At 72.6% G+C, this 56763-nt stretch carries 49 protein-coding genes and 1 pseudogene (1 of these 50 only partly in view); 12 read left to right on the forward strand and 38 right to left on the reverse strand.

Annotation, left to right across the window (positions count from 1 at the left end; all coding sequences use genetic code 11):
- Together IF47_RS0120905 and IF47_RS28055 are read right to left on the reverse strand one after the other, a co-directional pair.
- Nucleotides 1–1015 (reverse strand): Hsp70 family protein (locus IF47_RS0120905; protein ID WP_031510428.1); only part of this gene is annotated, 1015 nt, incomplete at its 3' end.
- A gap of 147 nt (nucleotides 1016–1162) precedes the next feature.
- A pseudogene (locus IF47_RS28055) lies at nucleotides 1163–2372 on the reverse strand (MFS transporter).
- Between IF47_RS28055 and IF47_RS32170 the strand changes: the two are divergent.
- On the forward strand, nucleotides 2290–2508 hold the full coding sequence (locus IF47_RS32170) for a hypothetical protein (RefSeq protein WP_169745233.1): 219 nt from the start codon (nucleotides 2290–2292) through the stop codon (nucleotides 2506–2508). The pseudogene IF47_RS28055 and the gene IF47_RS32170 sit on opposite strands and share 83 nt — an antisense overlap.
- Nucleotides 2509–2657: 149 nt before the next feature.
- Here IF47_RS32170 and IF47_RS0120915 read toward each other — a convergent pair whose 3' ends face one another.
- Nucleotides 2658–4541 (reverse strand): OmpL47-type beta-barrel domain-containing protein, encoded by a 1884-nt coding sequence (locus IF47_RS0120915; RefSeq protein ID WP_031510429.1) that lies wholly within the window; start codon nucleotides 4539–4541, stop codon nucleotides 2658–2660.
- Between the two features lie 23 nt (nucleotides 4542–4564).
- The gene (locus IF47_RS0120920) at nucleotides 4565–7096 is read right to left on the reverse strand and encodes a ThuA domain-containing protein (protein ID WP_078592010.1); all 2532 of its coding nucleotides are present in this window, start codon (nucleotides 7094–7096) and stop codon (nucleotides 4565–4567) included.
- A gap of 207 nt (nucleotides 7097–7303) precedes the next feature.
- Here IF47_RS0120920 and IF47_RS0120925 point away from each other — a divergent pair, with 207 nt between their 5' ends.
- Complete coding sequence (locus IF47_RS0120925) at nucleotides 7304–8329, forward strand: multicopper oxidase domain-containing protein (RefSeq protein ID WP_031510431.1); 1026 nt, start codon at nucleotides 7304–7306, stop codon at nucleotides 8327–8329.
- Nucleotides 8330–8398: 69 nt separating this feature from the next.
- On the opposite strand, the gene IF47_RS0120930 is transcribed toward IF47_RS0120925, so the two are convergent.
- The 16 genes from IF47_RS0120930 to IF47_RS0121005 form a co-directional block, all read right to left on the reverse strand.
- On the reverse strand, nucleotides 8399–9421 hold the full coding sequence (locus IF47_RS0120930; protein WP_031510432.1) for a sugar phosphate isomerase/epimerase family protein: 1023 nt from the start codon (nucleotides 9419–9421) through the stop codon (nucleotides 8399–8401).
- A gap of 65 nt (nucleotides 9422–9486) precedes the next feature.
- Complete coding sequence (locus IF47_RS0120935; protein ID WP_031510433.1) at nucleotides 9487–10881, reverse strand: alkaline phosphatase family protein; 1395 nt, start codon at nucleotides 10879–10881, stop codon at nucleotides 9487–9489.
- Nucleotides 10878–12062, reverse strand: coding sequence for a metabolite traffic protein EboE (eboE, locus tag IF47_RS0120940; protein WP_031510434.1), 1185 nt, complete (start codon nucleotides 12060–12062; stop codon nucleotides 10878–10880). Before eboE ends, IF47_RS0120935 begins: the two co-directional genes overlap by 4 nt.
- 3 nt (nucleotides 12063–12065) lie before the next feature.
- A complete protein-coding gene (locus tag IF47_RS0120945; protein ID WP_031510435.1) occupies nucleotides 12066–12914 on the reverse strand; it encodes a TatD family hydrolase in 849 nt (282 codons plus the stop codon).
- Nucleotides 12884–13621: an EboA domain-containing protein gene (locus IF47_RS0120950; protein WP_031510436.1), complete on the reverse strand. Its 738-nt coding sequence runs from the start codon at nucleotides 13619–13621 to the stop codon at nucleotides 12884–12886. The genes IF47_RS0120945 and IF47_RS0120950 overlap by 31 nt, the downstream gene beginning before the upstream one ends.
- Nucleotides 13615–14496: a sugar phosphate isomerase/epimerase family protein gene (locus IF47_RS0120955; protein WP_031510437.1), complete on the reverse strand. Its 882-nt coding sequence runs from the start codon at nucleotides 14494–14496 to the stop codon at nucleotides 13615–13617. Before IF47_RS0120955 ends, IF47_RS0120950 begins: the two co-directional genes overlap by 7 nt.
- Nucleotides 14493–15389, reverse strand: coding sequence for an SCO3242 family prenyltransferase (locus tag IF47_RS0120960; protein WP_031510438.1), 897 nt, complete (start codon nucleotides 15387–15389; stop codon nucleotides 14493–14495). The genes IF47_RS0120955 and IF47_RS0120960 overlap by 4 nt, the downstream gene beginning before the upstream one ends.
- Nucleotides 15386–16609, reverse strand: a complete 1224-nt coding sequence (locus IF47_RS0120965; RefSeq protein ID WP_051717990.1) for an inositol-3-phosphate synthase — start codon at nucleotides 16607–16609, stop codon at nucleotides 15386–15388. Before IF47_RS0120965 ends, IF47_RS0120960 begins: the two co-directional genes overlap by 4 nt.
- 244 nt (nucleotides 16610–16853) lie before the next feature.
- The gene (locus IF47_RS0120970) at nucleotides 16854–18197 is read right to left on the reverse strand and encodes a ThuA domain-containing protein (protein WP_031510440.1); all 1344 of its coding nucleotides are present in this window, start codon (nucleotides 18195–18197) and stop codon (nucleotides 16854–16856) included.
- Nucleotides 18198–18315: 118 nt separating this feature from the next.
- Nucleotides 18316–20733 carry a PQQ-dependent sugar dehydrogenase gene (locus IF47_RS0120975; RefSeq protein WP_425423628.1) on the reverse strand — a complete coding sequence of 806 codons (2418 nt, stop codon included), beginning with the start codon at nucleotides 20731–20733 and terminating at the stop codon, nucleotides 18316–18318.
- 285 nt (nucleotides 20734–21018) lie between these two features.
- On the reverse strand, nucleotides 21019–22026 hold the full coding sequence (locus IF47_RS0120980) for a sugar phosphate isomerase/epimerase family protein (RefSeq protein ID WP_031510442.1): 1008 nt from the start codon (nucleotides 22024–22026) through the stop codon (nucleotides 21019–21021).
- A 19-nt stretch (nucleotides 22027–22045) separates the two neighbouring features.
- On the reverse strand, nucleotides 22046–23269 hold the full coding sequence (locus IF47_RS0120985; protein WP_037733078.1) for a Gfo/Idh/MocA family protein: 1224 nt from the start codon (nucleotides 23267–23269) through the stop codon (nucleotides 22046–22048).
- 79 nt (nucleotides 23270–23348) lie between these two features.
- Nucleotides 23349–24398, reverse strand: coding sequence for a substrate-binding domain-containing protein (locus tag IF47_RS0120990; protein WP_031510444.1), 1050 nt, complete (start codon nucleotides 24396–24398; stop codon nucleotides 23349–23351).
- A gap of 113 nt (nucleotides 24399–24511) precedes the next feature.
- Nucleotides 24512–25540, reverse strand: a complete 1029-nt coding sequence (locus IF47_RS0120995; protein WP_211257240.1) for an ABC transporter permease — start codon at nucleotides 25538–25540, stop codon at nucleotides 24512–24514.
- Nucleotides 25534–27066 carry a sugar ABC transporter ATP-binding protein gene (locus IF47_RS0121000; RefSeq protein ID WP_031510446.1) on the reverse strand — a complete coding sequence of 511 codons (1533 nt, stop codon included), beginning with the start codon at nucleotides 27064–27066 and terminating at the stop codon, nucleotides 25534–25536. Before IF47_RS0121000 ends, IF47_RS0120995 begins: the two co-directional genes overlap by 7 nt.
- Before the next feature lie 286 nt (nucleotides 27067–27352).
- Nucleotides 27353–28540, reverse strand: coding sequence for an ROK family transcriptional regulator (locus IF47_RS0121005; protein ID WP_031510447.1), 1188 nt, complete (start codon nucleotides 28538–28540; stop codon nucleotides 27353–27355).
- 233 nt (nucleotides 28541–28773) lie between these two features.
- Between IF47_RS0121005 and IF47_RS0121010 the strand changes: the two genes are divergently transcribed.
- Entirely contained in the window at nucleotides 28774–29145 is a 372-nt protein-coding gene (locus IF47_RS0121010) for an MmcQ/YjbR family DNA-binding protein (protein WP_031510448.1), read from the forward strand.
- 114 nt (nucleotides 29146–29259) lie between these two features.
- Here the strand turns inward: IF47_RS0121010 and IF47_RS0121015 are convergent, their stop codons facing one another.
- Both IF47_RS0121015 and IF47_RS0121020 read right to left on the reverse strand, forming a co-directional pair.
- The gene (locus tag IF47_RS0121015; protein WP_051717995.1) at nucleotides 29260–30849 is read right to left on the reverse strand and encodes a sodium:solute symporter family protein; all 1590 of its coding nucleotides are present in this window, start codon (nucleotides 30847–30849) and stop codon (nucleotides 29260–29262) included.
- Between the two features lie 208 nt (nucleotides 30850–31057).
- A complete protein-coding gene (locus IF47_RS0121020; RefSeq protein WP_051717997.1) occupies nucleotides 31058–32080 on the reverse strand; it encodes a 5-dehydro-4-deoxyglucarate dehydratase in 1023 nt (340 codons plus the stop codon).
- Nucleotides 32081–32374: 294 nt separating this feature from the next.
- Between IF47_RS0121020 and IF47_RS0121025 the strand changes: the two genes are divergently transcribed.
- Nucleotides 32375–33211, forward strand: a complete 837-nt coding sequence (locus IF47_RS0121025; RefSeq protein ID WP_031510452.1) for an NAD-dependent epimerase/dehydratase family protein — start codon at nucleotides 32375–32377, stop codon at nucleotides 33209–33211.
- Between the two features lie 40 nt (nucleotides 33212–33251).
- On the opposite strand, the gene IF47_RS0121030 is transcribed toward IF47_RS0121025, so the two are convergent.
- The 3 genes from IF47_RS0121030 to IF47_RS0121040 are packed head-to-tail and all read right to left on the reverse strand — an operon-like array spanning nucleotide 33252 to nucleotide 36282.
- A complete protein-coding gene (locus IF47_RS0121030; protein ID WP_078592017.1) occupies nucleotides 33252–34091 on the reverse strand; it encodes an ABC transporter ATP-binding protein in 840 nt (279 codons plus the stop codon).
- A 14-nt stretch (nucleotides 34092–34105) separates the two neighbouring features.
- Nucleotides 34106–35287: a FecCD family ABC transporter permease gene (locus IF47_RS0121035; protein WP_211257241.1), complete on the reverse strand. Its 1182-nt coding sequence runs from the start codon at nucleotides 35285–35287 to the stop codon at nucleotides 34106–34108.
- The gene (locus IF47_RS0121040; protein WP_211257242.1) at nucleotides 35284–36282 is read right to left on the reverse strand and encodes a FecCD family ABC transporter permease; all 999 of its coding nucleotides are present in this window, start codon (nucleotides 36280–36282) and stop codon (nucleotides 35284–35286) included. Before IF47_RS0121040 ends, IF47_RS0121035 begins: the two co-directional genes overlap by 4 nt.
- Before the next feature lie 83 nt (nucleotides 36283–36365).
- On the opposite strand from IF47_RS0121040, the gene IF47_RS0121045 reads away from it, so the two are divergent.
- Nucleotides 36366–37325 (forward strand): ABC transporter substrate-binding protein, encoded by a 960-nt coding sequence (locus IF47_RS0121045; RefSeq protein ID WP_157840013.1) that lies wholly within the window; start codon nucleotides 36366–36368, stop codon nucleotides 37323–37325.
- Nucleotides 37326–37387: 62 nt separating this feature from the next.
- Here the strand turns inward: IF47_RS0121045 and IF47_RS0121050 are convergent, their stop codons facing one another.
- The 4 genes from IF47_RS0121050 to IF47_RS0121065 all read right to left on the reverse strand — a co-directional run bounded on the left by IF47_RS0121050 (nucleotide 37388) and on the right by IF47_RS0121065 (nucleotide 41040).
- Entirely contained in the window at nucleotides 37388–38017 is a 630-nt protein-coding gene (locus tag IF47_RS0121050) for an MBL fold metallo-hydrolase (RefSeq protein WP_031510458.1), read from the reverse strand.
- Nucleotides 38017–39102, reverse strand: coding sequence for an S-(hydroxymethyl)mycothiol dehydrogenase (locus IF47_RS0121055; RefSeq protein ID WP_031510459.1), 1086 nt, complete (start codon nucleotides 39100–39102; stop codon nucleotides 38017–38019). Before IF47_RS0121055 ends, IF47_RS0121050 begins: the two co-directional genes overlap by 1 nt.
- A gap of 332 nt (nucleotides 39103–39434) precedes the next feature.
- Nucleotides 39435–40238, reverse strand: a complete 804-nt coding sequence (locus IF47_RS0121060; RefSeq protein ID WP_031510460.1) for a sulfite exporter TauE/SafE family protein — start codon at nucleotides 40236–40238, stop codon at nucleotides 39435–39437.
- Nucleotides 40239–40338: 100 nt separating this feature from the next.
- Nucleotides 40339–41040: a FadR/GntR family transcriptional regulator gene (locus IF47_RS0121065; protein WP_031510461.1), complete on the reverse strand. Its 702-nt coding sequence runs from the start codon at nucleotides 41038–41040 to the stop codon at nucleotides 40339–40341.
- Nucleotides 41041–41168: 128 nt separating this feature from the next.
- On the opposite strand from IF47_RS0121065, the gene IF47_RS0121070 reads away from it, so the two are divergent.
- The 3 genes from IF47_RS0121070 (at nucleotide 41169) to IF47_RS0121080 (ending at nucleotide 44168) form a co-directional block, all read left to right on the forward strand.
- A complete protein-coding gene (locus IF47_RS0121070) occupies nucleotides 41169–41693 on the forward strand; it encodes a gluconokinase (protein WP_031510462.1) in 525 nt (174 codons plus the stop codon).
- Nucleotides 41694–41819: 126 nt separating this feature from the next.
- On the forward strand, nucleotides 41820–43217 hold the full coding sequence (locus tag IF47_RS0121075) for a GntT/GntP/DsdX family permease (RefSeq protein ID WP_031510464.1): 1398 nt from the start codon (nucleotides 41820–41822) through the stop codon (nucleotides 43215–43217).
- Nucleotides 43218–43415: 198 nt separating this feature from the next.
- Nucleotides 43416–44168, forward strand: a complete 753-nt coding sequence (locus IF47_RS0121080; protein WP_425423631.1) for an MBL fold metallo-hydrolase — start codon at nucleotides 43416–43418, stop codon at nucleotides 44166–44168.
- A 9-nt stretch (nucleotides 44169–44177) separates the two neighbouring features.
- Here IF47_RS0121080 and IF47_RS0121085 read toward each other — a convergent pair whose 3' ends face one another.
- The gene (locus IF47_RS0121085; protein ID WP_031510466.1) at nucleotides 44178–44720 is read right to left on the reverse strand and encodes a dihydrofolate reductase family protein; all 543 of its coding nucleotides are present in this window, start codon (nucleotides 44718–44720) and stop codon (nucleotides 44178–44180) included.
- A 240-nt stretch (nucleotides 44721–44960) separates the two neighbouring features.
- Here IF47_RS0121085 and IF47_RS0121090 point away from each other — a divergent pair, with 240 nt between their 5' ends.
- Nucleotides 44961–45308 (forward strand): DUF1330 domain-containing protein, encoded by a 348-nt coding sequence (locus IF47_RS0121090; RefSeq protein ID WP_031510467.1) that lies wholly within the window; start codon nucleotides 44961–44963, stop codon nucleotides 45306–45308.
- Between the two features lie 113 nt (nucleotides 45309–45421).
- On the opposite strand, the gene IF47_RS0121095 is transcribed toward IF47_RS0121090, so the two are convergent.
- The 5 genes from IF47_RS0121095 to IF47_RS30835 all read right to left on the reverse strand — a co-directional run bounded on the left by IF47_RS0121095 (nucleotide 45422) and on the right by IF47_RS30835 (nucleotide 50939).
- On the reverse strand, nucleotides 45422–46021 hold the full coding sequence (locus IF47_RS0121095) for a DUF2165 domain-containing protein (RefSeq protein ID WP_051718003.1): 600 nt from the start codon (nucleotides 46019–46021) through the stop codon (nucleotides 45422–45424).
- A 147-nt stretch (nucleotides 46022–46168) separates the two neighbouring features.
- Nucleotides 46169–47371, reverse strand: coding sequence for a serine hydrolase domain-containing protein (locus IF47_RS28060; protein ID WP_031510469.1), 1203 nt, complete (start codon nucleotides 47369–47371; stop codon nucleotides 46169–46171).
- 146 nt (nucleotides 47372–47517) lie between these two features.
- Nucleotides 47518–48135, reverse strand: coding sequence for an NAD(P)H:quinone oxidoreductase (gene wrbA / locus IF47_RS0121105; protein ID WP_031510470.1), 618 nt, complete (start codon nucleotides 48133–48135; stop codon nucleotides 47518–47520).
- Nucleotides 48136–48348: 213 nt separating this feature from the next.
- Nucleotides 48349–49551, reverse strand: a complete 1203-nt coding sequence (locus IF47_RS0121110) for a cysteine desulfurase-like protein (protein WP_031510471.1) — start codon at nucleotides 49549–49551, stop codon at nucleotides 48349–48351.
- Between the two features lie 53 nt (nucleotides 49552–49604).
- Nucleotides 49605–50939, reverse strand: coding sequence for a hypothetical protein (locus IF47_RS30835; protein WP_157840014.1), 1335 nt, complete (start codon nucleotides 50937–50939; stop codon nucleotides 49605–49607).
- Nucleotides 50940–51139: 200 nt separating this feature from the next.
- On the opposite strand from IF47_RS30835, the gene IF47_RS0121120 reads away from it, so the two are divergent.
- Entirely contained in the window at nucleotides 51140–52039 is a 900-nt protein-coding gene (locus IF47_RS0121120; protein WP_031510473.1) for a TIGR03619 family F420-dependent LLM class oxidoreductase, read from the forward strand.
- A 63-nt stretch (nucleotides 52040–52102) separates the two neighbouring features.
- Here IF47_RS0121120 and IF47_RS0121125 read toward each other — a convergent pair whose 3' ends face one another.
- From IF47_RS0121125 to IF47_RS0121135, 3 genes are all read right to left on the reverse strand, one after another.
- On the reverse strand, nucleotides 52103–52963 hold the full coding sequence (locus IF47_RS0121125; RefSeq protein WP_051718016.1) for an ABC transporter ATP-binding protein: 861 nt from the start codon (nucleotides 52961–52963) through the stop codon (nucleotides 52103–52105).
- A 65-nt stretch (nucleotides 52964–53028) separates the two neighbouring features.
- Nucleotides 53029–54057: a FecCD family ABC transporter permease gene (locus IF47_RS0121130; RefSeq protein ID WP_031510475.1), complete on the reverse strand. Its 1029-nt coding sequence runs from the start codon at nucleotides 54055–54057 to the stop codon at nucleotides 53029–53031.
- Nucleotides 54054–55085 (reverse strand): FecCD family ABC transporter permease, encoded by a 1032-nt coding sequence (locus IF47_RS0121135; protein ID WP_051718006.1) that lies wholly within the window; start codon nucleotides 55083–55085, stop codon nucleotides 54054–54056. Before IF47_RS0121135 ends, IF47_RS0121130 begins: the two co-directional genes overlap by 4 nt.
- A gap of 174 nt (nucleotides 55086–55259) precedes the next feature.
- On the opposite strand from IF47_RS0121135, the gene IF47_RS0121140 reads away from it, so the two are divergent.
- Together IF47_RS0121140 and IF47_RS0121145 are read left to right on the forward strand one after the other, a co-directional pair.
- Nucleotides 55260–56297, forward strand: a complete 1038-nt coding sequence (locus tag IF47_RS0121140; protein ID WP_031510477.1) for an ABC transporter substrate-binding protein — start codon at nucleotides 55260–55262, stop codon at nucleotides 56295–56297.
- Nucleotides 56298–56379: 82 nt separating this feature from the next.
- On the forward strand, nucleotides 56380–56763 hold the start of the coding sequence (locus IF47_RS0121145; protein WP_031510478.1) for a siderophore-interacting protein. Its footprint extends 510 nt past the window's final position; only the first 384 of its 894 coding nucleotides appear in the window; its start codon is at nucleotides 56380–56382; its stop codon lies off the right edge, out of view.

Consider the following 56763-nt stretch of genomic DNA (forward strand, 5'->3'; position numbering starts at 1 on the left):
TGTTGGCCTCCTTGCCGCCGGTCAGTTCCTTGACCAGTTCGGAGACGGCCGGCATCCGGGTGGAGCCGCCGACCAGCACCACGTGATCGATCTCCGAGATCTTGACTCCGGCATCCCGCACGGCCTGGTGGAAGGGTCCCTTGCAGCGCTCCAGCAGGTCCTGGGTGAGCTGCTGGAACTGGGCGCGGGTGAGGCTCTCGTCCAGGTGCAGCGGGCCCTCCGCCGAGGCGGTGATGTAGGGCAGGTTGATGGTCGTCTCCGTCGCGGACGACAGCTCGATCTTCGCCTTCTCCGCGGCCTCGCGCAGCCGCTGGACGGCCATCTTGTCCTTGGCCAGATCGATTCCGTGGCCGTCCTTGAAGCGCTTGACCAGGTGGTCGACGACCCGCTGGTCCCAGTCGTCACCGCCCAGGAGCGTATCGCCGGAGGTGGCCTTCACCTCGACGACGCCGTCGCCGATCTCCAGCAGGGACACGTCGAAGGTGCCACCGCCGAGGTCGAAGACCAGAACGATCTGGTCCTCCTTCTCCAGCCCGTAGGCGAGGGCGGCGGCGGTCGGCTCATTGATGATCCGCAGCACGTTCAGACCGGCGATCTCACCGGCCTCCTTCGTCGCCGTGCGCTGTGCGTCGTTGAAGTACGCCGGGACGGTGATCACCGCGTCGGTGACCTTCTCCCCCAGATACGTCTCGGCGTCCCGCTTCAGCTTCTGCAGGACCCGGGCGGAGATCTCCTGCGCCGTGTACCGCTTGCCGTCCACGTCCCCGCTCGGGGGGAAGTGCCAGTGCGCCTCGCCCATGTGCCGCTTCACCGAGCGGGCGGTGCGCTCCACGTTCGTCACGGCCTGCCGTTTGGCGATCTCTCCGACGAGTACTTCGCCGCTCTTGGCGAAGGCCACCACCGAGGGGGTCGTCCGCGCGCCCTCGGCGTTGGTCACCACGGTGGGCTCGCCGCCCTCCAGGACGCACACCACGGAATTGGTCGTGCCGAGGTCGATGCCGACTGAGCGTGTCATCGTGCCCTCCTTCTCCGCCGCCGGGCGACGGGAGGCGTTTCATGCCGATACATCCGGCATAAAACTTGAGTCGCGACAAGTCAACTTGTTCCGGGAATCCATCCCCTTTCCCGACCGGGAAACGGCCCGAACGAGGGCGGCCGGCCCTCAGATCCGGTAGCGCCGCAGCGCGGGTGCGGCGAGGGCCAGTGCCAGGATGGCGACGACCACCAGCAGTCCCCCGCCCGCCACGGCGGCGCGGGGACCGAAGGCCGAGCCGGCCGTGCCGTGCAGCAGGTCCGCCAGTCTGGGCCCGCCCGCCACCACGACGGTGAAGACGCCCTGCATCCGGCCGCGCATCTCGTCCGTGGCCGCCGACTGCAGGATCGCCCCGCGGAAGACCATCGACACCATGTCGGCGAAGCCGGCCACCGCGAGGAACAGCACCGCCCACCACAGTCCACCGCTCAGGCCGAACGCCGCGATGGCCGCGCCCCAGGCGAGTACCGCGCCGATCACCATCCATCCGTGCCGGCGGACGTGGGTGTAGGTGCCCGACATCAGGCCGGCGACCACCGCGCCCACGGGGATGGCCGCGTAGAGCAGGCCGAGCGCCAGTCCCTCGCCCCAGGGCGCGTAGGTGGTGGCGGCGAGTTGCGGGAAGAGGGCGCGGCATGCCGAGCACCATCGCGATGATGTCGGCGAGGAAGGACAGCAGCAGCACCCGACGCGCCACGATGTACCTGAATCCGGCCGCTATCTCCCGCGGTCCGGCCGGTCGCGGGGTACCGCCGTCGAGCGGCGGCAGGGACGGCAGCCTCCGTACGGCCGTCACCGCCGCGCACAGGGCGATCGCGTCGAGGAGGTAGAGCGTGCCCAGGCCGATGAGGGGTATCAGCGCGCCGGCGAGCAGCGGCCCGAGGACCAGGCCCGTCTGCATCACCGTCGAGTTGAGCGCGTTCGCCGCCGGCAGTTCCTCGGCGGGCACCAGGCGGGCCACCGAGGCGCTGCGGGCCGGCGCGTTCACGCCGAAGAAGGCCTGCTGGAGCGCGAGCAGCACCATCAGCACCGCCACCGACTCCATCCCGGCGGCGGCCTGCGCCCAGAACAGGAGCGAGGTGACGGCGATTCCGACGTTGGTGACCAGCAGCACCTTGCGCCGGTCCAGGGTGTCGGCGACCGCGCCGCCCCACAGCGCGAAGACCACCAGCGGCAGCAGCCCGGCGAGGCTCGCGTAACCGACCCAGGCCGAGGAGCCGGTGATGTCGTAGATCTGCTTCGGCACGGCGACGGCGGTGAGCTGGCTGCCGACGGCGGTGGCGGTGGTGGAGGTCCACAGGCGGCGGAAGGCCGGGCGGCGCAGCGGCCGGGTGTCCATCGTCCAGCGCCGCCATCCGGAGCGCTCCGGTCTCGCCTCGGGGCGGGGCGGCGCGTGTTCCTCGCCGCCGTCGACGCTGCCCTCGGTGCTGCTCTTCCCGGTGTCCACGGCCGTCCTGGTTTCGTCGTACAACTAATTGGTCCGGCCCATTCTCGCCGACGCCGGGAACACCCCCGGGCGCGACCGGCGGACGGGAAAGGCGCCGGGGCGCGCGGCGGGACGGGACCGGCGGGGTGTCCGCCACCGATGGCGGACACCCCGTCGGTCGTGCGGTCGGTTCGGTTCCTACAGTTCCTTGACGCGGATGTCGCGGAAGGAGATCACGTCGGTCGTGCCGTGGGTCTGCAGGCCGATGTAGCCCGAGGCGTAGCGGCGACCGTCGGTGCCCGGGTCGCCCGCGCGGGGCGGAGAGAACTCCTGGCCTCCGACGTTGTCGAACTCGTTGATCAGCACTCCGTTGCGGAAGACCGAGTAGTGCAGGCCGACCACGCGGATCTCGTACTCGTTCCAGGTGCCCTTCTCCGTGACGCCCGCGCCGCCGAGGCCGACCCGGTCGAACCCGTATATCGAGCCCGTCTTGTACTGGTCGCCGTCGGGGCGGTCGAGGATCTGCACCTCGTGGCCGTAGGTGATCGCCACCCACTCCGGGCGGGACTCCTCGGGATGGTCGTGGACGTGCGGGAAGCGGACGAAGACGCCGCTGTTGGCGCGGCCCGTCCCCGGCGCGTCGTCGCGGAACCGCAGTTTCAGGGAGAAGTCGTCGTACCGACGCTCGGGGAACCACAGCATGCCCATGCCCGGCACGGTGGTGCTGCTGGTGATGGTGCCGTCGTCGTTCAGGCCGAAGGCGCCGCCGCCGACGTGCCGCCACTTCTCGAAGGACTTCCGCGTGCCGTCGAAGAGGTCCCGGTAGCCCTGGTTCCGCCCCGGTTCGCCGATGCCCGACCGCTTGGCCGCCTCGGTGATCGCCCTGTGCTCCCGCTTGTCGATCACCCCCTCGTCCAGCAGGTCGTCCGCGACCTCCCGCACGTGCTTGCGGAAGAGGGCGTGGGACGCCCAGTCCCTCTCGTCCTCGATGAGTTCGTTGATGGTGCAGCGGTTGCCGGTGACGCGGTTGGGCACGCCGGTGTCGACGGTTCCGACGACGACGGTCCGGCGTTCGTCCCACTCCGGGCACGGCGGGGCGGGCACTCCGCCGCCCTCGACCACGGTGAAGGTCACCCGCTTCGCCTCGGAGGTGTTCCCGGCCTTGTCGGTCGCCCGGTAGGCGACGGTGTGGTGTCCCGGGCGGTCGATGGTCACCGGGGCGGTGTAGGCGAGGTAGGGGCCGCCGTCGAGCGAGTACTCGATCCGCTCGACGCCCGATCCGGTGTCGGAGGCGGTCACCGTCACCTTCGCCCTCCCCACGTACTCGCCGTTCACGTTCTTCTCGCCCGTCACTCCGGCGGAGGTCTCCGGCGCCGTGGTGTCGTCCGTCCGTGGGGCCACGACGGTGAACTCCACCGACTTCACCGCCGAGGTGTTCCCCGCCCGGTCCGTGGCCCGGTAGCGCACCGTGTGCGTGCCCACCTCGTGGACCATCACCGGAGCCGTGTACGGCTCGAACTCCCCCTCCCCGATCGCGTACTCGATCCGCTCGACACCCGATCCGGTGTCGGAGGCGGTGACGGTGACGGTGGCCATGCCGAGGTAGGCGCCGCTGTCGTCCCGCTCCCCCGAGACGCCGGCGGAGGTCTCCGGCGCCGTGGTGTCCTCGCCGGAGCCGCCGTCCGTGACGGTGAGGACGCCCTCCATCTCGCCGTGGCCGGGGATCGTGCAGTGGTAGCGGTACCGGCCGGGCGTGAGGGTGACCTCGGCGGTGTGCCTGCCGCCGTTGGCGTCCAAGGGGTTGGCCAGGATGTTCAGCGGGACGTCGTTGTTGTACTCCGGGTCGGAGACGTCGAAGGTCAGCGTGTGCGGCATGGCGGTGGTGTTGCCGGTGGCCTCGCTGTTCTCGAAGACGATCGTGGCCTTCCCGGCGACCGCGGTCGTCGGAGCCGAGGTGTATCTCGTGATGTCGTCGCCGGCGGTCCAGGTGAGCACCTGCTCCGCGGCGGCTCCGGAGTTCGGCGCCGGCCGCCCGTGGGCGGCCGGGGAGGTCAGGCCCAGGACCGTCAGCAGCGCGGTCATCAGGACCGTCCAGATTCTCCGGTTCACCGCTCCACCCCCTGTGCCGCGTTCTCGTCCGTGCCGATCAGGTGCTTCGGCAGCGGGGTCGCCTCGCCGCCGTGGTAGGTGACGCGCCACAGTGCCGAGGCGTCGTCGTGGGTGAAGAAGCCGCGCCCGTAGTCGAGGACGTACAGCGCCCCGTCGGGCCCGAAGCGCCAGTCCATGAGGTTGCGGATGCCGCCCTGGCCCACGGGGACGATCCCGTCGAGGCTCTCGGCGTGGACGGGCAGGCCGCCCTTGCCGACCGTCCTCGGGTCGGTGAGGACCGCGTGGCGCGGCTGGTCGCCGTCGTAGAGGTCGCCGACGAACCACTTGCCGTCCCAGTACTCGGGCCACTTGTGCGCGCTGCCGCTTCCGGCGTCGTGGCGGTACACGGGTCCGTTCATCGCGGCCTGGCCGCCGCCCTTGAGCCACGGGAGCAGCAGCTTCTGCTCCTCCGGTTGGTAGCTGGGGACGCCGTCGGCGTCGCGCGGGAAGTCGGGGGCGCCGCCCTGCGAGGAGTACCAGATGGTGTTGGAGGTGACCGGAGGGAGGTTCACCAGGCCGTCGTTGTGGGGGGACTCGTTTCTCGGGTTGTCGCAGTCGTACCAGCCGAGCGGCTTGCTCGGGTCGGGCAGGTTGCGGTCCCGGTAGGGCTGTTTGTTGCCCATGCAGAACGGCCAACCGTGGTTGCCCGCCTTGGTGATCGCGGCGAAGGTGTCGTACTTCGCCGGTCCCCACACGGGGCTGGGGGTGGAGGCGTCCGGGCCGACCCATCCGGCGTGGAGGATGTCGGTCTCCTGGTCGACGGCGATGCGGGCCGGGTTGCGGACGCCCATGACGTAGATCTCGCCGCGGGTCTTGCCGCCGCCCTCGTCCTGTTCCCTGCCCGTGAAGAGGTTGCCCTCGGGGATGGTGTACGTCCCGTCGTCCTCGGGGTGGATGCGCAGGATCTTCCCGTTGAGGTTGTTGGTGTTGCCGGAGGTGCGGCGGGCGTCGGCGAAGGCTCGGCCCTTGAAGTTCGGTTCCGGGTTGTTGCCGGCGTAGCCGTCGCTGAAGCCGGAGGAGTTGTTGTCGCCGGTGGCGATGTAGAGGTTGCCCTTGGAGTCCCAGGCCATGCCGCCGCCCGCGTGGCAGCAACTGTGGATCTGGACGGGCCACTTCAGCAGGACCTTCTCCGAGGAGAGGTCGATCCGGTTCGTCTCGGGGTCGAGGGTGAAGCGGGAGACCCGGCGTTCGGCCGTGCGCGTGTCGCGGTCGATCTCCGAGTGCGGCGTGTAGTGGAGGTAGATCCGGCCGTTGTCGAGGAAGTCGGGGTCGAGTTCGATGCCGACCAGCCCCTCCTCGTTCTTGGTCAGCTCCCCGCCACCGCCCTTGTTGCCGAAGACGTCCAGCGTGCCGACGAGGGTGACCTCCTCCGTCCGGGGGTCCCAGACGTGGACGGTGCCCTTGCCCTTGCCGATCTCGGGGTCGTTCCAGTCGGTCTTCACCGGGTCCCCGGCGGTGCCGCCGCCCCGGCCGATGTAGAAGACCCGGCCGTCGGGGGCGGTGACGAGTCCGTGCGGCTCGCCGATCTGGTCGGTCCGTCCCGGCTGGTTGGGGCGGGTGAGCCGTTCGGCCGTGTAGTGGGCGGTGATGGTGGCCTTGCAGTCGGCGCGGGCCAGGCGTGTTGTCCACATCAGGGCGCCGCGCAGGTGCGCGCGGAAGTCCGCCTCCTGGAAGCTCGCCGCGGTGCCGCCCATGGCGGTGTAGAAGGATCGGCCGCCGTCGTAGTCGCGGCACCAGGAGACGGGGTGGTCCCAACCGTCCGCGTCCGCGCCCGGTTTGTAGGAGTTCTCGCGCACCCGCGCGACCGTGTGGACCTTCCCCGAGGGGTTGGTCTCCCAGTCCATCCACCGGTCGGACCGCTTCCACTCCAGTGGCAGGTCCTTCGTGGCCGGGTGTGCGCGGTCGCCGACCTCGACGACGGCGCGTCGCACCGCTCCCGTGTCGCCGCCGGCCGGCCGGGCTCCGATCAGGCCGGTGAACCACGACGAGTACGGTTCGGCGCGGGCCGCGCCGTGGATGCCGAGGAATCCGCCCCCGGCCTCCAGGTAGCTCTCCAGTCCGGCCTCCTGCTCGGGGTCGAGCACGTCGCCGCCGCCGGTGAGGAAGACGACCGCGTTGTACCTCCCCAGCTTCTTCGAGGTGAACACCGAGGCGTCGTCGGTGGCGTCGAGCGTGAAGCGTTCGTCGGCGGGGCCGGTCCTGCCGATCCGTTCGACGGCCTCGATTCCCGCCTCCACCGTCGGCGGTTCCTCCCCGGCGGAGGCGTGGAAGACCAGGACCCGGACGTTCTTCCCGCCCGGTGGGGAGTTCGGTTGGAGCCCGTGCGCCGCGAGGTCCGGGGCGAGACGGGCGGCGGCCGGTGTGCCGCCCAGCAGGGTCGCGGCGATGGCGCCGGTCACGAGGGCGACGAGGAGGCCGCGTCGCTTTCCGAGGTGCAGTGTGCTGGTCCCTCGTCTTGCCGAGGGAAGTCGATGCGGTGTGTGCCGCATGGTCCACCCACCTTCTCCGGTCGTCTCCGGTCGGAGCGATGGCCGTTGAAGCTAGACCTCTTTTCATGGTTCGCCAATACCTATGACCAGCATCGAACAAACTTTGTCTTGAATGTGGACGAACGAAGATCACCGGCCTACCGTGGCGTTGTCCCGCCATCCCCGCACCCCGTCAGCCCCCTCACGACAGCGCGAGTTGGGAGAGCCATGACCGAGGCAGCCGGCGCCGTCCCCCGACGCTCCTTCAGTCGACGATTCCTCGCCGGCGGCGCGGTCGCCGCGGCCGTGGGCACGGCCGTTCCGGCCACCAGAGCCTCTGCTTCCGGGGCGGAGACGACCGCACCGACCACACCGGCCGCCCGGGAGACGGTCCGCCGAGCGCGGGCCGGCGGCGAGGTCCGCCACATGAGGATGTACGCCGAGAGGCTGCCCGACGGACAGATGGGGTACGGCCTGGAGAAGGGCGGGGCCACCATCCCGGGCCCGATGATCGAACTGGTCGAGGGCGACACCCTGCACATCGAGTTCGAGAACACGATGGACGTGGAGGTCAGCCTCCATGTGCACGGCGTCGACTACGACATCGACAACGACGGCACCCGGATGAGCCGCAGCACCGTGCCGCCGGGCGGGAAGCGCACCTACACCTGGCGCACCCACGAGCCGGGGAGACGCAAGGACGGCACCTGGCGGCCGGGCAGCGCCGGCTACTGGCACTACCACGATCACGTCGTCGGCACCGAGCACGGCACCGGCGGCATCCGCAGGGGCCTGTACGGGCCGGTGGTGGTGCGCCGGAAGGGCGACGTCCTGCCGGACAAGCAGTTCACCGTCGTCTTCAACGACATGACGATCAACAACAAGGGCGCCGGCGAAACCCCGAACCTCGAGGCGACCGTGGGCGACCGGGTCGAGATCGTCATGATCACGCACGGCGAGTACTACCACACCTTCCACCTGCACGGTCACCGTTGGGCGGACAACCGCACGGGCCTGTTGGAGGGCCCGGACGACCCCAGCCGCGTCGTGGACAACAAGATCACCGGCCCGGCCGACTCGTTCGGTTTCCAGGTGGTGGCCGGGGAGAACGTGGGCGCCGGGGCGTGGATGTACCACTGCCACGTCCAGAGCCACTCCGACATGGGCATGGCCGGGCTGTTCCTCGTCGCCAAGCCCGACGGCACCGTCCCCGGCCACGAGCCCCACCGTCCGCCGGGGCACGGGCATCCCTGACCGGCCGGGCGCCCTCCGCCGACGCGCGTGCGGTGGAGGGCGCCCCTCGCCGTCGGTCCCCGCCGTCGCTCAGCAGCCGTCCTCGCGCAGCGAGCGCAGGTAGGCGGCGGAGCGGCGGGCGAAGCGGAACGAGTCGCCGGGGTTGTCGTGCTCGGCGATCCAGTGGTGGTCGCGGCGGCGGGAGAGCCGCTCCACGCCGCCGATGAACCGCTCGTGGTCGATGTCGCCGTCGCCGACGTCCGTCATGCGGTAGCCGTCTCGGGTCGACGGGTCCCGCTCGCCGTCCTTCACGTGGAACAGCGGGTAGCGGTGCGGGGCGGCCAGGACGTAGTCGATCGGGTCGAAGGGCGCGGGGACGCCGTCGGGGCGGACGCCGAAGCGGAACTGCCCGCAGTACGCCCAGTAGATGTCCATCTCCAGGTGGACCAGGTCGGGGTCGGTCTCCGCCAGCAGCACGTCGTAGAGGCGCACGTCGGGACGGTCGGTGGCGAAGGAGAACTCCTCGGCGTGGTTGTGCTGGTAGAACGTCATGCCGCGGGCGCGGGCGGCGGCGCCGTAGGTGTTGAAGTCCTCGGCGGCCCGCTTCCAGGCGTCCACCGTGGAGCCGTAGCGGAACGGCCCGCTCGCCGTGCCGATGTGCTTCAGGCCCAGCTCCTGGGCGTCGTCGAGGACCTTCTCCAGGTTGGTGGCGAAGGTGTAGGCGTTCGGATCGGAGGAGTGGTAGCCGACGTGGCTGCCCACGGCCCGCAGGCCGCTGTCGCGGACCAGGCGGCGCAGTCTTCGGAGGGTGATGGGTCCGGCCGAGCCCTGGGTGTAGCCGGCGAACTCGATCTCGGCGTAGCCGTGGCGTCGCAGCTCCTCGAAGACGCGGGCGAAGCCGATGGTGGAGACCTGGTCCCGGAGGCTGTAGAGCTGGATGCCGAGTCTGCCCTTGGGGACGAGGGGGGCGGTGGGGCGGCGGGACGGGGCGGGGGCCGCCGTCGCGGTGCCCGCGCCGGCCGTGCCGAGGAGGGCGGCGGCGGTCGTTCCGGCGGCGACGCCGAGGAATCCGCGGCGGCGGAGGAGGTGGGCGAGTTCGTCGTGCGAGGTCACGTCACGGCTCCTTGGGTGGGTTCGGGTGGGCGGGTGGACGAGCGGACGGGCGGGGGGAGCGGCCGTCAGGAGAGCCCGGCGAGACCGAGCAGGAGGCCCTTGACGTCGGTCGCGGCGACGGGTCCGTCGACGGCGCCGGCTCGGGAGCAGAGCAGCACCGGCCCGTCGTCCTCGTGGGCGGGCAGGCGGCCGTGGCTGCCGCGCACGGGCGACGGGTCGAGGGGGACGACGGCCATGCGGTACCGCATGCCGAGCTTCTTGCGGGCCAGGGCCGTGGCGGCGCGGACGCGGACGTACGGGTCGAGGGGGTCCATGAACAGCTCGGCCGGGTCGTAGCCGGGCTTGCGGTGGATCTCGACCGTCCGGGCGAAGTCGGGGGCGCGGTCGTCGTCGAGCCAGTAGTAGTAGGTGAACCAGGCGTCGGGCTCGGCGACCGCCACCAGATCGCCCGCGCGGGGGTGGTCCAGGCCGTGGGCCTTCTTGCCCTCGTCGTCGAGGAGTTCGTCCACGCCGGGCAGATCGGTGAGGACGGCGCGCACGGTGTCCAGGTCCTCGGGGTTCCGCACGTGGACGTGGGCGATCTGGTGGTCGGCGACGGCGAAGGCGCGGGAGGCCGTCGGGTCCAGGTACTCCATGCCGTCCTGGGTGTGGACCTCCAGGAGCCCGGCCCGGCGCAGCGCCCGGTTGACGTCGACCGGCCTGCTGACGCGGGTGATGCCGTACTCGGAGAGGACGACGGTGGTGCGGCCCTCGGCCCGGGCGTCGTCCAGCAGTGGGGCGAGGGTCCGGTCGAGGTCGGCCGCGGCGGCGAGGGCGCGCGGGTCGTCGGGGCCGTGGCGCTGGAGGTCGTAGTCCAGGTGGGGGACGTAGGCCAGGACGAGGTCGGGGGCGCGGGTGTGGAGGACGTGGCGGGTGGCGTCGACGATCCACCGCGAGGAGGCGAGGCCGGCGCCGGGTCCCCAGTAGTGGAAGAGGGGGAAGGCGCCGAGGGAGTCGGTCAGTTCGTCGTGGAGTTCCGGGGGCCGGGTGTAGCAGTCGGGTTCCTTGCGGCCGTCGGCGCGGTAGATCGGGCGCGGGGTGACGGTGATGTCGGTGTCGGCGCCCATCGCGTACCACCAGCAGATGTTGGCCACGGTGTAGCCGGGGTGGGCGCGGCGGGCGGCGTCCCACAGCTTGTCGCCGCCGACGAGGCCGTTGTGCTGCCGCCACAGGAGCACCTCGCCGAGGTCGCGGAAGTACCAGCCGTTGCCGACGATGCCGTGCCCGGTGGGGGTGGTTCCGGTGAGGAAGGTGGCCTGGACGGAGCAGGTGACGGCGGGCAGGACGGTGCCCAGGGGCGCGTACGAGCCGGCGTCCGCCAGGGCGCGGAGGCGGGGCATGTGCGCCAGCAGCCGGGGGGTCAGTCCGACGACGTCGAGGACGAGGAGGGGTGTCGGGCGGCGACTCGTGGCCGGGGTCACGGCAGCTCCTTCAGGCCGAGTTCGGTCAACAGATCGCGGGCGAGGGCGAGTTCGGCGGCGATGCCGTCGGCGAGCTGTGCCCGGGTGCGGGGGCGCAGCGCGGGCGGGAGGGTCTGCCAGGTGTAGGTCTCGACCTCCAGGTGACGGGTGAGGGGTTCGGGTCCGCCGACGAGCCGGACGAGGGCGTCCCGCAGCACCGGCAGGGTGGAGGCGAGCGGGGGCTCGGGCGTGGCGTGTAGGGGGATGTGGAAGTGCGAGCGCCAGGGGCCGGTGGCGGGCAGCGGACCGTCGGCGGCGAGCGCCCGGTCGAGGTCGTCGACGCCCAGGACGGTGCCGTCGGGGGTGCGGACGCGGGTCTGGTGGAGGAAGCGGGGTTCGGCGAAGGCGGCGAGCACCTTCCGTACGGCCGGCTCGTGGGGGTCGCCGGCGTGGAGGGCGGCCGAGAGTTGGGCCTTGACGACGGGCACGCCGGCGGCGGCCAGGGCGTCCAGGGCCTCGTCGGGGTCCTCGAACTGGGTGGCCAGGTGGCAGGTGTCGAGGCAGAGGCCGATCCGCTCGCGTGGCGGGGCGCCCGGGGAGGTGAGGGCGTGGACGGCGTCGGCGGTGGTCTCGACGGTGCAGCCGGGTTCGGGTTCGAGTCCGACGCGGATGGAGCGGCCGGTGAGGTCCCGCAGGGCGTCGAGCCGCCGGGCGAGGGTGGTGAGCGCGGCGTGGGCGGCTCCCGCGCGCCGTGCGTCGAAGCCGGTGCGCCAGGCCAGCGGCAGGGTGGAGACGCTGCCCTCGGTGACGTCGTCGGGCAGCAGCGCGGCCAGCAGGCGGGCGAGGTCGGTGGTGTGTTCCAGCCGCTCGGGCTCGGTCCAGTCGGGCCGGTAGACGCGGTGTTTGACGATCTGGTCGCCGAAACCCCGGTAGGGGAAGCCGTTGAGGGTGACGACCTCCAGGCCGCGGTCGTCGAGTTCGGCGCGGAGGGCGCGCACGGCGGCGGGGTCGACGGTGAGGGCGCGGGCGGCGTCGCGGGCCAGCCAGAGTCCGATGCCCAGACGGTCGCGGCCGAGGCGGCGGCGGACGGGTTCGGCGTGGTCGCGGAGTTGGCGGCGCACGCCGTCGAGGTTCTCGGCGGGGTGGACGTTGGTGCAGTAGGCGAGGTGGACGGTGGAGCCGTCGGGATGGCGGAAGCGCACGGCTCAACTCCCCCCGCGCAGGATCGAGTTGCCCTCGTGGGTCGCTCCGGGGTCCGCCACGTCGAGGGCGAGCCGGCCGCCGAGTCCGTAGAAGGCGACCGGATTGCGCCACAGCACCCGGTCGACGTCGTCCGTGTCGAAACCGGCGGCGAGCATGGCGTCGCCGACCTTCCGGGTCTTCAACGGGTCGCTCCTGCCCCAGTCGGCGGCCGAGTTGACCAGCACCTTCTCCGGCCCGTACTCCCGAAGGATCGCGACCATGCGGTCCTCGTCCATCTTGGTGTCGGGGTAGACGGAGAAACCGAGCCAGCAGCCCGCGTCCTTGGCCGCCTTCACGGTGGTCTCGTTGAGGTGGTCGAGCAGGACGCGCTCCACCGGGAGCGCGGACTCCCGCACGACGTCGAGGGTGCGGAGCAGTCCGGCGAGCTTGTCGCGGTGGGGGGTGTGGACGAGCGCGGGCAGGTCGTGGTCGGCGGCGAGTTGGAGTTGGGCGGCCAGTGCGGTGTCCTCGGCCGGCGTCATCGAGTCGTAGCCGATCTCGCCGACGGCGACGACGCCGTCCTTGACCAGGTAGCGGGGCAGTTCGTCCAGGACGGGGACGCAGCGCGGGTCGTTGGCCTCCTTGGGGTTCAGGGCGATGGTGCAGTGGTGGGCGATGCCGTGCCGGGCGGCGCGGAAGGGTTCCCAGCCCAGGAGGGAGTCGAAGTAGTCGAGGAAGGTCTCGGGCGAGGTACGGGGCTGGCCGAGCCAGAAGGACGGTTCGACGACGGCCCGGACTCCGGCGGCGTACATGGCCTCGTAGTCGTCGGTGGTGCGGGAGGTCATGTGGATGTGCGGGTCGAAGATGCGCATCGGTCCTCCTCGGGGTGGGGGGTGGAGGCGGTCAGGTCCAGTACGCGGTGGAGGTCGGCGGGGACGGGACGTCCGGCGGCGGTGCGTTCGGCCGCGTGGTCGCGGAGCATGCGGGCCAGTTCGGCGTCGCCGCGGGCGCGACGGTCCAGCCCGGCGACGGCGGCCACCGGCACCCCGGTGAACAGGCACTTCAACACGGCGTGCCGCCAGGTGTGGGCGTCGAGGCGGTCGGCGGCGTACGGGCCGACGGCTGCGGCCACCAGCCGGGTGTCGTTGGTGCGCAGGGCGTCCTCGACGATCGGCACGGCGGCGTCGCCGACGTCGAGGTGGGGCAGGGCCAGCAGGACGGCGCGCCGCTCGGCGGCGGTTCCGCGCTCGTACAGCCGTGCCGCGCGGAGGGCGTCCGCGCGTGCCGTGTGGAGCAGCAGAACGCGGACGGCGTCGGCGGTGTCGAGCGGGAGGTCGGCCGGGACCTCGACCGGAGCGTCGGCGGTCGACGTGGCGGGGTCGGCGGGACGGCAGTGACGGCCGGCGGACGCGAAGCGGAGCTCCCAGGCGGCGGGGCGTGCGGCGGGGCTCTCCCCCGGCCCCTCCTCCGCCGCTCGCGCGGCCTCGGCCAGGGCCCGGTCCAGCCACTCCCGGCCCGCCCGGTCCAGCCGTGCCCCGAGCTCCTTCCGGAGGGCGGCGACGGTCTCGTCGGTCAGCACGGTGCGCCTCCGGCGGTCGGGTCCGCCGCGCGGAGGAAGGCGAGGGACGCGGCGGCCAGGTCGGGGCCGGCGTGGGAGTCGCGGGGCAGTTCGACGCCGACCAGGCCTCCGTAGTCCGCCTCGTGGAGCGCGGCCAGCACCGCGGGGAAGTCGATCTCCCCCTCTCCGAGGGGCAGGTGCTCGTGGACCCCGCGGCGCATGTCCTCTATCTGGACGTGGCGCAGCCAGGGCGCGGCGGCTCGGACGCAGTCGGCGGGCGGGTCCGGCTCCAGGCACTGGCAGTGGCCGATGTCCAGCGTCAGCCCCAGTCCGTCGGGGTCGCCGAGGTCCGCGCGGAGCCGGTGGAAGCCGGCCAGGTCCGCGAGGAGGTGGCCCGGTTCGGGTTCGACCGCGAGCGGGACGCCCGCGGCGCGTGCCGCTTCCAGGACGGGGGCGACGGCCTCCGCCAGCCGTTTCCAGGCCGTCTCCTCGTCGGTGTCGGGCGGGGTGCGTCCGCTGAAGCAGTGCACGGCCGTCGCGCCGAGGTCGGCGGCGACCCGTACGGCGGTCAGCAGCAGCCGGACGCGGGCGCCGCGGGCGTCCGGGTCCGCATCGAGGAGGGTGGGGTGGTGTTTGCGGCGGGGATCGAGGACGTAGCGGGCCCCGGTCTCGACGGCTACGGCCAGTCCCAGGCGTTCCAGGCGGCGGGCGACGTGCCGGGTCCGGGCGGCCAGCTCGGGGGCCGGGGCGAGCGGGTCCAGGTGCATGTGGTCGAGCGTCAGGCCGACGCCGTCGTAGCCGAGGTCGGCGAGCAGGTCGAGGGCGTCGTCGAGGCGCAGGTCGGCGAGTCCGTTGGTGCCGTAGGCCAGTCTCAGGGGGGTGTGCGGGAGGGTCATGTGGGGCTGACCTTTCTCGACAGGCGGCGGGCGATCGGCAGCAGCGCGAGCAGCGGCAGCGCGGTCGCCGGTGCGCCGGCGCGGGCGGCGAGCGCCGCCTGGAGCGGGATCAGGGCGCGGATTCCGCCGCCGACGGCCCGCTGGGTGAGCTGCGGCGACGGGTTGAGGGCGGCGTGCGCGTACGGTCGGGCGGCGGTCGCGCCGTACGCGGCGCAGAGTCCGGCGGTGGTGGACGCGCGGAGCCCTCGGGGGACGGCGGGCCGACCGGCCACGGCGCGGGTGATCGCGGCCGTGGCGGCCAGTGCGGCCAGCGGCGGCAGGGCGGAGCCGCCTCGCTCCTCCCGCCGGGAGACGGAGGTGACGGCGAGGGTGTGCGCGCCGAGCAGCGCGGCCGACGGCAGCGCGCTCCGCACGGCGCCGCGCGGGTCGGCCGGGGCCGTGGCCGTCGCGCCGAGGAGGAGGTCCAGGGCACGGGTGGCGGCCATGGCCGCGGGGCCGGCGGGGGTGTTCTTCAGGGCGAGGTCGTAGGCCCAGACCGCGCCGGCGAGGGCCCCGGCCGTGACGAGGGCGGGACGTCCGGCCGCGGCGGCGAGGGCCAGTCCGGCGGCGGTGAGCCCGCCCGCCGCCGCCAGGGCCGCGCCGGGCGCGATGCGGCCGGACGGCAGCGGGCGGTGTGGTCGCTCGACGGCGTCGGTGTCGCGGTCGGCCCAGTCGTTGAGCGCCATGCCCGCCTCGTAGAGGCAGAGGGAGGCGCCGACGGCGAGCGCGGTGCCGCGACCGGGGGTCCGTCCGGCGGCCGTCGCGCCCGCGAGCGCGTCGCCGGGCACGGTGAACAGCGCCGAGATCCGCAGCAGTTCGGCCCAGGCCCGCCCGCGGCCGGGCCGGGGGGTCACGCCTCCTCCCGAAGCCGGTCGGCGAAGGCCAGCAGCTCCTGCCACTGGTCCGCCAGCGAGGAGGAGGCGCCCGGGTCCGGGTCCTTGAAGAAGAAGCCGAGCTCGGGGAGGGGGCCGAAGAGTCCGGCGGCGTGGGCGGCGGCGACCAGTCGGGCCAGGTCGAGGACGAGCGGGGCCGCGAGGGCGGAGTCGCAGCCCTGCCAGATCGTCTGGAGGACCATCCGCGAGCCGAGGAAGCCCTCGAAGGCGACGTGGTCCCAGGCCGTCTTCCAGTCGCCGAGGGCCGGCACGTTGTCGATGTGCAGTTCTCCGTCCGGGAGTTCGCCGAGGGTGTCGGCGAGGACCCGGGCCTTGCCCGCGTTCTTGGCCGCCGCGGCGGCCGGGTCGGCGAGGGAGGCGCCGTCCCCGCCGCCGAGGAGGTTGGTGCCGGACCAGGCCCGCACCGCCAGGGCGCGTTGGTGGAACATCGGCGCGAGCACCGACCGCAGCAGGGTCTGCCCGGTCTTGCCGTCGCGACCGGCGTACGGGAGTCCACAGCGGGCGGCGAGGTCGGTCAGGGCCGGGTGGCGCGCTCCGGCGGACGGGGTGAAGTCGACGTACGGGCAGCCGGCGCGGAGCGCCGCCGCCGCGTAGAGGGAACTGGGCGGCAGCCGGTCGCCGGCGGGATCGGGCACGGGTTCGGTGGAGGCGACGTTGACGACGACGGTGCGCGTCAGTCCGTGGTCGGTGGTGAAGGCGGTGAGGTCGGCGGCGAAGGCGTCGATCAGTTCACCGTCGGTGCGGCGGTCGCCGGGGTGTGGTCCGCCGGGGCGGATCGCGGCGTCGGCGGCGGTCAGTTCGGCGTGGACGGCGGCCGGCAGTCCGTGCGGCAGCACCCCGGTCGCAGCCAGTGCCTCGGCGCGTTTGGGCAGGGGGCAGTCGGCGGTGTCGTGGCCGCCGAAGACCAGGGCCGCCAGGGGCGGGAGACCGCAGCCGGCGAACGGCGCGGTCTCGGTGACCATGCCGGTGGGCGGGTGCAGCCCGGCGGTGATCGCCGCCCATCCGGCCACCGCGGTGGTCGCGACGGACCCCCGCGCCCCGATCAGCCAGATCCCGGTGCGGGGTTCCCGTGCGGCGGGGCCGTGGGCGGGGTCGCGGTCCGGGGAGGTGGGGCGCGTCGAGGCGGTGGGCCGGCGGGGCGCGCCGGAGGAGGAGGACCGGTCGTGGTGGTCGGTGGTCATGGCTGCCTCCCGAGGAGTGAGCGGCACGGCGTCGCTCGGGCGCGGTGCCGGTGTGGTGCCGGTGTGGTGCGCGGTCGTGGGTGCCGCGGGGGCGCACGGGCGGGCCGTGGTGCGGAAGCGGCGCGGCGGTGGAGTGGGGTCGGCGCGGGGTCGGCGGCGGGCGGGGAGTCGGCGGTCCCCCCTCCCGCCGCCGGGTCGCCGGCGGCCCGGCCCGGCGTGGCCCGGCCTGGCTTTGGGCCCGCGGTCAGTCTCCGGAGGGCAGTTCCCTCACCCGGATGTGACGGAAGGACACCTCGTCGCCGTCCCCGTGGTTCTGGATCCCGATGTGTCCCTGCCGCAGGCTGCGCGCGGGGTCGGCGTTGGTGAAGTCGTTGATCTTCACGCCGTTGAGCCAGACCCTCAGCCGCTCGCCCTCGACACGGATCTCGTAGGTGTTCCACTCCCCCGGCGGGTTGAGCGCCCTGTCGCGGGCCCGGATGTCGGCGGATTGGAAGCCGTACACCGATCCCGTGGTCCTCTCCGGGACGTCGGTGGCGTCGATCTGGATCTCGTATCCGTTGTGCACCGCCGACCAGGGGTCGTCGGAGGCCGGGAAGCCCACGAAGACCCCGGAGTTGTCGTCTCCGGCCGTCTTCCAGTCGAGCTTGAGCGAGTAGGACCGGAACTCCTTCGCCTCGTACCAGAGCATGCCCATGCCTCCGGCGGAGGTCAGTGTTCCGTCCCGGAGCGTGAAGGAGCCCGGTCCGGCCTGCTTCCAGCCTCGGGTGTCCGTGCCGTCGAAGAGCGGGGTGTGGCCGTTCTCGGGGCGGCAGTCGGCCCGGGCGGCGCCGATGGCGTAGCGGATGCCGCCCAGCAGGTGGGCGCGGAAGGCCGGTTCCGCGTAGGACTCGCGGGTGTGTCCGCCGCCGGTGTAGAAGGCCCGGCCGCCCCGGTACTCCTGGCACCAGGCGATGGGGTGGTCCTCCCCCATCGTCCCGCCGGTGTAGGAGGACTCGTCGAGGGTGGCGAGGACGTGGGCCCGCTCGCGCGGATTGGTGCGGTAGTCGTACCACTCGTCGGTGCGTTCCCAGACGGCGCCCAGGTGGGCGGTCGCGGCGTGCGCCCGGTCCTCGACCTCGATCGTCGCCCGCTGGATGTGCGGGTGGGAACGGAAGTAGGCGCCCGCCAGTCCGCCGTAGAAGGGCCAGTCGTACTCGGTGTCGGCGGCGGCGTGGACGCCCACGTACCCGCCGCCCTTCTCGATGTAGCGTTCGAAGGCGCTCTGCTGGGCGGTGTTCAGGACGTCGCCGGTGGTGGAGAGGAAGACGACGGCGGCGTAGCGGTCGAGGTTCTTCCGGGTGAAGGCGCCTGCGTCCTCGGTGGCGTCGACGGTGAAGCCGTTCCGCGCGCCGAGGTCGCGGACGGCGGCGATGCCGTCGGGGATGGAGTCGTGGCGGAAACCGGCGGTCTTGGAGAAGACCAGGACGCGGCTCTCCTCCGCGCGGGGGCCGCGCGGGTCCGGCTGGACGGCGCCGCCCGGCAGTGCGGTGGCGGCCAGCGCCAGGGCCGCGGCGCCCGCGGCCGTGGCGAGGCGTGCGGTTGTGTGCATGCGGATGTCCTTCCTCGGGCGGGGCGGGCGGCCGGTCGGAGCCCGCCCCGGCTCGCGGGAATCGGTCCGGGGCCGCATCCCGGGCGGCGGGCCAGGGACACGGCCCGTGTGCGGGACGTCAGCCGGTGGTGAAGGTGAAGTCGTCGACGTCGTAGAGCGCCCCGTCGCCGCCCTTGAAGACCAGGTAGAGCGTGGTGGTGCCGGACGGTGCCCGCTTGATGGGGGTGGTGACGTCGGTGTACTTCTCCCAGCCGCCCGTGGGTTCGATCCGGGCGGAGCCGATCAGCCTGCCGGTGGGTGATCCGGTGCGAATCTCCAGGGTGCCGCCGGAGCCGGCGGACGCCACCCGCGCGGTGAGGGAGGTGGCGTTGTCGACGCGGTAGGGCTCGAAGGAGATCCAGTCGCCGTCGTGGATGTCCCCCACGGCCCGGCCGCCGTGCGCCGGGGCGTGTTCCACGACGCTCACGCCGTGGGAGTCGCCGTGGTGCTCGGCCTGTCGGTGCCTGGGCTGGAGGACGTTCTGGTCGTGGGTGGTCAGCGCCGGCAGGCCGCCCGCTCCCAGGTCGGTGTACTCGGCGTCGAAGACCCCGAAGATGTTGGCGTTCGGGTCGTGCTCGCCGTCGGCGGCGGTCTTGATGGTGCCGGAGCAGCCGGTCGCGGAGGTGATGGGGTGCCCGTGGCTGTCGTGGCCGAGGACGTAGGTGACCTTGACCCGGGAGCAGTCGATCCTCCTGTCCTCGGGGTCGCTCACCCTGACCTTGAACGGCACCTCGTCGCCGAAGGCGAACAGTTGCCCGTCGCCGGGGAGTTCGAGGGTCACCCTGGGCGCCGTGTTGCCGACCGTGAGGTGGACGGAGGCCGAGCCGGTGCGGCCGGAGGGGTCCTTCGCGGTGACGGTGGCGGTGTAGGTGCCGTTCCTCCGGTAGGTGTGGGTGGGGTCGGCCTCGGTGGACGTGGTGCCGTCGCCGAAGTCCCAGGAGTAGGTCAGCGCGTCGCCGTCGGCGTCGGAGCTGCCGGCGGAGGAGAAGGAGACCTTCATCGGGGCCCGGCCGGAGGTGCGGTCGGCCGCCGCCCGGGCGACGGGCGAGTGTCCGTCGGTGGCGTTCTCGATCCGGTAGAGCGCGGAGTTCTCGTCGCCGCCGAACCAGGCGGTGCCGTAGTCGAGGACGTACAGCGCGCCGTCCGGTCCGAAGGCCATGTCCATGATCTGCGTGCCGGTCCAGGGGAAGGGGTTGACGGACCGGACGGTGCCGTCCGCGTCGTGCTCCACGCGCTTGATCCAGCGCCGTCCGAACTCGCCCGCGAAGAAGTCGCCGTCGTAGGCCCGGGGGAACTTCACCGGGGAGTCCAGCTCGGCGTCGTAGCGGTAGACCGGTCCGGCCATCGGGGACTCGGAGCCGTCGCCGAACTCGGGGACGGAACCGCCGTCGTAGGGAATCCAGGCGGGTTGCGCCGGAGGCAGGTCGGTGAGGCCGGTGTTGTTCGGCGAGGTGTTCCTCGGCGCGGAACAGTCGAAGGGTTCGCCGGAGGCTCCGGTGGCGAAGTCGTGGTCGACGTAGGCGTCGTTGTCGCCGATGCAGTAGGGCCAGCCGAAGTTGCCGGGGCCGGTGACCCGGACGAACTCGACCTGCCCGGCGGGGCCGCGGGCGGGGTCGGCGGTGCCCGCGTCGGGGCCGTAGTCGCCGACGTAGACGGTGCCGGTGGGCTTGTCCACGCTGATCCGGAAGGGGTTGCGGAAGCCCATGGCGTAGATCTCGGGGCGGGTCCGCTCGGTGCCGGGCGGGAAGAGGTTGCCCTCGGGGATCGTGTAGGAGCCGTCGTCGGCGACCTTGATGCGCAGGATCTTGCCGCGCAGGTCGTTGGTGTTGCCGGAGGTCCGCTGGGCGTCGTAGGCCGGGTTGCGGTCCGCCCGTTCGTCGATGGGGGTGTAGCCGTCGGAGGCGAAGGGGTTGGAGTCGTCGCCGGTGGACAGGTACAGGTTGCCTTCGGCGTCGAAGTCGATGTCGCCGCCGACGTGGCAGCAGATGCCGCGGGTGGCGGGTACGTCCAGGACCTTCTTCTCGCTGGCGGGGTCGAGCGTGCCGTCGTCCTTCAGCACGAAGCGGGAGAGGCGGTTGATGCCCTCGAAGGGGGCGAAGTCCCGGGCCGTTCCCTCATTGGGGGCGTCGCCGGGCGGCGTGTCGAGCGGTGGGGCGTAGTAGAGGTAGATCGCCCGGTTCTCGGCGAAGTCCGGGTCGACGCCGACGCCTTGGAGGCCTTCTTCGTCGTGGGTGTAGACGGGGACCTTCCCGGAGATCCGGGTGGTGCCCGCGGCGTCGGTGATGCGGAGCGTGCCGTCGCGCGAGGTGTGGAGCACGGACCGGTCGGGGAGCACGGCGAGCGACATGGGCTCACCGGTCTCGGCGGCTCCTCGGGCGAGGGCGACCTGCTGGAACTCCTCGGCCGCGGTTTCGGTGGGGGCGGCCGGAGCCGGTCGGGCTCCGGCGTGCGGGGCGGTGAGCGTGAGGGTCGCGCCGACGAGGAGGGCACTGGTCAAGCCGGCGAGGGCCTTGCGGAGTCTGGGGCGTTTCCTGTGCACGGTTGTCCTCCGGAGGGATGACGGGATGTGACAGGCGCGCGCCGTCGCGCCGGGGCCGGTCGGGGAGAAGGAGGCGAGGATGACCGGTACATCTCAAACGGACCGTAACCGGGTTCGTCCATTCCGGAAACCCCGTCGAAATCCGAGGCGTCGACTTTTCCCTCCCCCTGGACAAAGGGCGGGAAGGCAGGAGGGAGCCGCCCGGCGGCGCGGTGCGCCGCCGGGCCGGTCACCGGGCCGTCCTCAGTCCCCGGCGCCTCCGAAGGCCGCGTCGAAGGAGGCCGAGGGAGGCTCGAAGTCGTATGCCCGCAGGCGGGTCAGCGCCTCGGGAGCGCCCTGGAGACGGTCCATTCCCGCGTCCTCCCACTCCACCGAGACGGGCCCGTCGTAGCCGATCGAGCGCAGCATCCGGAAGACGTCCTCCCAGACCACGTCCCCGTGCCCGGCCGAGACGAAGTCCCAGCCGCGCCGCGGGTCCCCCCAGGGCAGGTGGGAGCCGAGGCGACCGTTGCGCCCGTCCAGCCGGCGCCGGGCCTCCTTGCAGTCCACGTGGTAGATCCGGTCGCGGAAGTCGTACAGGAAGCCCACCGGGTCCAGGTCCTGCCACACGAAGTGGCTGGGGTCGAAGTTCAGCCCGAAGGCGGGGCGCCGGTCGACGGCCTCCAGGGCCCGGTGGGTGGTCCAGTAGTCGTAGGCGATCTCACCGGGGTGGACCTCGTGCGCGAAGCGGACGCCCTCGGCGTCGAAGACGTCCAGGATCGGGTTCCAGCGGTCGGCGAAGTCGGTGTAGCCGCGTTCGACCATGGCCTCCGGCACGGGCGGGAACATCGCGACCAGGTGCCAGATGGCCGAGCCGGTGAAGCCGACGACGGTGCGCACCCCGAAGGCGGCGGCGGCGCGGGCGGTGTCGGCCATCTCGGCCGCGGCCCGCCGGCGCACCCCCTCGGGTTCGCCGTCGCCCCAGATCCGGGCGGGCAGGATGGCCCGGTGTCGCTCGTCGACGATCGCGTCACAGACGGCCTGGCCGACGAGGTGGTTGGAGATCGCCCAGCACTTCAGGCCGTACTTCTCCAACAGTGCGTGGCGTCCGTCGAGGTAGCCGGGTTCGCTCAGGGCCCGGTCCACCTCGAAGTGGTCTCCCCAACAGGCGAGTTCGAGCCCGTCGTAGCCGAAGTCGCGGGCCAGCCGGCAGACCTCCTCCAGCGGCAGGTCCGCCCACTGTCCGGTGAACAGGGTGAAGGGTCGGGGCACGGTGCCTCCTCGAAGGGCGTCAGGCGGGGACGGGGGCCGCCGGCGACACCGGCGGCACGGGCGTGTAGGCGGAGTTGTTCGCGGCGCTCTCCTCGACCGCGGCCAGCACTCGCTGCACCCTCAGTCCGTCCTCGAAGGACGGTTCGGGCGGTTCCCCGGAGGCGACGGCGAGCAGCAGGTCCCGCGCCTGGTGGACGAAGGAGTGCTCGTAGCCGAGGCCGTGGCCGGGTGGCCACCAGCCCTCCAGGTAGGGGTGGTCCGGTTCGGTGACCAGGACGCGGCGGAACCCGGCGGTGGACGGCGGCTCGGTGCCGTCGTAGAGGTGCAGTTCGTTGAGGCGTTCGAGGTCGAAGACGAGCGAGCCGCGTTCCCCGTTGAGCTCCACGCGCAGCGCGTTCTTGCGGCCCGTCGCGAAGCGGGTGGCCTCGAAGGAGGCGAGCGCTCCGGAGGCGAGCCGCCCGGTGATCAGCGCGGCGTCGTCCACGGTGACCCGGCCCCGCCCGGCGCCTTTGGTGCCCGACAGTCCCACCGCGGTCCCCTCGGGCAGCGGTCTCTCCCGCACGAAGGTCTCGGTCAGCGCGGAGACCCCGGCCAGCGGCTCGCCGGCCAGGTACTGGGCGATGTCGATGGCGTGGGAGCCGATGTCGCCCAGCGCTCCGGAACCGGCCTGTTCCCGGCGCAGCCGCCAGGTCAGCGGGAAGCCGGGATCGGTCAGCCAGTCCTGCAGGTAGGTGACCCGCACGTGCCGCAGGACCCCGATCCGGCCGGCCTCCACCATGCCGCGGGCCAGCGCCGGGGCCGGCAGGCGTCGGTAGTTGAAGCCGACCATGGCGATCTGTCCGCGCGCCCGGGCGGCGCGGGCGGCCTCGGCCATGGCCTCGGCCTCCTCCACCGTGTTGGCCAGCGGCTTCTCGCACAGGACGTGCTTGCCGGCCTCCAGGGCGGCGATGGCGATCTCGGCGTGGCTGCTGCCGGGGGTGCAGATGTCGACGAGTTGGACGTCGTCGCGGGCGATCAGCGCGCGCCAGTCGGTCTCGGCCGCGGCCCAGCCGAGTCGGTCGGCCGCGGCGCGCACCGCGTCCGCGTCGCGCCCGCACACGGCGGACATCATGGGTGTCAGCGGCAGGTCAAAGACGTGGGCGACGGTGCGCCAGGCCTGGGAGTGGGCCGCGCCCATGAAGGCGTAGCCCACCATCCCCACCCCGAGGGCGGGTCGCTTGCTCTCGTTGTCGGAAACGTCCATGGGATCTCCAAATCGTCGTCCGCGCCGTCGGATCCGTACCCGGGCGGTCCCGCGTCGGCGGGGGCCGTCCGGGTGCGGGTCACCGGAAGCCGGTCGGCAGGTACCGGTCGACGTTGTCCTTGGTGACGACGGCGGAGTAGAGGGTGAGGGAAGCCGGGATCTCGAACTCGGCCAGTCCGCCGATGCCCTTCCCCTGGCCGAGGGCGCGGGCGAGGTCGATGGCGGACGCCGCCATGGTGGGCGGGTAGAGCACGGTGGCCTTCAGCACGGTGTCGTCCGCCTTGATGGCGTCCATGGCGTGCTTCGAACCCGCGCCGCCCACCATGAAGAACTCGTCGCGCCCGGCCTGTTGGATGGCGCGTTCGGCGCCCACGCCCTGGTCGTCGTCGTGGTTCCACAGCGCGTCGAACTCGGGTACGGCGCGCAGCAGTTGGGCCATCTTCGCCTGGCCCGACTCGACGGTGAACTCGGCGGCCTGGCGGGCCACCTTCTCGATGTTCGGGTAGTTCTTCAGCGCGTCGTCGAAGCCCTGGGTGCGCTGCCGGGTCAGCTCCAGGTTGTCCAGTCCGGCGAGCTCGACGACCTTGGCGTTCTTCTTGTCCTTCAGCCGTTCGCCGATGTACCGCCCGGCGTTGAGGCCCATGCCGTAGTTGTCGCCGCCGACCCAGCAGCGGTACGCCTGCGGGGAGGCGAAGATCCGGTCGAGGTTGACCACGGGGATGCCGGCCCGCATGGCCTTGAGCCCGACCTGGGTGAGGGCCTTGCCATCGGCGGGGAGGACGACCAGGACGTCGACCTTCTTGTTGATGAGGGTCTCGATCTGGCCGATCTGCTGGGCGGTGTCGTTGGAGCCCTCGGTGGTCTCCAAGGTGACGTCGGAGTACTTCTCCGCGCGGCCGACGGCCATCTCGTTGATGGCGTTGAGCCAGCCGTGGTCGGCCTGCGGGCCGGCGAAGCCTATGGTGACCGGCTTGCCGGGCTTGTCCTCGGCGATGTCGGCCTGCCGGGCGTCGGCGTCTTTGCTCTCGTTGCTCTCGTTGCTGGTGCATCCGGTGAGGAGGGCGCCCGCGGAGACCGCGGCGGTGCCGAACAGCAGGCCTCTGCGGCTGGGGAGGGAGGGTGTGGACATGGCTGGACCCTTCGTTCACGACGTGCGGGACTGCGTTGGGGTGTCCGACGCCGGGGTGTCCGGCGGGGCCGTGGGGTGCGCGGCGGACCGGGTGCCGCTACGTGGCTGCGTGACTATGTGGCCTCGGAGCGCGCGGTGGTGCGGTGTTGGACCAGGACGGCGGCGACGATGATCGCGCCCTTGGCGATCTGCTGGACGTCGCTCTGGAGGTTGTTGAGCGCGAACAGGTTGGTGATGGTGGTGAAGATCAGCACGCCCAGGACGGAGCCGGTGATGGTGCCCCGGCCGCCGCTGAGCAGGGTGCCGCCGATGATCGCCGCGGCGATGGCGTCGAGTTCGTAGAGGTTGCCGTTGGTGTTCTGGCCGGAGCCGGTGAGGACGATCAGCATGAAGGCGGCGATGCCGCAGCACAGTCCGGACAGCAGGTACAGCAGCAGCCGCTGTCTGCGCACGTCGATGCCCGCCAGCCGGGCGGCCTCGGCGTTCCCCCCGACGGCCACGGTGCGGCGGCCGAAGGTGGTGCGTCCCAGCAGCAGCCAACCGGCCAGTGTGACGGCGGCGAAGATCAGCACCAGCGGGGGCACACCCAGCACGTAGGCGTCGCGCAGCCCCAGCTCCAGCACGGCGTCGACCTCGACGACCTGGGTCTTCCCGTCGCTGATCTGCAGGGCCAGGCCACGGGCCGAGGCGAGCATCGCCAGGGTGGCGATGAAGGGGACCATCGGCCCGTAGGCGACGAGCACGCCGTTGACGAGCCCGCAGCCGAGTCCCACCAGCAGCGTGCACAGCAGCATCCCGGCCGTCCCGAACTCCTGGGTGGCGACCGTGGTCGCCCACACCGAGGCCAGCGCGACGATCGCGCCGACGGACAGGTCGATGCCCCCTCCGATGATCACGAAGGTGACGCCGACGGTGACGACGCCGATGACGGACGCCTGGGTGAGGACGAGTTGGAGGTTGCCGGCGCTCAGGAACTGCTCGGGGACCGTGACGGCCCCGACGACCACCAGCACGGCCAGGACACCGAGCAGGGACAGGTGGTGCAGGTCCACGGTCAGGCCCCTGCTCCGGCTCCGGCGGGGCGGGGGCGCGGGAGCGTTCTCCTCCCTGGCGGGCTTCCCGGTGGGCGCGGCGCTCAGCACGGCGTGCTCCCTTCCATGACGAGGTCGAGTACCCGGTGCTCGTCGAGCTCCCGGGCGGGGGCGGTGTGGACGACGCGGCCCTCGCGCAGCACCAGCACCCGGTCGGCCAGGCCGAGGACCTCGGGCACCTCGCTGGAGACCAGCAGCACGGCCCGGCCCGCGTCGGCCAGCCGACGGATCAGCGCGTACAACTCGGCGCGGGCGCCGACGTCGACGCCGCGGGTTGGTTCGTCCAGCAGCAGGACCCGGCAGTCGCGCAGCAGCCAGCGCGCCAGGACGGCCTTCTGCTGATTGCCTCCGGAGAGGGTGCGCACCGGGCGGTCGGGGTCGTCGGGGCGCAGCGACAGCTCGCGGACGGCCGCGTGGGCGGTCGCGCGCTCGCGCGTGCGGTCCAGCAGGCCGCCGCGGGCGAAGCGGGACAGGGTGGACAGCGTGACGTTGCGGGTGACGGATTCGAGCAGCAGCAGGCCCTGGGTCTTGCGCTCCTCGGGGGCGAGCCCGAGTCCGGCGCGCACCGCGGCGGTGACGCTGCCGGGGCGCAGGGGGCGACCGTCGACCAGGACCCGGCCCGCGTCGGGGCGGCGGGCGCCGTAGATCGTCTCCAGGATCTCCGAGCGGCCGGAGCCGACCAGCCCGGCCAGTCCCACGATCTCGCCGGGGCGCACGTCCAGGTCCAGCGGCGCGAACTCGCCTTCCCGGGCGAGCCCTTCGACCCGCAGCACCGGCGCGGCCTCCGCCGGGCGGGCCGGGCGGTCGGGGAAGACGTACTCCACGTCGCGTCCGGTCATCAGGGCGACGACGTCGCGCGTGGGGGTGGTGCGGGCGGGCAGCCCGCGGGCGGCGGTCCGGCCGTCCTTCAGCACGGTGACGCGGTCGCCGATGCGGCGGATCTCCTCCAGGCGGTGGGAGATGTAGAGGACGGCGACGCCCTCGGCGGTGAGGGCCTCGACGATCCGGAAGAGGTTCTCGACCTCGTCGGGGCCGAGCGCGGCGGACGGTTCGTCCATGACGATCAGGCGTGCCTCGTGGGACAGGGCGCGGGCCATGGAGACGATCTGCCGGCCGGCCGCCGGCAGGGCGCCGACGAGGGTGTTCGGGTCGATCTCCCCGTGGCCGAGTCGGGTCAGGAGGGCGGCGGTGCGGGCGCGGGCCTCGCGGGCCCGGACGAAGCCGCCGGTGGCGATCTCGTGGCCGAGGAAGACGTTCTCCGCCACCGACAGGTGCTCCACCAGGTCCAGTTCCTGGTGGATGGTGGCGATGCCCAGCCGCACGGCGGCGGTGGGCGACTTCGGCCGGACCGTCTTTCCCCGCCAGGTGACCTCGCCCTCGTCGGGTTGGTGGGCTCCGGCGAGCACCTTGATCAGGGTGGACTTCCCGGCGCCGTTCTGCCCGAGGAGGCAGTGCACCTCCCCGGGCACGATGTCGAGGTCGACGCCGTCGAGGGCGCGGACGCCGGGGAAGGACTTGGTGATGCCGGACATGGTGAGGAGGGGGGCGGGGAGCGGCTGGTCTTGCTCTGGTGCCATGGCGGACTCCTCGGCTGGTGCGGCCGGTGAGGTGGGCAGGGCGAGGCGGAGGCCGAGCGGTGCGGTGTGGTGCGGTGGACGTGGTGCGGCGTGCGGTGCGGCTCGTGCCACAGGCGCGAGGTGCCTGGGGCGCGGCGGCATGGGGGCGCCGCCGTGCGGTGGTGCGACTCGACGCGGGCGTGGTGCGGTGTGCGTGACCGTGCGGGACGTGCGGATGACGCGGGTGGTGCGGGTCGTACCGGTGGTGCCGTGTGCGTGACCGTGCGGGTGGTGCCGTGTCCGGCCGTCAGGCCGGGGAGAACAGGTGGTCGCTGATGAGCCGGGCCGCGCCGATGACCCCGGCGACGGGCCCCAGCTCGCCGAGGACGATGGGGAGGTTGCCGGTGGCCAGGGGCAGGGACTGGCGGTAGACCTGGGTGCGGATGCTGGCGAGCAGGGTGTGGCCGAGACCGGTCACGCCGCCGCCGATCACCACCAGGCCGGGGTTGAAGAAGCTGACGAGACCGGCGACGACCTGGCCGACGCGGTTTCCGCCGTCGCGGATGAGGGCGAGGGACGTGGTGTCCCCCGCCGCCGCGGCGGCTGCCACGTCGGCCCCAGTCAGACGTCCGGCGGACTCCAGCCGGGCGGCGAGTTCCGGCGAACGACCGTCCCGGGCCGCATCCTCGGCGTCGCGGGCGAGCGCCGCGCCGCCGAAGTAGGCCTCCAGGCAGCCGCGGTTGCCGCAGGCGCACTGGCGGCCCTGCGGGCCGTGCTCCACCTGGATGTGCCCGATGTCGCCGGCGCTGCCCGTCGCGCCGCGGTGGACCTCGCCCCCCGCGACGATGCCGCAGCCGACACCGGTGCCGATCTTGACGCAGAGGAAGTCCCGCACCGATCGGGCCACGCCCGCGTGCCGCTCCCCCAGCGCCATGAGGTTCACGTCGTTGTCGACCAGGACGGGGCAGCCCAGCTCCTGGCTGAGCGCCTCGCGGACGGGGAAGCCGTCCCAGCCGGGCATGATCGGCGGTGCCACGGGGACGCCCTCAGGGAAGCGGACCGGCCCCGGCACGCCGATGCCGGCGCCGTCGAAGCCCTCGGCCACTCCCGTGGCCCGGAGCTTGGCCGCCATGGCCAGGACCTGTTCGAAGACGGCGACCGGCCCTTCCCGCACGTCCATGGGCTGGTTGAGATGGCCCAGGATCTCCAACTCGGCGTTGGTGACGGCCACGTCGACCGAGGTGGCGCCGATGTCGATGCCCAGGAAGCGCAGCCCCGGCGCGAGCCGGATGTTGTGGGAGCGGCGTCCGCCGCGCGAGGCGGCGAGTCCGTCGGCCACCACGAGCCCGGTCTCCAGCAGGCGGTCTATCTCCACGGCCAGCTTGGAGCGGGAGAGGTCGACCAGATCTCCGAGTTGGGCGCGGGAGTTGGGGCCGCCGTCGCGCAGCAGCCGGAGCAGTCGGGCCTGGTGCGCGTTCGCGGGTCGAGCCGTCATCCGCCTCACGCCGCCCTCCCTTCCCGCCTCGGCTGGGGAATGCCGTCGGTACCGGCCTCGGTGAACTCCCGTGGTCCGCCGGGCTTTCACGGGGAACATAGCAGCGCCCTCCGGGGCTGGGAAGAAGTTGCGCGGGAAACCTCCCACACTTTTTCCGAATCGAGGACAAAGATGGGTCGGGGTCATGGCCGAAGCTCCGAGCGGAGCGTCCGGACGCCGGCTACCGTGGAGCCGTGATCGATGCCGACGACGTCCGCCGTATCGCGCTGTCCCTTCCCGAGACCATCGAGAAGGAGGCGTGGAGCATGCCCACCTTCCGGGTGGCCGGGAAGATGTACCTCACCGTTCCCGACGACGAGACCTCCATCGCGGTGCGCTGCCCCCGACACGAACGGGAGGAGCTGATCGCGGCCGAACCGGAGAAGTTCTGGGTGCCCCCGCACGAGGCGTCCTCCGCCTGGGTGCGGGTGCGGTTGGCGGCCTTGGAGGACGCGGAGGAGCTGCGCGACATCGTCGTCGACTCCTGGCGACAGGCCGCGCCCGACCGGCTCGCCGAGGCGTTCCCCGAACTGGCGCCGGGCGCGGGGGCCGAGGGCTCGCGGTGAGCCCCCGCCCGGTGGTCGGGCGGGGGCGTCGGAGGAGTGCGCGACGGGCCGGACACCGTGCGGTGTCCGGCCCGTCGCGCACTCGTTCCGTCCGCCGGCCTCCGCCGGGGCGGCTCAGGAGGACGAAGGCGTCCGGGGAGATCGGGGCCCGGGGATCGTGTCCGCCCGGGCGGCGCCGTCGGAGGCCGGCGGACCCTCGGGCGCCTGCCGCTCCGACGCGCCCGGTTCGGCCTCCGGGGGATCGTCGGCGAGGGAGTCGATGAGGGCGTCGCGCGCCGCGCTGCCCTCGGGGCGCACCAGTCCGACGGCGACGTACAGCACCAGCGAGACGAGCACCGGCAGCCCGACGTTCACGGTCTGGCTCGCGTCCTCCACGCCCCAGTAGAGGCAGGCCCACACCGCGAGTCCGCCGGCCCAGGAGACGAGCGCCGCGAGCGGGCCGTGACGTCGGAACCAGGGCAGCAGCCCCAGCATCAGCGGTATGGAGATCGGCCCCATGGTGGCGGCGACGATGCTCACCACGACCGTCATGATGAAACCGTCCGGGTCGGCGAAGAACGCGAAGGACATGCTGACCGTGACGAAGGCGACCGTGGTGATCCGCGCGAACGTCAACTGGCCGGCTTCCGTCAGGCGCCGCACCCGTGGGACGAGCACCGGGGCGAGGTCGCGGGTGATGACGGCGGTGATGACGTTGGAGTCGGAGGCGACCATGGCCATGGTGTGGGAGAAGAACCCGGCCAGGAGCAGTCCGATGATGCCCGCCGGCAGGAGTTCCTGCGCGAGCAGGATGTAGGACTTCTCGCCGTCCTCGATGCCGGGGACGACGAGCGGGGCGGCGATCATCGGCACGAAGAGGATGAACGGCCAGACGATCCACAGGAAACTGGAGAGCAGCGCGGACTTCCTCGCCCTGGAACCGGACGGCGCGGCCATGTACCGCTGCGCCAGGTTCCACATGCCGCCGTTGTACTCGAAGGTCTTCACCAGCAGGAACGCCACGATCAGCCCACTGGTGACGGGGCCGGCGATCGGGTCGCCGTGGCCGTCCGGCAGGTCGCCCCACATCGTCCAGAGCGTGGCCACGCCGTCGAGGTGCGCGAAGAGCGCGAAGAGCATCGCGAAGCCGGCGACGCCCTGGATGACGAACTGTCCGAAGTCGGTGAGGACGTCGGCCCACAGTCCGCCGAAGGCCATGTAGAACATGGTGCAGACGCCGGTCAGGGCGATGCCCCACCCCAGCGGGATGCCGGCGAAGCCCTTGAGCAGCAGGGCGATGGCGACCCACTTGGAGGCGATGTCGACGACTTTCAGGGCCGCGCCGCTGTAGGCGAGAACTTGTTGGGTGGGCAGGTCGTAGCGGACGGCGAGGTAGGCGAGCGGTGAGTCGACACCGTGTTTGGCCCGTAATCTGTTCCATCGGGCGGCGAAGAGGAAGGCGCCGACCCCGATGCCCAGTCCGATGGTGAGCGGCCACCAGAAGTAGACGGTGACACCGTGGTCGTACGCCACGGCCGCGAAGGTCACGAACATGATCGCGCTGTAGCCGGACATGTGGTGCGAGATCCCGGAGAGCCACCACGGTATGCGGCCACGGGCCGTGAAGAAGTCGGCGACGGTGTGGATGCGTTTCCTCGACCAGAGACCGATGCCCACCATCACGAGGAAGTAGGCACCCAGCACGATCCAGTCCAGTGCGGCCATAACGGCTCCTCAAGTTCATAGATGTGAACTGGTGTCAACTCTATGAATGCGTGGCCGTTACGGTAGGAGCGCCCTCATGGGGCGTCAATACGTGTGAAGGCCGGGATCGCAGCGACGGGAGAGGACTCTTGCTCAGAGGGCGCTGTTCAGGATCATGAATGACGGAACGCACGGCGGACGGCGTGGTCCGGTAGGGCGGCGCCCCTCCTCACACGGTGCTTCCGACCTCTTGGGCGCCGACCTCCTCCGCACCGGCCTGCCCGACGCCGGCCGTTCCCGCCTCACCGGACCCGACCCCACCGGACTCCGCCAGGAGGGCGTGCCCGCGCTCCACCAGGGCCGCCAACTCCTCGACGTGCTCGGGGGCCGGTTCGCTCAACGGCGGCCGGACACCGCCCACGTCCGGACCACGCAACCGCACCCCGGCCTTGACCAGCGAGACCGCGTAGCCGCGTCCCTTGTTCCGCAGCTCCACCAGAGGGCGGTAGAAGCCGTCGAGGAGGCGGTGCGCCGTCGCGTCGTCGCCCTCCACCACGGCCCGCCGGAAGGCGACGGCGATCTCCGGGGCGAAGCAGAAGGCGGCGGAGGAGTAGAGCGTGACCCCGATGCCCCGGTAGGCGAGGGCGGTGAGCTCGGCGGTGGGCAGCCCGTTGAAGTACAGGAACTCCCCGTCCGGTGCCGCGGCGCGCACGGCACTGACGATCCGCTGCATCAGGTCGAGGTCGCCGACGCCGTCCTTCAACCCGACGATCCGGGGATGACGGGCGAGTTCGACCACGGTCTCCGGGGTGAGGACGGCGTTGTCGCGCTGGTAGACGATGACGTCCAACCCCGCCGCGTCGGCGAGGGCCGTGTAGTGGGCCCGCAGCCCCGCCTGATCGGGGACGACGAGGTACGGGGGCATGGCGAGCAGTCCGTCGGCTCCCACCTCCCGTGCGGCGTGCGCGTACTGCACGGCGAGGGCGGTGCCGTAGCCGACGCCCGCGACCACCGGCACCCGTCCGGCGGCCTCCGCCACCGCGGCGGAGACGCACTCGCGGAACTCGTCCGGGGTGAGGGCATGGAACTCGCCGGTGCCGCAGCACGTGAAGACGGCGGCGGCGCCGGCGTCGATGCCACGGCGCACGTGCGCGCGGAAGGTGTCGGTGTCGAGGGCGCCGTCCGGCCCGTACGCGGTGACGGGGAAGAAGAGCAGGCCATCGAGGCGGGTGGCGAGGGGGGCTGGCGTCACGGCACTCCCTTGGCGTGCGGCACGTCGGCCGACGTGCACAATGATGACCGATGTTTATATTTATGAACGTTGTCACGGTAGACCGAGGCTCGGGGGCGGTCAAGGCCGCCTCGGCGGGAATCACGCCCAACAGCCGTAGGGGAAGAAAGAAAAGCCCACGTCCGCCTACTCTTGACGGTGGCCCGAGGACTCCTTAGCGTGCCCAAGGATGTGAATACCGTCCACGCATGCGGACCACCGGATCGTCTCCGCACCGCATGCGTCGCCCCGCTCACCGCACCGAGGAGAACGTCCATGCCCTCTCCCCGTACCGTCCTGCTCACCGGCGCCGCGGGCGGCCTCGGCACGCTGATGCGGGGGTTGCTGCCCTCCTACGGCTACACGCTGCGGCTCCTCGACGTCGTCCCCGTCGAGCCGCTTCCCGGAGAGGACGGACAGGAGCGGACCGAGGAGGTGATCACCGCCGACCTCGCGGACCGCGCGGCGCTGCGCGAGGCCGTGCGAGGTGTGGACGCCATCGTCCACCTGGCCGGGATCTCCCTGGAGGCCTCCTTCGAGAAGATCCTGCGGGCCAACATCGAGGGCACCTACAACCTCTACGAGGCGGCCCGCGAGGAGGGCGTGCGCCGCGTCGTGTTCGCCTCCTCCAACCACGCCGTCGGCTACACCCCGCGCCCGCGCGAGGGGGACCCGCTGATCCCCGTCGACGTCCCCCACCGTCCCGACACCTTCTACGGCCTGTCGAAGTGCTTCGGCGAGGACCTGGCCCAGCTCTACTGGGACCGGCACGGCATCGAGACCGTCTCCGTCCGCATCGGCTCCTGCTTCCCCGAGCCCACGTCGGTGCGGATGCTCTCGGTCTGGATGAGCCCGGCCGACGGCGCCCGCCTCTTCCACGCCGCGCTGACCGCCGAGGGCGTCGGCCACACCGTCGTCCACGGCTCCTCGGCCAACACCCGGCTGTGGTGGGACCTCTCCTCGGCACGGGCCCTGGGGTACGAGCCCCGGGACGACTCCGAGCCGTACGCGGCGAAGCTCATCGCCGAGCAGGGGGAACTCGATCCGGACAACCCCGAGCACACGTACCTGGGTGGGCACTTCACGACCAACCCGCCCATCTGGCCGCACTGAGCGGCCGGGCCCCGGGGCGGCTCCTCGTCGCGCGTGCGTCTCAGGTCGCCGCCGGCACCGCCTCGGAGGTCACCGATGCCGGCTCGGGAGCCACCGCCAGGGCCGTGGGGCACACCACGGGGGTGCCGTGGACGGGGTCGGTGAGGATGGTGCTCTCCACCCCGTACAGGGCGCGCACCAGGTCGGGGGTCATGATCTCCGCGGGGGCGCCCTGTGCGACGATCCGCCCGTCCGACAGCGCCAGCATGTGGTCGGCGTAGCGGCAGGCCGTGGTCAGGTCGTGGAGGACGAGCACCACCGTGCGGCCCCGGGCGGCGAGACCGCGGACCATCTCCAGGACCTCCAACTGGTGGCCGATGTCGAGGGCGGAGGTCGGCTCGTCCAACATCAGGATCTCGGTGTCCTGCGCCACCGCCATCGCGATCCAGGCGCGCTGCCGCTGACCTCCGGAGAGCGTCTCCAGCCGCCGGTCCGCCAGTTCCCTCAGATCGGCCGCGTCCAGCGCCGCCTCCACGGCCTCGGCGTCGGCCTTCGACCACTGGCGCAGCAGCCCCTGGTGCGGCTGGCGGCCGTAACGCACCAGGTCGCGCACCGTCAGCCCGTCCGGCGCCGTGGCCGACTGCGGCAGCAGGCCGACCGTGCGGGCCACCTCCCGCGTGGAGATCGAGGCGAGTTCCCGGCCGTTCAGCAGCACCGCGCCCTCGCGCGGCGCCAGGAGCCGCGCGAGCCCGCTGAGCAGCGTCGACTTGCCGCAGCCGTTGGGGCCGACGATCGCGGTGACCCGGTGCGGCGGCAGTTCGACGTCCAACTCCCGCACGACCGGGGTGTGCCCGTGGGCGAGCGTGAGGGAGGCGGTCTCCAGCCGGCGGGCCTCGGTCATGGTGTTCACGGGCTTCACGGGGTCCTCCTCGTGCGGGTGGTGAGCAGCAGCCACAGCAGGTACGGGCCTCCGACGACGGCGGTGACCAGACCCACGGGAATCTCCAGCGGGGCCATCACGGTCCTGCCGATCAGGTCGGCCAGCAGCGTGAAGACGGCTCCGGCGAGCGCGGAGGTGAGGACGGGCACCGGTCCGGGCCCGGTCAGGCGACGGGCGGCCTCGGGCGCGGCCAGGGCGATCATGCCGAGCGGGCCGGCGACGGCCACGGCCAGTCCGGCGCAGACGACGGAGGTGAGGAGCACCGCCACGCGCAGGGGCCGCACCCGCACGCCCAGCCCGGTGGCGACGGCGTCGGAGAAGCGGAGCACGTTCAACCGGCGTCCCAGGACCACCGCGAGCGGCAGGCAGACGAGCAGTCCGACCTCCAGCACCGTGACCGCCGTCTGGGAGCGGCTGTTGAGGGTGCCGACCGTCCAGGCGAACGCGGCGTTCGCCGCGTCGATCCGGGCTCGGGACAGGATCAGGTTCGTCACGGCGCCGAAGACCGCGCCGACGCCCAGCCCCACGACGAGGAAACGGTAGCCGCGCTGTCCGGCTCCCCCGCTGAGGGCGAGGGTGAGCACGGCGGCCGTGGCCGCGCCGGTCAGGGCCGTCGCCGAGGGCAGCAGGCTGGTGGAGGAGGAGACGATGCCGGCGACCGCGAACGCGGTCGCGCCGTTGTTCAGTCCCACGGTGTCCGGGGTGGCCAACCGGTTTCCCGAGAGCGTCTGCATCAGGCAACCGGCCACGCCCAAGGCCGCGCCGACCGTGATCCCGGCCTCGATCCGCGGCATCCGCAACTCCTCCACGACCAGCAGGTCGCGTGGGCTGCCGCTGCCCAGCACCGCCGCGCGCAGGGCGTCGAGCGGGGCCACGGCGATGTCCCCGACGGCCAGGCACACCGTGCCCACCGCGACCAGGAGCAGCGCGAGCACGGCGCCGGCGAGCAGTGGTCTGAGGGGCACGAGGACGGAGAGGCCGCCCGTGGCCAGTCGGAACGTGCCGGGCGGCGCGGCGGGCACGGGCGGTGCGACCGACTCCCGCGGCGGGCGTGGGGCGGGCACATCGACGGACGGCGTGCCCATGGGCATCCCGGTGAGCGTCTCCGTGGGCGTCTCCGTCGGTGTCTTCGGCGAGGTCTTCGGCGGGGTCTTCACAGCGCGGGCAACCTCGAGGAGCGGACGACGGCGACCAGGACCGGGGCGCCGAACAGCGCGGTCATCACGCCCAGCGGCATCTCGTACGGGCGGACGACCAGCCGCGAGACCACGTCGGCGAGCAGGACCACGGCCGGCCCCAGCAGCACCGACACGGCCAGCAGCCGCCTCAGGTCCGGTCCGACCAGCGCCCGGGCCACGAAGGGCACCACCAGGCCGACGAAGGCGACCGGACCGGCGATCGCGGTGGCCCCGCCGACCAGCAGGGCGACGGACGTGACGGCCGCCGCGCGCACCCGGCGCGGGCGGTGGCCGAGTCCGGTGGCCACGTCGTCCCCGAGGGTGAGCGCGGACAGCGCGGGGCTCACCGCGACGGCCACGACCAGACCGAGCAGCAGGACGGGCAGCACGGCGAGGAGGTCGTCGGTGTCGCGTCCCGCGACCGAGCCCACCGTCCAGAACCGGATCTCGTCCGCGGCCCGCTGGTTCGCCAGGAGCAGCACGGAGGAGGCCGCGCCCATCAGTCCGCTGAAGGCCGCGCCGGCCAGGACCAGTCGGACCGGGTCGTCGCCCGCTCCGCGCAGCCGGGCGGCGCCCAGGGCGAGCAGACAGCCGGCCGCGGCGCCGAGCACGGCGACGTAGGGGGCCACGGTCGTGGCGCTCGCGCCGAGCACGATCGCGAGGACGACGGCGAAGGACGCTCCGGCGCTCACCCCGAGCAGTCCGGGCTCGGCGAGCGGGTTGCGGGCGGTGGCCTGCAGGACGGCTCCGGCGACGCCGAGGGCGACCCCGACGGCGATCGCCACGACGGTGCGCGGCAGCCGCAGTTCCAGCACGGTGAAACGGGCGTCCGCGTCACCGCCGCCGAGTACCACCTCGGCGGCTCGGGCGGGGCCGATGTCACCGGCCCCGACGAGCAGGCCGGCCACCGCGACGACCAGCAGCACGCCGGACGCCGGCAGCAGGCCGCGCAGCAGAGTCTTACGGAGCGTCACACCACACCTTCTCGATGGCCGATACATTGGTTAGGTTAGCCTACGCTCATCTACCGGCACCATCCCCGTTCAGGAGATCCACCATGTTCCGCTCCCCCCTGCCCCGAGCCGGCCGTTTTCTCCAGGTCACCGCTGTTGCTGCGCTGGTCATGGGGGTGAGTGCATGCGGAGGGTCAGGTTCCGCGGACGGCGGCGACGACGGCGGAGACAAGGGCCGGCAGTCGACCCGCTCGGTCGAGACCGCCTACGGGACGGTGAAGGTGCCGTCCGAGCCGAAGCGCGTCGTCGCTCTCGGTGACACCTCGCTGGACACCGCCCTGTACCTCGGCGTCGAACCGGTCGGCACGAGCAGCGCCCGCGGCGCGGACACCGCGCCCGGCTACCTGGGAGCGAAGGCGGAGTCGATCCCGCTGGTCGCCACGGTGCAGGAGCCCAACATCGAGGCGATCCTCAAGGCCGACCCCGACCTGATCCTCGCCGCGCCGCGGATGGAGAAGTCCCAGTACGAGGCCCTCAAGGCCGTGGCCCCCACCGTCGTCCCGAAGAACGAGACCTGGAAGCAGCCGGCGGAGACCTACGCCGAGGCCCTGGGCGAGAAGGAGGCGTTCGACAAGAAGATCGACGCCCTGCTGGACCGCGCGGCCGACGCCGCCGGCGGGGAGGACCCGGGCACGGCCGTGGTGGTCCGCTGGATGCCCGCCGGCCCCATGGTGATGAACGCCGACAACATGCCCAGCAGCCTGCTGAAGGAGGCCGGGGCCACGCTCATGCCGATCGCGGAGGACCTGGACTCGCCCCACTCGGACGCGCTGTCCCTGGAGAACCTCGACAAGATCGACGCCGACCACGTCTTCGTCGCCACCCTCAACGCCGAGGGCAGGAAGGCCCTGGAGTCGGCGGAGAAGCAGAAGTCGTTCACCCGGCTGAAGGCCGTGCGGAACGACGAGGTCAGCGGCGTCGACGGCCAGGTGTGGAGCAGCAGCGCGGGTCTGTACGCGATGGAGAAGGTCGTCGAGGACATCGAGGCCGCGTACGCCGAGTGAACCGGTGGTCGTGCCCGGCACCCGAGGTGCCGGGCACGACCGGACCGGACGGACCGCCGGTCTCAGTGACCGCGCGCGATCCACTCCTCCAGATGCGGGGCCTCGGCCCCGATGGTGGTGGACTCCCCGTGCCCGGTGCGCACCACCGTCTCCGGCGGCAGGGTCAACAGCCTGCCGCGGATGGAGTCGATGATCGTCGGGAAGTCCGAGAAGGACCGCCCGGTCGCGCCGGGCCCGCCGGCGAAGAGGGTGTCGCCGGTGAACACCGTGCCCAGCGCCGGGGCGTACAGGCACACCGCGCCGGGGGCGTGACCGGGGGTGTGCAGCACGGTCAGCTCGGTGCCGGCCACGGTGATCGTCTGCCCGTCGGACAACTCACCGTCCGGCGCCCGGTCGGGGTGGGTCATCTCCCACAGCGGCCGGTCGTCCGGGTGGAGCAGGATCGGCGCGCCGGTGGCCTCGGCCAGCGCGGGGGCGGCGTCGATGTGGTCGTTGTGGGCGTGGGTGCACACGATCGCGACCGTCCGCCGGCCGGCGAGGACGCGTTCGATGGCGGCGGCGTCGTGGGCGGCGTCGATGACGATCGCCTCGGCGTCGTCGCCGACGATCCACACGTTGTTGTCCACGTCCCAGGTGCCGCCGTCCAGGCTGAAGGTGCCCGAGGTGGTCAGGTGGTCGATCCGGGCCGCCATCAGAACACCACCACCGAACGCAGCACGTCTCCGGCGTTCATCCGATCGAACGCCTCCTCCACCTGGTCCAGGGCGACGGTCTCGGTGACGAAGGCCTCCAGGTCCAGGCGGCCCTGCAGGTAGAGGTCGACGAGCATCGGGAAGTCCCGGCTGGGCAGGCAGTCGCCGTACCAGGAGGACTTCAGCGCGCCGCCGCGGCCGAAGACGTCCAGCAGCGGCAGTTCCAGCTTCATCTCGGGGGTGGGCACTCCCACCAGCACCACCGTCCCGGCCAGGTCACGGGCGTAGAACGCCTGCCGGTAGGTCTCCGGCACCCCCACCGCGTCGATGACCACGTCCGCGCCGTGCCCGCCGGTCAGCTCCCGCACCGCCTCCACCGCGTCGTTCTCGCGGGAGTTGACGGTGTGGGTGGCGCCCAGCTTCCGGGCCACCTCCAGCTTGCGGTCGTCGATGTCGACGGCGATGATCCGCGCGGCGCCGGCCAGGTTCGCGCCCATCACCGACGCCCCGCCCACGCCGCCGCAGCCGATCACGGCCACGCTGTCGCCGCGCTGCACGTTCCCGGTGTTCAGCGCGGCCCCCAGACCGGCCATCACCCCGCAGCCCAGCAGTCCGGCCACCGCCGCCGACGCGGACGGGTCGACCTTGGTGCACTGCCCGGCGTGGACCAGGGTCTTCTCCGCGAACGCCCCGATGCCCAGGGCGGCGGTCAGTTCGGTGCCGTCCTCCAGGGTCATCTTCCGCGCCGCGTTGTGGGTGTCGAAGCAGTACCACGGCCGCCCGCGCCGGCAGGCGCGGCACTGGCCGCACACCGCGCGCCAGTTGAGGATCACGAAGTCGCCGGGCGCCACCTCGTCCACGCCCTCGCCGACCGCCTCCACCACGCCCGCGGCCTCGTGGCCGAGCAGGAACGGGAAGTCGTCGGAGATCCCGCCCTGACGGTAGTGGTAGTCGGTGTGGCACACCCCGCAGGCCTGGATCTTCACCACCGCCTCCCCCGGCCCCGGATCCGGCACCACGATCGTCTCCACGGTGACCGGTTGGTTCTTGCCCCGGGCGACGACCGCCCGCACCTTCTGCGACATTCCTGTGCGACCTCTCTCACTCAGTCGACGGGCCGGTCACCGGGCCGCCGTCTCCCGACGACCCGGTGGTGCCGTCCCATCCAGGTCTACCGGTGACCTGGGAACCATCCAAACACGCGGGGGTCCTCGGACGGCCCCCCGGTCCCGACGAGCCCCTCCGGTGTGCCGGAGGGGCCGAGGGAGAACCGAGAGAGAGCCGAGGGAGAGCCGGGGCGTCCCGCGCTCCCGGCCGGTCCGGCCGGCGGTCGCGCACGGAGCCGTCGAAGGCCGGCCCGTTTGTCATGAACGCCCCGTGCCTTCCCTCGTCCGAGGCGGGGGGGGGAGGCCCCGGATCAACGCAGCAGCAGTTGCAGTCCGCCGAGGGTCGTCGCCGCGATCACCAACCGGTCGAAGAGCCGCTGGTCGATCCGGGCGACGACCGCCCGACCGACGAACGCCCCCACCACCACCAAGGCGACCAGCGTCGCGTTCAACCGCAGCGATTCGGCGTTGATCAGGTCGAGGCCGAGCATGAACGGCACCTTGAAGGCGTTGACGACCAGGAAGAACCAGGCGGAGGTGCCGAGGAAACCGAGCTTCCGGAAGCCGACGGAGAGCAGGTAGAGCGACATGACCGGTCCGCCCGCGTTGGCGACCATGGTCGTGAAGCCGCCCAGCACCCCGTACGACCGCATGGCGTGCCGCCCGGTCCGTCCGCCGCCCCCGCCGTTCTCTCGGCCGCCGTTCCCTTGGGCGTCGCTCCCCTGGGCGCGGCCCTCCCGGGCACGGCGGCCGTCGACACGGCGCCGCCACAGCGTCACGGCCACCATGAACAGCAGGATCACGCCGATCGACCGCCGGATCAGCGTGTCACCGGCCCATGCCATGAACACGGTGCCGACGACGACCCCGACGGCCACCGCGGGGAACATCCGCACCAGCGTCGGCCAGTGCGCGTGCCGCCGGTAGGTGATCACGGCGATCACGTCCCCCACCAGCAGCAGGGGCAGCAGTACGCCGGTGGACTCCCGTGCCGGGAGCACCGCCGCGAAGATCGCCAGGCTGACCGTGTTGGCTCCGCTGACCGCCGTCTTGGAGAAGCCGACGAGCACGGTGGCCGCCGCCAGCGCCACGAAGCCCCAGAAATCGATGTTCATGTCGGGGGTCGATGCTATGCCCGGCCGGCGATCGACCCGCCCGGGGCCCTCCCGGAGGGTCGAGGCGGGGCCCCGACGGCCGCCCGGCACGGCGAGCGGCTCAGGGCGCCAGGATGTCCAGCTCCCGGAGGGCGCCCACCGTGATCTCGCGGGTCAGCTCCTCGGCCCGGACCGCGTCGCCCGCCCGCACCGCCTCCGCGACCTGCACGTGGAGGGTGACGGCGGCCGGGTCCGGGTCCTCGAACATGACCCGGTGGTGGGTGCGGCCGGCCAGCACCTCGGCGACGAGGTCGCCCAGGTGCGCGAACATCTCGTTCCCCGAGGCGTTCAGCACGACCCGGTGGAAGGCGATGTCGTGCACCAGGTACCCCTCCAGTTGGCCGCCGCGCGAAGTGGCGACCATGCCCAGGGCGCACTCGGTGAGTTCCGCGCACTGCTCCGGGGTGGCGTTGCGCGCGGCCAGCCCCGCGGCGACGGGTTCGACCGCCGAGCGCAGCACGGTCAGGGAACGCAACTGGTGGGGACGGTCGGCGCCGGCCAGCCGCCACCGGATGACCTGCGGGTCGTAGACGTTCCACTCCTCGACGGGGCGCACGGTCACGCCCACGCGACGGCGGGACTCCACCAGGCACATCGACTCCAGGACGCGGACCGCCTCGCGCATCACCGAGCGCGACACCCCGAGCCGCTCGGCCAACTCGTCGGTGCGCAGCACGCTGCCGGGCGGATGCTCACCGGCCGTGATGGCCAGCCCGAGGACGTCCAGTACACGCGCGTGCTGCCCCCGGGCCCCTGTGCTCATGACCTCAGAGTACGCAGCGACCCCTCGAACAAAAAGTCAGACTAATTAATCACAGGGTCTTGTTTTCGTCTGACCTTTGGGCTTCAGTGACGTGGCATCCAGATGTCGACGGAGACAGCGAGGCACCGATGAGCAGCTCCCGCGTCGTCGTGGTCATGGGCGTGGCAGGCACCGGCAAAACCACCGTCGGCCACCTGCTCGCGGACCGGCTCGGCGTTCCCTACGCCGAGGGCGACGACTTCCATCCCGCGGCCAACATCGCGAAGATGACCGCCGGTGAGCCCCTGACCGACGAGGACCGTCTGCCCTGGCTGGACGACATCGGCGCCTGGGCCCGCGCCCGGGCGGGACTCGGCGGGGTCGTCAGTTGCTCCGCCTTGAAGCGGAGTTACCGCGACCGGCTGCGGGCCGCCGCCCCGGACGTGGTGTTCGTCCACCTCACCGGCGACCGGCGGCTCATCGAGGAACGCATGTCGCACCGCGAGGGGCACTTCATGCCCACGGCCCTGCTGGACTCGCAGTTCGCCACGCTCCAGCCCCTGGAACCGGACGAATCCGGCGTCGCCGTCGACGTCTCCGGCAGTCCGGAGGAGGTCGCCGAACGGGTGGTCCGCGCTCTCCTCGACGACGAACGGCGCGCACCCCTCCCGTAGCCGCGCCCCCTTGGACGGACATCCACCACTCCCCTGGCATGGGTGTCCGCCTTCCCGCTCACCCCCGTTCCACCCCCTCACCCCCCACGCACCCTCGTTCACCCCGATCCACCACAAGGAAAGACCGTGACCAGACTCAGCGCCGAGATACTGGCAGCGGACACCGTCGAGCCGATCACCTCAGCGGGCCACGCCCAGCTCGGGATCGCCGTTCTCGCGGGCATCGCCGTCATCGTCCTGCTCATCACCAGGTTCAAACTCCACGCGTTCCTGGCGTTGACCATCGGCTCCCTGGCGCTCGGCGCTCTCGCGGGCGCCCCGTTGGACGAGGCGATCGCCGGCTTCAGCAGCGGACTCGGCTCCACCGTCTCCGGCGTGGGCGTGCTGATCGCCCTCGGCGCGATCCTCGGCAAGCTGCTGGCCGACTCCGGCGGAGCGGACCAGATCGTCGACACCATCCTCGCCAAGGCGAGTGGACGCGCCATGCCGTGGGCGATGGTGCTGATCGCCTCGGTGATCGGACTGCCCCTCTTCTTCGAGGTCGGCATCGTCCTGCTGATCCCGGTCGTGCTCATGGTGGCCAAGCGGGGCAACTACTCCCTGATGCGCATCGGCATCCCGGCCCTCGCCGGCCTGTCCGTGATGCACGGCCTCATTCCCCCGCACCCCGGCCCGCTGGTGGCGATCGACGCGGTCGAGGCCGACCTCGGCGTGACCCTGGCCCTGGGCATCCTCATCGCCATCCCGACGGTGATCATCGCGGGCCCGATCTTCTCCCGGTACGCGGCCCGGTGGGTCGACGTGCCCGTTCCCGAGCGGATGCTCCCCGAGCGCCCCTCCGAGGAATTGACGAGGCGTCCCGGATTCGGCGTCACGGTGGCCACGGTCCTCCTGCCCGTCGTGCTGATGCTCGCCAAGGCGCTGGTGGACATCGTCGTCGACGATCCCGAGAACACGGTGCAGCGGACCTTCGACGTCATCGGCTCGCCCATGATCGCGCTGCTCGCCGCCGTGATCGTCGGGTTCTTCACCCTGGGCCGGGCCGCCGGGTTCGCCAAGGACCGGCTCGCCTCGACCGTCGACACCTCGCTCGCGCCCATCGCCGGCGTGCTCCTCATCGTCGGCGCGGGCGGCGGCTTCAAGCAGACCCTCATCGACGTCGGCGTGGGCCGGATGATCCTGGACTTCTCCGAGAACTGGGCGATCCCGACACTGCTGCTGGCCTGGCTGATCGCGGTGGCCATCCGCCTCGCCACCGGCTCGGCGACCGTCGCGACCATCTCCGCGGCCGGTCTGGTGGCCCCCCTGGCGGCCGACATGTCGACCGCGCACGCGGCGCTGCTGGTCCTCGCGATCGGTGCCGGCTCGCTCTTCTTCAGCCATGTCAACGACGCCGGGTTCTGGCTCGTCAAGGAGTACTTCGGGATGAACATCGGACAGACCGTCAAGACCTGGTCGATCATGGAGACCGTCATCTCGGTGGTGGCCGGCGCCCTGGTCCTGCTGTTGTCCTTGGTGATCTAGCCTCAAAGGCTCCGCTTCCGCGGCGGCGGGAACCCCGGCGGGGTTCCCGCCGCCGTCCGTCGTTCCGACGGCCACGTTCCGGGCGCGTGGGGCCGTTACCCTTGCCCCCGAGCGCACACGAGCGCGCGGCGGGTCCGCCGGGGCCGGTGGTCGCCGGAGGCCGGTGACGGGGGGGAAGCAGCGGTGCGAGCACCCGAGATGGTCCAGGTCGAGGCGGGCGTCCACCTGGTGACGGGCCGCAACACGAACTGGGTGATCGTCCGGGAGGGCGACGCGGTGACCCTGGTGGACACCGGGTACCCCCGGGACCGGGAACTGCTGCTCGCCTCGCTGGACGCGGTCGGCGCCGCCCCCTCCTCCGTGGCGGCCGTGTTGATCACGCACGCCCACAGCGACCACATCGGCTCGGCGGAGTTCCTCCGCGCGGAGCACGGGGTCCCGGTGCTGGCGCACCGGGCGGAAGTCCCCCACGCGCGCCGGGACTTCCTCCACCAGATCTCCGTCGGGCGCGTCCTGGCCAACGGCCTGCGTCCCGGAGTCCTGCCCTGGGCCGTGCACGCGCTGCGCTCCGGCGGCACGAGGGAGACACCGGTCGCCGAGCCCCGGGAGTTCCCGTCCCCGGGCCCACTCGACGTCCCCGGGCGCCCGGTGCCCGTCCACACCCCCGGCCACACCGACGGGCACTGCGCCTACCACCTGCCCCACACCGGGATTCTGATCACCGGGGACGCCCTGGTCTGCGCCCACCCCACCTCGCCGCTCCACGGGCCCCAACTGCTGCCCGACATGTTCCACCACGACCGCGCCCGTGCCCTGGCGTCCCTCGCCACCCTGGAGGAACTCGACGCCGACGTCCTGCTCCCGGGCCACGGGCCGGTGCACCGCGGCGCGGTCCGTGCCGCGGTGCGGCACGCGCGCGAACAGGCCGGCCCGGCCGCACCCGCCCGGTGACGGGGCGGCTCAGCGTACGACGCGCGTCCAGATGTTCGTGGCGTGTGGGGCCTGCGTGACGTCGACGCGTTCGAGCCCGACGCGGGTTCCGCCCGGGTGGTCGAACAGCCGGACGCCGTCGCCGAGCAGCACGGGCACGACGCACACCAGGATCTCGTCGAGGAGGCCCGCCTCCAGGCACTGCCGGGCGACACTGGCCCCCAGGACGTTGACGTACTTCTCCCCCGCGGCGGCCTTGGCCGCCGCGACGCCGCCGGCGAGGTCGCCGACGAAGGTGACGCCCGGCACCGGGACGTCCGGGACGTGGTGGGTGAGCACGAACTGCGGCCCGCTCCATCCCCCGCCGAACGCCTCGCCCTCCCCTTCCGTCCCCTTGTACGGGTCGTCGCCGCGGAACGTGCGGTTGCCGACGAGCAGGGCGCCGGTCTCGTCGACGAGCCGGTCCACCGCCGGGTTGGGGCCGATTCGGTCCGCCAACCAGGACATGTCCCCTCCCGGCCCGGCGATGAACCCGTCCAGTGACATGCCGACCGAGTACAGCAGCTTCGCCATGATCAATCACCCTCCGGCCGGATCAACGCGCTCGTCCCCGTGGTGGTGACGGCCGGCCGCACGGGAATTCATCGCCCGGCACGGGGAGGCGTCCGGGCGCGGGTGTCCGCGGCCTGTCGCCTACCGGGGCGACGGGTCCGCTCCGCGGGCCGGGGTCCATGACCCGACAGGTAATCGACCCCGTCGATTCCGGATGCCACGATCGTCCACGTACCGAGCCCGACCGACCGGAAGGACACCATGCCCGCCTACGTCATAGCCCACCTGCGAGACGCCGCCCCGCACCCGGAGATCGCCGAGTACATCGAGCGCATCTCCGCCACCTTCGAGCCGTACGGCGGACGCTTCCTCGTGCACGCCGCGCAGCACGAGGTGAAGGAGGGCGGCTGGCCCGGGCACGTCGTGATGATCGGTTTCCCCGGGATCGCCGAGGCCCGGGCCTGGTGGGACTCGCCCGCCTACCAGGAGATCGCGCCGCTGCGCTCACGGCACATCGAGGGCGACATCATCCTGGTCGAAGGAGTCCCCGAGGGCTACGACCCGACCGCCGCCGCCAAGGCCATGCGGGAGGCCCTGCCCGCCGGTTGAGCACCGGTGCGCGCCGGCCTCGTACGGCGGGCGCGGTCGTGCGTGCTCGCCGTCGGGACCGTCCGCGGAGGGGTGGAGACGGTGGCAGCGTGGTCGGCACGGTGTCCCGGTCCTCAGACGGCCCGTTCCTCGTCCACCGCCTTCGCGAGCGGCGTCCCGTCGGTCCGACGGTCGTTCCCGCGCCGGGCCGGAAGGTTGACCACCACGAGCGCGAAAGCGGCGAGCATCACGTTCCGCGCCGCCGCGTCCAGACCGTTCCAGTCCGAGGACTGCCACATGGCGAACCACTCCCCTCCGATGGCGAAGAAGCCCAGCCCGAACAGCAGCAGGACCATCACCAGGCCGAGGGTGGCGGCTCGGCGGGCGCGGCCGTGGTCGCCACCGCGCAGGCCCACCGCCCAGAGCCAGGTCGCGGCGAGGAGGACGAGGGCGGTGAGGGTCTCCCAGACGATGATGGCCACGTAGGCGGCGTCCTGGAGGGCGGTCGACTCGATCGCCCTCCACATCAGGTCCGGGTCCTCGAAAGTGGTGTCCATCGCCAGGACGTGCCGGACGAACTGCCGGTTGGTGTCGAAGTCCGTGATGTTGCCGAAAGCCACCAGGGCCATGTAGACCGCGACGATCCCCGTCAGCACGGTCGCCGCGACGGGCGGTGTGCCCAGTGAAAGCAGCCCGCCCGTCCGGGTCTCCGCGCGTTCTCCCCCGCCTGCCATGCGTCCTCCTCCGGTCGGACCCTCGGTCGTCGTCCTCGATCCTGGCAGGGTCGCCGGGCGGCGCGCTCGGGTTTCACCCCGATCGTGCCCTCTTCTCGACCACCGGCCTCCCCGCCCCGAACCGAGGTTCCAGGACGGAACAACCGGTCACCGCCACCGGGCTCCGGCGTCGCGCGCGGCGCACAGGGCGTGGTCGATCAGGTCCCCGACGCCCTGGAGTTGACGTACGGCGGTGGCCTCGTCGGCGGGGCGGCTGTGCAGGGAGACGGTGACGGCGGCCTGCCCGTCCGGGGTCACGGCGGGGTGCACGGTGGAGCCGAACCCACTGCCGTCGTGCCCCCAGTACTCGCCTCCGCAGGAGAGCGGCGTCCGGTAGAGGCCGAGCCCGCCGCCTCTGCCGGGCGGACTCCCGGGCTCCCGGGGGACCTCGATCGTCCGCCGCATCTCGGCGAGTTGGGCGGGAGCCAACAACTCCCCCCGCATCAGGGCCGTGAAGAACCTGTTGACGTCCGCCGTGGTGCCGATCAGCGATCCGTCGGCGTCCCCGTCGAAGGGGAGGTAGGCGACCGTGGTGTCGACCATCGGCCCGCCCGACTCGAACTGCTGGTGGTTGCGGGCGTGGGGGCGCGGCAGGAACGGCCGGTCGCCGGGGGCGAGCGTGCGGACGAGCCGCAGCGGGCGCAGGATCCTGCTCCGCACCTCCTCGTCCCAGGGGCGGCCCGTCACCGCCTCGATCACCATGCCGGCCAGGACGTAGTTGGTGTTGGAGTACTCCCGGTCCGCCCCGGGTTCGAAGGACGGCGGGTGCTTCATGGCGAGGGCGACGCGCTCCGCGGAGGTGTAGGTGGTCCAGCGGTTCCGCCGGTACCCCTCGGCGCTGTACTCCGGGACGACGTCGGCGGTGTAGTCGGGGATTCCGCTGGTCTGTTGGAGGAGGTGCCGCAGGGTGACGCGGCGGCCGTCGTTCCCGCTGCCCCGGACCACGCCCGGCAGCCGGCGCTCCACCGTGTCGACGAGCGACACGCGCCCTTCCCCGACGAGCTGGAGGAGCACGGTCGCGACGAACGTCTTGGTGGTGCTGCCGATCCGCACGTATCCGTCCAGGGGGACGGGCCGTCCGGTGCCGAGGTCGCCCACTCCACTGCGGACGGTCCACGTCCCGTGGGGGGTGTCCAGCCTGGCCGACACGCCGGTGACCCCGGCGTCGCGCAGCGCGTCGGCGTCCTGTTGCAGTCGCGCGAACCGGGGTGGCGCCGCCGTACCGGTTCCGGGAAGGGTGAGGGGCAGCAGGGGCGCGGCGGCGAGGGCGGTCGCCGCCCGGCGGATGATCCGGCGTCGTGGGATCGACATGGACCGACCGTACGGAGGCGGGCGGTGAGCGGCCATCCGGTCGGCCGGAGACCACACGGTCGGGCTCTCCCGAACTCTCCCGCTCCGGGCAGCCCCCGGATGGGAGGCTGCCCGGTCACCGAACGCGGGGAGCGTGCCCCGATCGGTCAGGCGGCGAGGCCGGCCTTGAGGGCGGAGGCGATCTTCACCACGCGCTCGGCCTGGATGCGGGCGGCGGTGCGGGTGGTGTCGTCGACCGGGTTGTTGCCCTGGGCGTCCACGTGGGAGGTGCCGTAGGGGTTGCCGTCGGCGAACTTGGCCGGGTCGGTGTAGCCGGGGGCGACCAGGATGCCGCCGAAGTGGTGGATGGTGTTGTACAGCGCCAGCAGGGTGGACTCCTGGCCGCCGTGGGCGGTGGCGGAGGAGGTGAAGCCGCTGTAGACCTTGTCGGCGAGCTTGCCCTCGGCCCACAGGCCACCGAGGGTGTCGATGAACTGCTTGAGCTGGGAGGCGATGTTGCCGTAGCGGGTGGGCGAGCCGAAGATCACCGCGTCGGCCCACACCATGTCGTCCGGGGTGGCCTCGACGGTGTCGGCGGTGGCGGCGGCGTTGGCGGCCCAGGCGGGGTTGGAGTCGATGGCGGCCTGCGGGGCGAGCTCGGCGACCTTGCGCAGCCGGACCTCGGCGCCGGCCTTCTCCGCGGCCTCGGCGATCTCCTGGGCTATCGCGGTGATGGTGCCGGTGGAGGAGTAGTAGACGACGGCGAGCTTGGTCTGAGCACTCACGGTTTCTCGGTCTCCGTTTCGTTCGGTGTCGTGTCCATGGAGGGCCGGTGGCCCATGCCGAATCCCGCCGCCGCGGTTCGTGGTCGCGGGACACGGCATATGTTGAACCTTAAACCATTCTGCCGCCGAAATCCTCCCCGGGTGGAAACGGTGCCGCCAAAGAGTCCGCCGGGCCCGGCCGAACGCGCCGGGCCCGGCGCCGAACGAGGCGCTCTACGCCACCAGTTCCGCGACGCCGGAGAGCAGCCGGTCGACGTCCTCCGCGCTGGTGTAGGGGGCGAGGCCGGCCCGTACGGCGCCCGGTTCTCCCAGGCCGATGCGGCGAGCCGCCTCGATCGCGTAGAAACTGCCCGCGGGCGCGTTCACCCCCAGCCGGGCCAGGTGCTCGTACACCGCGCGGGGCGTGTGGCCCGCCACGGAGAACAGGACGGTGGGGGTGTGTCGCTTCGGCGAACCGTGCCGGGTGACGCCGTCGAGCGCCGCCAGTCCGTCCAGCAGCCGACCGAAGAGTTCCTCCTCGTGGGCCTCCACCCGCCGCATCGACTCCAGCAGTCGGGCGCGTCGCGCACCGGCCGGCGGGTCGCCGAGGTCGGCGATGAACTCAACGGCGGCCACCGTCCCGGCCAGCGTCTCGTAGGGCAGCGTGCCGAGTTCGAAGCGCTCGGGGACGGCGTCGGTGGACGGCAGCAGCTTGTCGGGGCGGATCGTCTCCAGCAGTTCGGGGGCGGCGGCGACCACACCGTGGTGCGGGCCGAAGAACTTGTACGGCGAGCAGGCGTAGAAGTCCGCGCCCCAGTCCGTCATCGAGACGGCGGCGTGCGGGGTGAGGTGCACCCCGTCCACGTACACCAGCGCGCCCACCGCGTGGGCCGCCTCGGCGATCGCGGGGACGTCGGGCCGGGTGCCGAGCAGGTTGGACGCGGCCGTCACCGCCACCAGCCGCGTGCGCGGCGTCAGCACGGCGGCCACGTGGTCGACGGTGAGCTCACCCGTCACCGGGTCGAAGTCGGCCCACCGCACCGTCGCGCCGGCGGCCTCGGCGGCGATGACCCACGGCCTGATGTTCGCGTCGTGGTCCAGCCGTGTCACCACGACCTCGTCGCCCTCGCCCCATCCCTTGGCCAGGGCCCGTGCCATGTCGACCGTCGCCTGCGTCATCGACCGCGCGAACACCACGCCCTCGGGGCGGCAGCCCAGCAGGTCGGCCATGGCAGACCGGGCCTCCCGCACCACGGCCTCGGCCCGCCGCTCGGCGGCGGTGACGGTGCCGCGGTTGGCGATGCCTCCGCAGAGGGTGTCGGCGACGGCCCGCCCCACCTGCCGGGGCACCTGCGTCCCGCCGGGGCCGTCGAAGTGGGCCACCCCCTCGTCGAGGGCGGGGAAACAACCACGGATCCGGTCGATGTCGAGGTGCATGGGCCCATCCTCCACGGGCCCGGCACCACGTCAAGATCTCCGGGACCCGGACGTCACAGGTCCCCCGGACCCACCTGGTGCGCGCCCGAGGAGTCGGCCGAGGCGATCCAGTCCGTGGAGCCGGTGACGACGAGCCGGTACCGGGCGCCGACCGCACCGTCGTCCCAGGTCGAGTTCACCGTGACCCGCGCGGTCAGCTCCGCGCCGGCGGGCACCTTGATCTGGATCCAATTGACGTACCGGGTCGCCCGGGAGCGCGCCACGACGTCGCCCGAGCCGTCGAGCAGTTCCAGCGTGTGGAGGTCGGTGATCTCCCGCGGGGTCTTCCACGGGGCCGGGAATCCGAAGACGTCGCGGATCAGGACGTCCTCGGTGTCGACCGCCGCCCCGTTGGGATACACGGACAGGGCCGGGTAGACGGCGCACGGGTTGACGCCGTAGGCGTTCAGCATGCAGGGCAGGTCGGCGAATCCGCCGTCGGGCACCACCGTGACGGTGACGAACTGCTCCTGGGAGGAGGTCATCGGGTAGTCGAGCGACCGGCCGGGCGCCACGGCGTCGACGGCCGTGAAGGACGTGTCGAGGTCGACGTCGGCGGCACGGGCGCGTCCGGCCGGGTACATCTCCACCAGTTCGTAGGCGCGCCTCTCGCCACCGCCCCAGGGGGCCGCGCCCTCGACCTCGGTGACGAGTTCGCCGTTCTCGAAGTACCGGCCGTCGTCCGGGTCGAGGAGGGCTCCCAGCGGACCGCGGGGGCCGAGCGGCCCGAGCGGCCCGTGGACGCCCAGGGGTCCGGTGGGCCCGAGCGGGCCGTACACACCGCCGGCCCGCAACTGCCCGGAGACCTCGTTGATCGCGGCCAGGTCCTCGCAGTAGGCCTGCCGGCCGACCGGCCCGGACGGGCCGAGCGGGCCCTCCTCCCCCAGGACGGGCTCGGCGAGGACGCCCCAGGTGTCGAGCAGCGAGGCCAGGAAGGGGTTCTGCCGCATGTGGTGGAGCTGTGTCTCCCAGTGCTCACCGGCCTCCCCCACGGGGCCGTACCGACCCAGCGGACCCCAGGGCCCGAGGGGGCCCAGGTGGCCCAGCGGGCCGACGGGGCGCAGCAGTCTCTCGCCGGTCGTCCCGTCCGCGTAGGCGGCGGGGTCGATCCGCGGCCGAATCGTCCCCATCAGCGGGTCGGCGCGGTCGTGCGAGTCCGTGCCCGCCATGGTGAGCTGCCGCTCCACCGTGGTGGCGCCGGTCCAGGCCCAGTCGGGCATGGTGGACGAGGCCGCGGTGGCGCACGGCCGTTCGTCCGGCACCCGCGCGGACGCCGGACCGGTCTGCGCCAGTACCACGCCGAGGCTGCCGAGCACGGCGAGAACCAGCCGATGACGCCTGGAAGGCACCGTTTACCCCCCGTGTGTGAACTCGTATCGTGCCGCCGGGTGTTCGGGGCGTGGTCGATGCCGGCACACGTTCCGCCGGCGGCCGTGGGCAGGGTCCCGAGACCCCCCTCGACCGGCCCGCGACACGTTGCACGGTACACCTTTCACCGTTCCCCGAGTCGCCGTCAGTCAGATTCTTCGACAGAGGAGTTGAGGAAACCGTGCGGATCGGTTTCGCGTTGCCGCAGTTCGGCCCCCTGGGCGAGCGGATCTCCGAGGTCCCCCGTTTCGCCCGCGAGGCCGAGGCGCTCGGGGCGGCCGGCCTGTGGGTCGGCGACCGTCTGCTCGCGCCCGTCTCCCCCAGCGTCCCCTACCCGGGCACGGACGGCGTCCCGGAGGAGTTCCGCCTCGCCGCGGATCCGTTCACCGTCCTCACCGCGGCGGCCGTGGCGACCGAACGGGTGCTGCTGGGCAGCAACGTCGTCAACGCCCCTTGGTACCCGCCGGCCCTGCTCGCCCGGCAACTGGCCGGCATCGACCGGATCAGCGGCGGGCGGCTCCTGGCCGGCTTCGGCACCGGCTGGTCCCCCGAGGAGTACCGGGCCGTGGGGGTGCCCATGGAGGAGCGCGGCGCCCGGCTGGACGAGTGCCTCGACGTTCTCCGGGCGTGGTGGACCACCGACCCGGTGGAGCACCGGGGCCCGCGGTGGACGATCCCCGCCGCTCACGTCCGTCTCAAACCCGCCCGTGAGCCCCGCCCGCCGATCTACCTGGGGGCCTTCGCCCCGCGGGCGATGCGGCGCGTGGCCCGGCGCGCCGACGGCTGGCTGCCGGTCGTCACCCTCCCCGGCGACTTCGACCCCGTCTCGATCACCGAGCCGATGGCATGGATGCGGCAGGAGGCCGGTCGGGCCGGACGGGACCCCGGGGAACTGGACGTGATCCTGCGCGTCAACCCCGCCTCCGAGGCCACGGTCGACGACATCGTCGACGCCCTGAAGCGGGCCCACGGCCAGGCCGGCGTCGAGCACGCCTTCGTCGACCCGATGTACCTGTCGCGCGACGTCGACCACGCCCTGGAGCTGTGCGGGCGAATCCTGGACGCCGCCGGTCGGGGCTGATCGCCCGCCCGTCGCCATCCTCCGCCCTCGCCGTCCGCGGCGTGCCGAGCACGCCGCGGAGGGTCAGGAGGCGCTCTTCACCGCCGGCGGCTTCCGTGCGTGCCGGCGCGCGGCGGGCACCACCAGCGGGGTGCCGGTCTCCGGGTCGCCGATGACCCGGCAGGGCAGCCCGAAGACCTCCTCCACCAGTTCGGCGGTCACGACCTCGGCCGGGGGGCCGGAGGAGACGACCCGCCCGTCGCGCATGGCGATCAGGTGGGTGGCGTAGCGGGCGGCGTGGTTGAGGTCGTGGAGGACGGCGACCAGGGTTCGGCCCTCCTCCTCGTGGAGGCGGGCGCACAGGTCCAGGACGTCGATCTGGTGGGCGAGGTCCAGGTACGTCGTCGGCTCGTCCAGCAGCAGCAGCGGTGTCTGCTGGGCCAGCGCCATGGCGATCCACACCCGCTGTCGCTGCCCGCCCGAGAGTTCGTCCACCGAGCGGTCGGCGAGCTCGGCGACGCCGGTGGAGGCCATGGACTCGGCGACGACCCGCTCGTCCTCCCTGGACCACTGGCGCAGCAGCCCCTGGTGCGGGTAGCGGCCCCGGGAGACCAGCTCCGAGACGGAGATCCCCTCGGGCGCGGTGGAGGACTGCGGCAGCAGGCCGAGGGTACGGGCGACCTGCTTGGCGTTGAGCGAGGAGATGTCCCTGCCGTCCAGGAGCACCGAGCCGGCGGCCGGCTTGAGCATCCGCGACAGGGCGCGCAGCAGGGTGGACTTGCCGCAGGCGTTGGGGCCGATGATGACGGTGAACGACCGGTCCGGTATCGCGACCGTGAGGTTCTCGGCGATCGTCCGCCGGTCGTAGGAGAGGGTGAGGCCCTCGCCCCTGAGTCTCGTCGCTCCGGCCGCCGCCGTGGAGGCGTCGTGCGTGCCCTGCGTCATCCGTTCCGCTCCGTCCTCGGCGTGTCCGTCTTCTCCGTCTTCGATGTCCACCGTCGCGTGTGCCCTCATATGCGTCCCGCCTTCCGCTGGGTGGCGAGCAGCCACACCAGGTAGCCGCCGCCGAGGAGGCCGGTGACGACGCCCACGGCGAGCTGTCGCTCGGCGAAGAGGTTCTGGGCGACCCAGTCGGCGAGCACCAGCAGGGTCGCGCCCATGCAGGCGGCGGGCATCAGGTTGGGGCCGGGCGCGCGGGTGAGTCGCTTGGCGAGCTGGGGCGCGGTGAGCGCCACGAAGGAGACCGGCCCGGCGCAGGCGGCGGCGAAGGAGACCAGGACGACGGCGGAGCCCAGCAGCACGGTGCGGGACCGCTCGACCGCGACCCCCAGGGAGCGGGCCGCGTCGTCGCCCATCTCCGTCATCAGCAGGCCGCGTCCGAAGCCGATGACGATCACGGGTCCCAGGATCGCCAGCGCGATGAGCAGGGGGGTGAGCTCGGGCCAACCGCGTCCGTCGAGGCTGCCGGTCATCCACAGGATCGCGCGGGAGGCCTCCATCAGCTTGCCGCGGGTGAGCAGGTAGTTGTTGACCCCGGTGAGCATCGCCATGACGCCGATGCCGACGAGGATCAGCCGGAAGCCGTGGAGGCCGCGACGCCGGGCGAGGACGTATATCAGCAGGCCGGTGAGGAGGCCCCCGGCGACGGCTCCGCCGGCCAGGGCCGCGCTGCCGCCGCCGGCGAGGACGACGATCAGCGCTCCCGTGGACGCCCCCTGGGTGAGGCCGAGCATGTCCGGGCTGCCCAGCGGGTTGCGCACCACGGACTGGAAGACCGCGCCGGCCAGGCCCAGGGAGGCGCCGACGAGGAGGGCGGCCAGGACGCGGGGCAGCCGCAGTTCGTTGACGATGAAGTCCTGGGAGGGGGTGCCGCCGCCGGTGAGGGTGGTCAGCACCTCGGCGGGGCTCATGGGGTAGTCGCCGCTGCCGATGGTGACGACGCCGGCGGCCAGGGCCACGAGCAGGCAGCCGGCGGCGGCGACCAGGGCCCGGGGACGGTAGCGGAGGCTGAGCGTCTGTCCGACGCGGAGGGTCCTCATGCCGCCGCCACCTTCCGGTGCCGCAGGATGTAGAGGAAGAGGGGGCCGCCGAGGACCGCGGTGACGACGCCGACCTGGAGTTCGCCGGGGCGGCCCAGCAGCCGGCCGAGCACGTCGGAGCCGAGCAGCAGCACGGGGGCGAGCACCGTGCAGTAGGGCAGCATCCAGCGCAGGTCGGGGCCGGTGAGCGCGCGGACGAAGTGCGGCACCATCAGGCCGACGAAGACGATGGGACCGGCCGCGGCGGTGGCCGCGCCGCACAGCAGGGTGATGGCCACGATGCAGGCCGCCCGGACCCGCTCGGGCCGGGCGCCGAGTGCGCGGGCCTGGTCGTCGCCGAGCGCGAGGGCGTTGAGCGGTCGGGCGAGGGCGAGGGCGGTCAGGAGGCCCGCGGCCACGAACGGCAGCACCTGGACGACGGTGTCCATCCGGGCCGTGGCCAGGGAGCCGACGGTCCAGAAGCGCATCCGCTCCAGCGAGGCGCTGTCCATGATCATCGTGGCGTTGACGTAGGAGTACAGGGCGGCGTTGAGGGCCGCGCCGGCCAGGGCCAGCCGGGCCGGGGTGGCTCCGCGTCCGCCGCCGATCGCGTAGACGAGGGTGGAGACGACGGCGGCGCCGACCAGGGCGAACCACACATAACCGGTGAATCCGGTCACCCCGAGGAAGCCGATGGCGGTGACCACGGCCGCCGACGCCCCGGCGTTGATGCCCAGGAGTCCCGGGTCCGCGAGCGGGTTGCGGGTGAGCGCCTGCATCACCGCGCCGGCCAGCCCGAGGGCCACCCCGGTGAGCAGTCCGAGCAGGGTGCGCGGCAGCCGCATCTCGTGGACGACGGCCCAGGTGGCGGAGTTCCGGTCGAAGAGTCCGTCCCAGACCTCGCCCACCGTCAGCGACCGGGCTCCGAAGCCGATGCTCAGCACCAGCAGGGCGAGCAGCAGCGCCAGGGCGCCCACCAGCCCCGCGGAGCGCAGGGCGGTGCCGCTCCTCGGGGCGGGACCCTCGGTGGGCGGGGACGGCGCCGGCACCGTCCTCCCTTCCGGAGGCGATGACTTGATCACTGACACGTGCGGACTCCGGTGGTGCCGGGGCGGGCGAGCCACCCCCTTGGGCTCGGACTTTGGTTAGGTTAACCTAACAGCCGCGACCGGTCGTCTGATCCCCTGTCGTTTCCCATGTGCGTTTGCTAGAGAGGCACAGCCATGTCCCGTGAAAGAACCGTCAACCTCTCCCGCCGGGGTCTCCTCGCGGCGGGTGGCGCCCTCGGCCTGGGCGCCCTGCTGTCGGCGTGCGGCGACGGCGGTTCGGGGACCTCGGGGAAGGGATCGGGGAAGGACGGGGGCTCCTGGTCGTTCACCGACGACCGCAAGGAGAAGGTCACCGCCGACAAGACGCCCGAGCGCATCGTGGCGTTCACCGGGACCGCCGCCGCCCTCGCCGACTTCGGGCTCAAGGACCGGATCGTCGGCGTCTTCGGCGAGACGACCCTGGACGACGGCTCGGCCCACCCCCAGGCCGGCGACCTGGACGTGAAGAAGATCGAGGTCATCGGCAACGTCTGGGGCGAGTTCGACATCGAGAAGTACGCGGCGCTCAACCCCGAGCTGCTGGTCACGCACCAGTACGACGAGGGGTCGCTGTGGTACGTGCCGGACGAGAGCAAGGACAAGATCCTCAAGCTCGCCCCCAGCGTCGCCGTCCAGGTGGCCAACGTCTCCCTGCTCAAGCCGATCCAGCGCTACGCCGAACTGGCCGAGTCCCTGGGCGCCGACCTGAGGTCCCGGCAGGTCACCGACGGCAAGGCCCGCTTCGAGGCCGCCTCCGAGAAGCTCCGCAAGGCCGCCAAGGCCAGTGGCGGCCTGCGGGTGATGGCCGCCTCCGGCAGTGCCGACTACTTCTACGTCTCCACGCCCGAGCCCGCGGCCGACCTGAACTACTTCGCCGAGCTCGGCGTGAACTTCGTCATCCCCGAGGACACCAAGGAGAGCGGCGGCTACTTCCAGAGCCTTAGCTGGGAGAACGCCGGCGAGTACGAGGCCGACCTCATCATCCTCGACAACCGCGGCACGGCGCTGCAGCCCGAGGACCTGAAGTCCAAGCCCACCTGGACGTCCCTCCCGGCGGTCAAGGCCGGACAGGTCGCCGAGTGGGACCCGGTGCCGCGCTTCTCCTACCAGGGCGCCGCTCCGCTGCTGGAGAACCTGGCCGACGCCATCTCCAAGGCCAAGAAGCTCGGCTGAGACCGGGCAGGGCGCCCGCGGGCGCCCGTCGGACCTCGCAGGACCCCGCAGGACAGCCACCCGTCGAGAAGGAGATCAGCGGATGACTCCGCGCACCGCCGTCCCGCTCGCCGCTCCCCCGAGGGCGGTCCGTCGTCCCGCCGCCCGGCCGGCCTCGCCGTTCCGCTTCTTCGACGCCGCGGTGGTGCGCCGCCGACGGCTCGGGCCCTCCATCGTCCGGATCACCTTCGGCGGGGAGCAGCTCCGGGAGTTCGCGGGCGGCGGTCGGGACCAGAGCTTCTCGCTCTTCCTGCCGCACCCCGGCCAGGCCGAGCCGGTCGTCCCGGTGGAGCTGGGCGACGCCTGGTTCGCGGCCTGGCGGGCGATGGACCCCTCGGTGCGCGCGGTCATGCGGTCCTACACCGTGTGCGGGCAGCGCCCGGAGGCGGGCGAGGTGGACGTCGACTTCGTCCTGCACGGTGACACC

The organism is Streptomyces megasporus (assembly GCF_000718985.1).
Taxonomy (GTDB): domain Bacteria; phylum Actinomycetota; class Actinomycetes; order Streptomycetales; family Streptomycetaceae; genus Streptomyces; species Streptomyces megasporus.

What these genes read in the sequence shown, in the direction of transcription:
- IF47_RS0120915 (WP_031510429.1), bottom strand. Translation starts at nt 4,541, where the DNA reads ATGACCGCGCTGCTGACGGTCCTGGGCCTGACCTCCCCGGCCGCCCAC.
- IF47_RS0120920 (WP_078592010.1), bottom strand. Translation starts at nt 7,096, where the DNA reads ATGCGGCACACACCGCATCGACTTCCCTCGGCAAGACGAGGGACCAGC.
- IF47_RS0120925 (WP_031510431.1), top strand. Translation starts at nt 7,304, where the DNA reads ATGACCGAGGCAGCCGGCGCCGTCCCCCGACGCTCCTTCAGTCGACGA.
- IF47_RS0120945 (WP_031510435.1), bottom strand. Translation starts at nt 12,914, where the DNA reads ATGCGCATCTTCGACCCGCACATCCACATGACCTCCCGCACCACCGAC.
- IF47_RS0120955 (WP_031510437.1), bottom strand. Translation starts at nt 14,496, where the DNA reads ATGACCCTCCCGCACACCCCCCTGAGACTGGCCTACGGCACCAACGGA.
- IF47_RS0120965 (WP_051717990.1), bottom strand. Translation starts at nt 16,609, where the DNA reads ATGACCACCGACCACCACGACCGGTCCTCCTCCTCCGGCGCGCCCCGC.
- IF47_RS0120970 (WP_031510440.1), bottom strand. Translation starts at nt 18,197, where the DNA reads ATGCACACAACCGCACGCCTCGCCACGGCCGCGGGCGCCGCGGCCCTG.
- IF47_RS0120985 (WP_037733078.1), bottom strand. Translation starts at nt 23,269, where the DNA reads ATGGACGTTTCCGACAACGAGAGCAAGCGACCCGCCCTCGGGGTGGGG.
- IF47_RS0120990 (WP_031510444.1), bottom strand. Translation starts at nt 24,398, where the DNA reads ATGTCCACACCCTCCCTCCCCAGCCGCAGAGGCCTGCTGTTCGGCACC.
- IF47_RS0121000 (WP_031510446.1), bottom strand. Translation starts at nt 27,066, where the DNA reads ATGGCACCAGAGCAAGACCAGCCGCTCCCCGCCCCCCTCCTCACCATG.
- IF47_RS0121005 (WP_031510447.1), bottom strand. Translation starts at nt 28,540, where the DNA reads ATGACGGCTCGACCCGCGAACGCGCACCAGGCCCGACTGCTCCGGCTG.
- IF47_RS0121015 (WP_051717995.1), bottom strand. Translation starts at nt 30,849, where the DNA reads ATGGCCGCACTGGACTGGATCGTGCTGGGTGCCTACTTCCTCGTGATG.
- IF47_RS0121025 (WP_031510452.1), top strand. Translation starts at nt 32,375, where the DNA reads ATGCCCTCTCCCCGTACCGTCCTGCTCACCGGCGCCGCGGGCGGCCTC.
- IF47_RS0121030 (WP_078592017.1), bottom strand. Translation starts at nt 34,091, where the DNA reads ATGACCGAGGCCCGCCGGCTGGAGACCGCCTCCCTCACGCTCGCCCAC.
- IF47_RS0121045 (WP_157840013.1), top strand. Translation starts at nt 36,366, where the DNA reads ATGTTCCGCTCCCCCCTGCCCCGAGCCGGCCGTTTTCTCCAGGTCACC.
- IF47_RS0121050 (WP_031510458.1), bottom strand. Translation starts at nt 38,017, where the DNA reads ATGGCGGCCCGGATCGACCACCTGACCACCTCGGGCACCTTCAGCCTG.
- IF47_RS0121055 (WP_031510459.1), bottom strand. Translation starts at nt 39,102, where the DNA reads ATGTCGCAGAAGGTGCGGGCGGTCGTCGCCCGGGGCAAGAACCAACCG.
- IF47_RS0121060 (WP_031510460.1), bottom strand. Translation starts at nt 40,238, where the DNA reads ATGAACATCGATTTCTGGGGCTTCGTGGCGCTGGCGGCGGCCACCGTG.
- IF47_RS0121065 (WP_031510461.1), bottom strand. Translation starts at nt 41,040, where the DNA reads ATGAGCACAGGGGCCCGGGGGCAGCACGCGCGTGTACTGGACGTCCTC.
- IF47_RS0121070 (WP_031510462.1), top strand. Translation starts at nt 41,169, where the DNA reads ATGAGCAGCTCCCGCGTCGTCGTGGTCATGGGCGTGGCAGGCACCGGC.
- IF47_RS0121080 (WP_425423631.1), top strand. Translation starts at nt 43,416, where the DNA reads ATGGTCCAGGTCGAGGCGGGCGTCCACCTGGTGACGGGCCGCAACACG.
- IF47_RS0121085 (WP_031510466.1), bottom strand. Translation starts at nt 44,720, where the DNA reads ATGGCGAAGCTGCTGTACTCGGTCGGCATGTCACTGGACGGGTTCATC.
- IF47_RS0121090 (WP_031510467.1), top strand. Translation starts at nt 44,961, where the DNA reads ATGCCCGCCTACGTCATAGCCCACCTGCGAGACGCCGCCCCGCACCCG.
- IF47_RS0121095 (WP_051718003.1), bottom strand. Translation starts at nt 46,021, where the DNA reads ATGGCAGGCGGGGGAGAACGCGCGGAGACCCGGACGGGCGGGCTGCTT.
- IF47_RS28060 (WP_031510469.1), bottom strand. Translation starts at nt 47,371, where the DNA reads ATGTCGATCCCACGACGCCGGATCATCCGCCGGGCGGCGACCGCCCTC.
- IF47_RS0121110 (WP_031510471.1), bottom strand. Translation starts at nt 49,551, where the DNA reads ATGCACCTCGACATCGACCGGATCCGTGGTTGTTTCCCCGCCCTCGAC.
- IF47_RS0121125 (WP_051718016.1), bottom strand. Translation starts at nt 52,963, where the DNA reads ATGACGCAGGGCACGCACGACGCCTCCACGGCGGCGGCCGGAGCGACG.
- IF47_RS0121130 (WP_031510475.1), bottom strand. Translation starts at nt 54,057, where the DNA reads ATGAGGACCCTCCGCGTCGGACAGACGCTCAGCCTCCGCTACCGTCCC.
- IF47_RS0121140 (WP_031510477.1), top strand. Translation starts at nt 55,260, where the DNA reads ATGTCCCGTGAAAGAACCGTCAACCTCTCCCGCCGGGGTCTCCTCGCG.